Here is a 56,498-nt window from a genome sequence, read left to right as displayed (position 1 = left end):
CCGCAACCACACCGCCGGCCGGCTGCTCGCCACCGGCCTGAGCGCCGAGCAGGTGACCGCGACGATGCGGCAGACCGCCGAGGGCGTCAAGTCCGCCCGGCCGGTGCTCGACCTCGGCCGCAGCCTCGGGGTGCGTATGCCGATCACCGAGAACGTCGTCGCGGTGCTGGACGGGGAGATCTCCGTCGACGAGCTCGCCCCCCGCCTGCTCGGCCGCGACCTGAAATCCGAAGGAGAACAGTGACCGAACCCGCCCAGCCCGGGACCGCCACTCGCGGACAGGACGGACGGATCCGCGTCGCCGTCCTGTTCGGGGGACGCTCGAGCGAGCACGCCGTCAGCTGCGTCACCGCCGCCGGCGTGCTGAAGGCGATGGACCGCGACCGGTACGACGTCGTGCCCGTCGGCATCACCCGGTCGGGCCAGTGGGTGCAGATGGACGACGCGCGGGTCCAGGCCTTCAGCCTCGGCGGCGGCACCCTGCCGGCCATCGAGGACGCCCACGCGACCGTCGTGACCGCACCCGGCGCCGGCTCCCACGAACTCCTCGTCACCGCGCCAGGCGAGCCGCCGCGCAGCCTCGGCTCCGTCGACGTCGTCTTCCCGCTGCTGCACGGGCCCTTCGGCGAGGACGGCACCATCCAGGGCATGCTCGAACTGCTCGGCGTGCCCTACGTCGGTGCCGGCGTCCTCGCCAGCGCCGTCGGCATGGACAAGGACTTCATGAAGATCGTCTTCCAGCACGCCGGCCTCCCGGTGGGCCCGTACGAGGCGATCACCGACCGGCAGTGGGCCGCCGACCGTGCCGCGTGCCTGCAACGGGTCGGGCGCCTCGGGCTGCCCGTGTTCGTCAAGCCCGCCCGCGCCGGCTCGAGCATGGGTATCACCCGGGTCACCGACCCGGCCGCGCTGGAGGCGGCCATCGAGACGGCCCGTGAGCACGACCCCAAGGTCGTCGTCGAGGCCGGGATCGTCGGCCGCGAGATCGAGTGCGCGGTGCTGGACCGGCCCTCGCCCGAGCGGCCCATCGCCAGCCTGCCCGGCGAGATCGTCGTCGCCGACGGCCAGCACACCTTCTACGACTTCGACGCCAAGTACGTCGACGCGCAGGCCGCCGCGCTCAGCTGCCCCGCGGACCTGCCCGCCGGGGCGACCGCGCGGATCCGGCAGCTCGCCGTCGAGGCGTTCGAGGCGGTCGCCGGCGAGGGCCTGTCCCGGGTCGACTTCTTCTACACGCCCGAGGGCGACCTGATCATCAACGAGATCAACACGATGCCCGGTTTCACCCCGATCTCGATGTACCCGCAGATGTGGGCCGCCACCGGGATCGCGTACCCCGAGCTGATCGACCAGCTCCTCGAGCTGGCGCTGGGCCGGAGCACCGGGCTGCGCTGAATCCGGCGGACCGCCCCCGGGGGGCGGGGTCGGCGCTGACCGGTCGGCGCTGATCGGTCGCGCGCGTCAGCCCTGCTGGGACGGCAGCTGGGCGTCCCGCACGTCGAGGCACTTGTGGGAGCGCGGCAGGCTCGAGACCGGGCTCGCCAGTTCGACGAGGACGGTGCTGGACGCGGCCCTGCTGGTGTCCAGCAGCAGCTCGACCGCCGGCGTACGGCCGTAGGTCGTGAGCCGCCACGTCGACTTCTCCTGCACGGCGACCCAGTCGACGCCGTTGACGCTGACGCAGCGTTCCGTCGTCGGGCCCGGCGGCTGCACCCCGCAGCGCAGGACCGCCGCGGACGGATCGCCCCACGCGGCGGTCGCCTGGCTCGTCGTCGTCCGCTTCGCCAGTCCGGCGAGGTCGTGGGGCAGGGCGAGCATGACGGGGGCGCACCGGGGGTCGTTCGACTGCGGGGCGGGAGCGACGTCGACCGCGGGGGAGCACCCGGTGAGCATCGCCGTCAGACCGGTGACCGCGACGACGGCGGCCGTTGCCCGCGCGGCGCCGACGCGCCGGGCCGGCCGGTCCGCGTCGACCCGTCCGCTCCCGCAGGCACGTCCGGCGATGAAGGGGTCGGACGGGGACGGGCGCGAGCGGAACAGCACCGTCCGAGCCTACCGAGCTTCCGCGCGCTCGCGTTCCGGCAGATCGGGACGAGACGCGGCGCGAACGTGACGAGCCGCACCGGCACGCGGGCGACATCACCGCCCTCGTGCAGCATCCGGTCAGCCGGACACCTTACGATCGACAGGAACTTCGACGTCGGCGTGATCGGGCTGTGCCCGGATGGAGGACAGATGGACGAGCCGGGCTACTCGGACACTCGCCCCCTGGGGCCGCTCGCGGCCTCGGAGCAGCGGGTCGCCGCCCGGACGAAACTCCGCCGCAGGCGCCTGATCCGCACGATCGTCATCGCGGTCGTCGCCGTGATCGCCGTCGTGGCCATCGTCGTCGGTACCTACGTCGGGGGGATCGCCCGGACGTTCGACGACAAGACGGTCAAGCTCGAGAAGGTCTTCCCGGACGGCAACCGGCCCGAGGCGGCCGGCGGCGGCGTGCAGAACATCCTGCTGCTCGGCAGCGACACCCGCGGGAACCTCTCCGAACTGAACAACGCGGCCGGCAGCGACCAGCGCTCCGACACCATCATGCTGATCCACGTCCCCTCGGACGGCAAGGGTGTGTACGGCATGTCGATCATGCGGGACTCCTGGGTCGACATCCCCGGCGCCGGGCAGGGCAAGATCAACTCGGCCATCGCGATCGGCGGTATCCCGCTGCTGGTCAAGACGCTCGAGGGCATGCTCGGCACCCGGATCGACAACGTCGCCGCGCTCGACTTCGGCGGCTTCGAGAAGCTGACCGACGCGATCGGCGGCGTCAGCGTCAACGTGCCGCAGGACTTCAAGGCGATCGACGGGCTGACCTTCAAGGCCGGGGAGCAGGTGCTCGACGGCGCCCACGCGCTCGCCTTCGTGCGGGAACGGCACGCCTTCGCCGATGGCGACTACCAGCGCGTCAAGGACCAGCAGGCGTACATGAAGTCGCTGATGAACAAGATGCTCTCGCCCTCGGTGCTGGCCAACCCCGGCATGGTCTCGAACGCGGTCACCAAGTTCGCGCCGTACCTCGGCGTCGACCGGACCTTCACCTCGGGTGACGTCATGGGGCTGGGGTGGAAGCTGCGCAACGTCCGTGGCAAGGACGTGCACATGTTCACCCTCCCGAACTCCGGGACGTCGTTCTCCAGCGACGGTCAGTCGATCATCGTGGTCGACCAGAAGGCGGTGGCCGACGTCGGCAAGGCGCTCCGGGACGACACCATGGCCCAGTACATCGCCGACCACCCGGACGGCCAGCAGCACTGACCGCCCGCCTCGTCCCCGAGCGCCTCACCGGCACCGGCGCAGAACTGTCGGTGGGCCCGGTTAGGGTCGGGACATGACTTCCCCGGACGCGGCAGGCGCCCCCACGGACGCGACCGGCGACCGCAGCGGTGCCCTGCCGGGGCGCACGTCCGAGCGCGCGAGTGCGCCGCATCAACCCGACCGCAGCGCGCGGGTCGGCGACCTCGGCGAGGCCGACCTGCTGGCCGCGTTCCTGCCCCGGCTGCCGCGCGGCGCCCACGACGAGGTGGCCAACGGTGACGACGCCGCGGTGTTGAGGATCGGCGACCCCCGCGTCGTCGCGACCGTCGACACGCTGGTGGAGGACCGGGACTACCGGGCGGTCTGGCCGAATGGCCGGGTCACCGCCGGCCACGACGTCGGGTTCAAGGGCGTCGCCCAGAACCTGTCCGACCTCAACGCGATGGGCGCGGAGCCCATCGGCCTGCTCGTGAGCCTCGCGATGCCGCCCGAGACGTCGGTCGACTGGGTGCTCTCCCTCGCCGACGGCATCGCCGACGCGATCGGCACCCTCGGCGCCGCGGGCTGCTCCGTCGCGGGCGGGGACCTGTCCGGAGCACGCGAGGTCGTCCTGACCATCACGGCGCTCGGCCGGCTCACCGACGCGGGCCCCGTCCTGCGCTCCGGTGCCCGGCCCGGTGACGAGCTGGCCGTGGCGGGCCGGGTGGGGGAGGCGGCCGCCGGGCTCGCCCTGCTCGAGACCGCCGCCCCGCTGAGCGACCGGCCCGGGGTCGCCACGGACCCCGACGTCGCGGTCCTGGTCGAGGACCTGATCCTGTCCCAGCTGCGCCCCCGGCCGCCGCTCGGTGTCGGCGTCGCCGCCGCCCGCGCCGGCGCCCACGCGCTCATGGACCTTTCCGACGGGCTCGTGCGGGATGCGGGTCGACTCGCCCGGGCGAGCGGCGTGCGGATCGATCTGGACACCGGGCGCCTGGCGCGCTTCGCGGACCGGCTCGCGCCTGCCGCGGCCCTGCTCGGAGCCGATCCGATGGCCTGGTGCGTGGCCGGCGGGGAGGACTTCGGGCTGGTCGCCGCCTTCGCTCCGGGCACGGTTCCGGAGGGATTCACTGCGATAGGCTCGGTCGCGGACGGCCCCGGGGAACTGCTGGTCGACGGCCGCCCGTCGAAGAGAACAGGATGGGATCACTTTGCAGCCTAGGGCCGGGTCCTCCGCGGGCGTCATTCACCGCTGGCTGACCCACGCCGAGACCGTGCTCGGTGATCACTGCGGCGAGTTGAACGCCATCAACGTCTTCCCCGTGCCGGACTCGGACACGGGCTCCAACCTGGTGCAGACCGTTGCCGCCGCCGTCGCCGGGCTCCCCGCGCCGCCGCAGCCGGTGCACCACGGTGAGGAGCCCCACGAGCCCGTCGACCTCGGCGTCTTCCTCGGCGCTGCCGGGGCATACGCCCTGGAGCACGCGCGCGGCAACTCCGGGACCATCCTCGCCGTCATGCTCAGCGCCATGGCGGAGCCGCTCGCCGGCCACGCCCGGCTCACCCCGCTCGCCCTCGCCGCCGCGCTGGACCGCGCCGGGGTGCGCTGCTGGTCCGCCCTCAGCGACCCCGTCCGCGGGACCATGCTCTCGGTCATCGAGGCCGCGTCGTCCGCCTGCGCCGCGCGGGCCGCCGAGCGCGACGGCGACGAGAGCCACGCCGGCCTGGTCATCGTCCTCGACGGGGTGCTCGCGGCCGCGGCCGCCGCCGTCGAGGCCACCGAGGAGCAGAACGACGTGCTCGCCCGGGCCCGCGTCGTCGACTCCGGCGCCGTCGGCCTGCTGCTCGTCCTGCAGTGCCTCCGGTGGGCGGTGACCGGGGACCCGGTGGCCGTCGCCCCCCTCGAACACCTCGACGGCCTGGACCACGGGGAGCACCCCGAGGCGATGGACGGCGTCGAGATCATGTGCACGATTGCTCTGAGCCCGCTCGACGCCGCGAGCCTGCGCATCGCGCTCGACGAGCTCGGCGACTCGGTGATCCTCACCGCCATCGCCCCGATCGCGGGCCCCGGCAGCACCGGCACCGAAAGCACCAGTACCGGGTCCACCGGTGCCGTGACCGATGCGGGGTACCGCTGGCGCCTTCACGCCCACGTTCCGCACGACGCCCACGACCGCGCGCTCGCGGTCATCAGCGGCACCGGTGTCCCGGAGAACCTGGTCGTCACGTCGCTGCGTGCCGAGGAGACGCCGGAGCCGCACCAGTGAGCGGGCCGGCGCCGCAGCGCCGGCGCTCCGCCTCGTCCCCGAGGATCCTCGACCCCCGCGCACACCGGCTCGAGAAGGTCCTCGGCAAGGCCAACGCCACCAAGCTCGAGAAGGGCCTCGGGCTGCGCACGGTCGGCTCGCTGCTGCACCACTTCCCCCGCCGCTACCTCGAACGCGGTGAGCTGCAGAGCATCGCCGGTCTGCCCGTGGACGAGGACGTCACCCTCATCGCCGAGGTGCTCTCCAGCTCCCAGCGGTCCATGCGCAACCGCCGCGGCTCCATCGTCGAGGTCGTCATCACCGACCGGGACGCCCAGCGGCCCGGCACCCTCAGCCTCTCCTTCTTCCACGGCTACCAGGCCTACCGCGACCTGCAGCCCGGGGTGACGGCGCTGTTCAGCGGCAAGGTCAGCCTCTACCGGGGCAAGCCGACGCTGACCAACCCCAACTACCTGCTGCTCGACGACGACGCGACAGGCGAGGACCTGGCCAGCCGTCCGGTGCCCGTCTACCCGGCGACGTCGACCCTGACCAGCTGGTGGATCGCCCAGCGCGTTGCCACGGTCCTGGCCGAACTCGGCATCACGGGCGACCCCGACGACGCCGTCCGCCTGCCCGACGTCGTCCCGGCGGAGTTCGCCGCGCGGGAGCGACTCGGCGACCTGGTGACCGCGTACCGGGACATCCACGCCCCGGCCGAGATCGCCGACGCGTACCGGGCCCGGCACCGGTTCCGGTACCAGGAGGCCCTCATCCTGCAGACCGCGCTCGCGCGCCGCCGCGCCGAGCAGCAGGCCCAGGTGGCCGTCGGGCGTCCCCGCCGCGAGACGGGCCTGCTCGCCGACTTCGACGCCGCCCTCCCGTTCACCCTCACCGACGGTCAGCGCTCGGTCGGGCAGACGCTGGAGGAGGGGCTGGCGGCGGACCGGCCCCTGAACGCCCTGCTGCAGGGCGAGGTGGGCTCGGGCAAGACGCTGGTCGCGCTGCGGGCCATGCTGCAGGTCGTCGACGCCGGCGGCCAGGCCGCCCTGCTCGCGCCGACCGAGGTGCTCGCCGCACAGCACCACCAGTCGATCACCGCGACGCTCGGCCCGCTCGCCGCCGCGGGGATGCTCGGCGGCGCCGAGCACGCGACCCGCGTCGTCCTGATCACCGGCAGCATGCCGATGGCCGCTCGCCGGCAGGCGCTGCTCGCCGCCGCGTCGGGCGAGGCCGGCATCGTCATCGGCACGCACGCGCTGCTCTCGGAAACGGTGCAGTTCGCCGAGCTCGGCCTCGTCGTCGTCGACGAGCAGCACCGATTCGGCGTCGAGCAGCGCGACACCCTGCGCACCCGGGCCGGCGTGCCGCCGCACCTGCTCGTCATGACCGCCACCCCGATCCCGCGCACCGTCGCGATGACCGTCTTCGGCGACCTCGGCGTCCTGACCCTCGAGGGCCTGCCGGCCGGTCGGGCGCCGATCGACACCCACATCGTCCCCCTCGTGGAACACCCGGAGTGGCGCGAGCGCGTGTGGCAGCGGGCCCGCGAGGAGGTCGACGCGGGTCGCCAGGTGTACGTCGTGTGCCCCAAGATCGACGGGGGTGAGGCGGCGTCGAGCACCTTCGACGACAGCGACGGCGTCGAGTTCGACGAGGCCGCCGGCGAGATCGGCGGGATCGGCGGCGCCGCGGAGAAGGCGCCCCCGCTCGCCTCCGTCGAGGAGACCGTCGCCGCGCTGGCCCAGACCCCGGCCCTGGCGGGGGTGCGCATCGGTGCCCTCCACGGCCGCCTCGACCCGACCGAGAAGGCCGCGACGATGGCCGCGTTCCATCGCGGCGACCTCGACGTGCTCGTCTCGACGACCGTCATCGAGGTCGGTGTCGACGTGCCGCGGGCGACGCTCATGGTGATCCTCGACGCCGACCGCTTCGGCATCTCGCAGCTGCACCAGCTGCGCGGCCGCGTGGGCCGCGGTGGCCTGCCCGGCACGTGCCTGCTCGTCACGGGCCTCGAGGCCGGGCACCCGTCCCGGGTGCGCCTGGAGGCCGTCGCGAGCACGACCGACGGCTTCGCCCTCGCCGCCGAGGACCTCAAGCTGCGGCGCGAGGGCGACATCCTCGGGTCCCGCCAGTCCGGCGGCCGGTCGACCCTGAAACTGCTGCGGGTGATCGAGGACGAGAAGATCATCGTCGCCGCCCGGCACGACGCGCAGGCCATCATCGAGCAGGACCCCGAGCTGGCGAGCCACCCCGTTCTCGCCGGCGCCATCGACGACTACCTCGATCCCGAGGCCGAGGAGTGGCTGGACCGTGGCTGAGACCTGCACGGCGCGTCGTCCGGCGCGGGCGGGCGACACGCCGTTCCGGACGGTCGCGGCATGAGCCGGATCATCGCCGGCGTCGCGGGCGGCCGGACCCTGACGTCGGTGCCCGGGGACCACACCCGGCCGACGACGGACCGGGTCAAGGAGTCCCTGTTCTCGGGGCTCGAGGCGGCCGACGCCATCCGCGGCGCACTGGTCCTCGACCTGTTCGCGGGCTCCGGTGCCCTCGGGCTGGAGGCGCTCAGCAGGGGAGCGCGGCGGGCGACGCTCGTCGAGTCCGCCCGCCGGGCGGCCGACGTGTGTCGCCGCAACGCGCGCCTGCTGGAGGCCGACCTGGGTCCCGCCGCCGTGCGTGTGCGGCAGGAGAAGGTCGCGTCGTTCCTCGCCACACCGGACCCCCACGGCTGGGACCTCGTGTTCCTCGACCCGCCCTACCCGATGCCCGAACCGGAGCTGGCGACCGTGCTCGCGCTGCTGCGCCCGGCGCTGGCCGAGGGAGCCCTCGTCGTCGTCGAACGGTCCACCCGGTCACCGGAGCCGACGTGGCCGGACGGGCTGGAGCCGGTCCGTGACCGGAAGTACGGCGAGACCCGGCTCTGGTACGCCGAACCGGCCTGACGCCGTCAGGCGCCCGCGGACCCGAACGCCGTCAGGCGACGGACCGCCTCGGCCAGGACGTCGTCGCGCTTGCAGAAGGCGAACCGGATCAGCCGGGACGCCGACGCCGCGGCCGCACTGCCGGGGTGGTAGAACGCCGTCAGCGGGATCGCGGCGACGCCCGCGGTGGCCGGTAGCCGCCGGCACAGTTCCGCGCCGTCGGTGACGTCGCCGCCGAGCAGCGGGGTGGCGTCGGCGACGACGAAGTAGGTGCCCGCGGGCACGGTCACCTCGAAGCCCGCGCCGCGCAGCCCGCTCACGAGCAGGTCGCGCTTGCGTTGGAGCGAGGAGGCCAGGCCGGCATAGACGTCGTCGTCCAGTCCGAGCCCGAGCGCCACCGCGCCCTGCAGCGGGCTGGCGGAGGAGTAGGTGAGGAACTGCTTGACGGTCCGCACCGCCGCGACGAGGTCGGCCGGACCGGTCAGCCAGCCGACCTTCCACCCGGTCACCGAGAACGTCTTGCCGGCCGAGGAGATCGTCAGGGTGCGCTCCGCCGCGCCCGGCAGGGTCGCGACCGGGACGTGCGTGACGCCGTCGAAGGTGAGGTGCTCGTACACCTCGTCGGTGACGATGATCGCGCCGTGTCGGGCGGCCTCCTCGACGATGCGCTGCAGCAGCTCCGGCCCGAACACGGTGCCCGTGGGGTTGTGCGGGTTGTTGACCAGGATGACCTTCGTTCGGTCCGTGACGGCGCCGGCGAGCTCGTCCTCGTCGGGCAGGAAGTCCGGCTCGTGCAGCGGCACCGTCACGTGCCGCGCCCCGGTCAGCTCGATCATCGCGCCGTAGGAGTCGTAGAACGGCTCGAAGGTGAGCACCTCGTCGCCCGGGCCGGTGAGGGCGAGCAGCGCGGCGGCGATCGCCTCCGTCGCCCCCGTCGTGACGAGAACCTCCTCGGCCGGGTCCACGCTGAGCCCGTAGAAGCGCGCCTGATGCGCGGCGATCGCCTCCCGCAGCACGGGGATGCCCCGGCCCGGAGCGTACTGGTTGGCGCCCGACGAGATCGCGGCGCGCGCCGCCTCGAGGATCTGAACGGGGCCGTCCTCGTCGGGGAAGCCCTGTCCGAGGTTCACTGCCCCGTGCGTGCCGGCGAGGACGGTCATCTCCTCGAAGATGGTGCCGGCCAGGGTGCCGGAGGCGTCGAGCAGGTTCGCTCCGTGCGCCGCCCGCTGCCAGGGTGCCGCCGTGGTGCCGGTGTGCGTCGTCATGGGTCCAGTCTCTGCCCCCGGACCGCCGTCCCTCCACCCGGTCCGTCACGCGGACGAGCACGGCGGCGCGACGGCGCGGACGCTCCCCTGGCGAACCTGCACCACCGTGACGGGTCGGCATGCCGAGCCGGCGACCCGTCGGTACGATGCGGAGTATGCGCCGCGCCGTCTGTCCTGGATCCTTCGACCCTCTGCACAACGGGCATCTCGAGATCATCGCCCGGGCGAGCAACCTCTTCGACGAGATCATCGTGGCGGTCTCCACCAATCCGGCCAAGAAGTACCGGTTCGGCCTGGACGAGCGGCTGCAGATGGCCCGCGAGACCCTGTCCGCCCTGCGGGGGATCACCATCGAGGCGATGGGGGAGGGGCTGCTCGCCGACTTCTGCCGGCGCCACGGTGCGGACGCCATCGTCAAGGGGGTCCGCACCTCGGCCGACCTCGACTTCGAGGTGCCGATGGCCACCATGAACCGGCACCTCACCGGCGTCGAGACCGTCTTCCTCGCGGCCGACCCCGGGTACGCGCACCTCTCCTCGTCGCTGCTCAAGGAGGTCGGCTCCCTCGGCGGGGACATCTCCGGTTTCGTGCCGCGCTCGGTGTACCGCCGGATGACGGCGCCGCCGCCCCCGCGCGGCTGACGAGTGTCCTTTTGAGGTATGGGGGTCCGACGGGCTAGAATGGTCAGTCGGTCATCTGTTCTTTTCGGGAGTTCACCATCAGCCGCCCACATCAGCACCAGGCACTCGATGCCCTGGTCGTCAGTGTCCGGGAACTGCAGCGCAGTCCCGGGGCGATGCGTGCCCTCGAGGAACGGGTCGAGGCCCCGGAGGACTTCGGGACCCCGGCGATCGGCATCCCCGCAGGCTCGGACATGGATCTGGACCTGCGGCTGGAGGCGGTGCACGAGGGAGTCCTGGTGTCCGGCACGGCCACGGCCCGCGCGGTCGGTGAGTGCGTCCGGTGTCTGGACCCCATCGCGTACGACCTCACGGTGGACGTGCAGGAGCTGTACTTCGCCGATCCGGATCCGGCGACGGACGAGGACGGCGAGCCCCTGCCGCGGGTCGAGCACGAGAGTGTCGACCTGGAGCCGCTGCTGCGCGATGCCTTCGTGATCGAACTGCCGTTCCAGCCGGTGTGCAGTCCCGACTGTCAGGGCCTGTGCCCGCAGTGCGGAGTGCGGCTGGAGGACCACCCGGGCCACCGGCACGAGACGCGCGATCCGCGCTGGGATGCTCTGCAGTCCCTCGCGACCGACCCGGGCCAGACAGACCAACGCAAGAGCAACTGAAGAAAAGAGTCAATCGTGGCTGTTCCCAAGCGGAAGACCTCCCGCTCGAATACGCGTTCCCGCCGTTCCCAGTGGAAGGCCGAGGTGCCCACGCTGGTCAAGACCGTCGAGAACGGTCGGGTGTCCTGGAGCCTGCCGCACACCGCCAAGGTCGTGACGGACTCCGCCGGCACTCCGCTGTTCCGCGAGTACAAGGGCCGCAAGGTCGCCGACGTCTGAGACCTCACCGGTCGTGACCGGTGCCGCCACGGGCGGCACCGGTGAGACCCGTACCATGAGCGATCTCGACTGGCTTCAGGAGCAGCTCGGCGTCACGATCGACGCCGGGCTGCTCTCGCTTGCCCTCACGCACCGGTCGTACGCCTACGAGCACGGCGGCATCCCCACGAACGAGCGCCTCGAGTTCCTCGGCGACTCGATCCTGGGCTTCGCCGTCACCGACTTCCTGTTCCGGGAGAACCCGGACCTGTCCGAGGGTGAGCTCGCCAAGCTGCGCTCCGCCGTCGTCAGCACACGCGCGCTGGCCAACATCGCCCGCGGCCTCGGGGTGGGGGACCACATCCACCTCGGTCAGGGCGAGAAGATGACCAACGGCCGGGACAAGGCCTCGATCCTCGCCGACACCATGGAGGCGATCTTCGGCGCCACCTACATCGACCGCGGCATCGAGGCCGCCCGTGACCTCGTGATGCGGCTCGTCGGCCCGCTGCTGACCGACGCGGAGGCGCTCATGGCCAGCACCGACTGGAAGACGAGCATCCAGGAGTACGCGGCGCTGCGACAGCTCAGCCCGGTGGACTACGGCGTCGTCGGCGAGGGACCGGATCACGCGCGCCGGTTCACCGCGACGCTGACCATCGCAGGAGAGGTCTACGGCGTCGGCCGGGGCCACTCCAAGAAGGAAGCCGAGCAGGAGGCAGCGGCCGCCGGGTGGCGGATCGCCGCCGAGCGGACCGCCGTCCTCGGCACCGGCAGCGGCAATGGACAGACCGCCGGCGCCGTCGCCGTCTCGAACGGCTCGCCCTCCGCCGGTACTGCCGCAGCGGCGGGTGCCGCGGTCATGCCGGACGGGGATCCTGCTCCCGCAGCCGCGGACGCGCCGACCGACCCCACCCGCTGACCGCCGGACCCCGCTCGTGCCCGAACTGCCCGAGGTCGAGGTCGTCCGGCGTGGACTGGCCCCCTGGGCGGTGGGCCGTACCGTCACCGGCGTCGACGTCGTCGATCCCCGCTCCGTGCGGCGGCAGCCCGGTGGTCCCGAGACCTTCGCCGCCGCGCTGACCGGCCGCCGTCTGACCGCCGCCGTCCGCCGCGGCAAGTTCCTCTGGCTCCCGCTGGAGCCTGCCGGATCGCATGCCGCCTCGCAGGGTTCCGACTCCGGTGCCCCGACCGCCCTCGTCGTCCACCTCGGGATGAGCGGGCAGGTGCTCATCCAGCCCGCCGGCGCTCCCGACGAGAAGCACCTGCGCATCCGGTTCCGTCTCGAGCCGGGGTCGGACGCGACCGAGTCGACTTCCGATGGCGTCATGGACCGTGACGACGGCCCCGAGACCTCCGGCGACGAGCCGGACCGGCAGCTCCGTTTCGTCGACCAGCGCATCTTCGGCGGCATGCACGTGGACCGGCTCGTGAGCACGGACGACGGCGCCCCCGGCGGTGCGGGCAGCGACGCACCGCTCATTCCCGCCAGTGCCGCGCACATCGCCCGGGACCCGCTCGACCCGGCGTTCGACGTCGCCGCCTTCACCGAGCGGCTCCGGCGGCGGCGCACCGGCATCAAGCGGGCGATGCTGGACCAGTCGTTGATCTCCGGGATCGGCAACATCTACGCGGACGAGTCGCTGTGGCGGGCCCGGCTGCACTACGCCCGGCCCACCGAGACGCTGCGCCGGCCCGAGGTGGATCGGCTGCTGGCCGCCTGCCGTGAGGTGATGGGCACCGCGCTGGAGGCCGGCGGCACGAGCTTCGACGCCCTCTACGTCAACGTCAACGGCCAGTCCGGCTACTTCGACCGGTCCCTCGCCGTGTACGGGCAGACCGGCCGGCTGTGCCCGCGCTGCGCCGCGAACGGCCGGCACAGCGTCATCCGGCGCGACTCCTTCATGAACCGCGGCTCGTTCACCTGCCCGGTCTGCCAGCCGCGCCCCCGCCGCGCCCGCTGGTAGCCGGGCTTCCGGCGAAGCGCCTGACTAATTCCTTGACCGTGCCTGTGAACGGCTCCTAGCCTTGGCCTAGCCTCGCTCGGTCCGAGCGTCGCGATCTCCGGCAGGACCGAGTCGCGGAGGAATCATGCAGCATCGCGGCCAGCATTCCCGAATGGTGTCGTCACGGCGAGGTGCGTCCCCGCGGTTCGACAGGTCGCGACGGCGCCGACGGACGGCCGCGCGGACCTGGGCCCTGATGACCGCCGTGATCGCGGCGGTGCTGCTGGCGATGACGCCGGCGGTCGGGCAGTCCGTGGCCCCAGCGATGTTCGGGGCGTCCACCGTGCCGGCCGACGCTGCGGATCCGTCCTCGACGGCGATACCGGGAGCCGGCGTCCCCGCGGCGACGCCGACGGTGACGGGTCCGAGCGGTGCGCCGCTGACGGCGCCGCGGATCACCGGCCCGATCCGGGCCACCGCGACGTCGTACCCCTTCGGCGCGGCGAACCACACCCGGATCCCCGAGAACCTCGCCGCGATCGGCTACGTCGAGGAGGAGTACTTCGTCAGCGGGCTGGCCAACGTGTACACGTGGCCGGCGCCGGGCCCCGCCGTCGTACGCACTGCCAACGCTCCCTACACGACCCGCATCCTCGTCCGCCGGCCCGCCAAGGTCAGCGCCTTCAGTGGCAACGTCGTCGTCGAACCGCTCAACCCCTCGAACCTGTTCGACCTGAACCTCGGCTGGGGGCTGATGCACGATCAGTTGATCCGCAACGGCGACGTGTGGGTGGGGGTGACCGTCAAGCCGGTCTCGATGCAGACGCTCAAGACGTTCGACCCCATCCGGTACGCCCCGCTGAGCATGAACAACCCGCTGCCGCTGGACGATCCGCGCAACTGTGCCACGGTCCCCTCGGACAGCTCGCGGACCACCGAGAACGGGCTGGCCTGGGACATCTACAGTCAGGTCGGCCAGCTGATGCGCACGGCGGCCAGCCCCGTGCACTACGGCGGCGCGAAGCCCCACCATGCGCTCAAGCTCTACGGCTTCGGGTACTCGCAGACCGGCGGGTACATGTACGACTACATCAACGCCGTCGCGCCCCGGGTCAAGGCGGAGACGGGCCGGTCGATCTACGACGCGTACATCGTGGCCGTCGCGGGTGGAGCGTTCGCGGGCATCTATCCGATCAACCAGTGCGAGGCGCTCCCGGCGCTGGACGACCCCCGACGGCAGTTCTCCAACGTGGGCGTGCCGATCATCCACGTCATGTCCCAGTCGGACTACCTGCGGGGCATCACGGCGCGCCGGCCCGACAGCGACGTCCCCCCCGATGCGTACCGGCAGTATGAGATGGCCGGCGCCGGACACGCGACGCCCACGGAGCTGAACTACGCCGCCGCACCCGCCGACATCGAGAAGGGCGGCCGCGCGGTGCCGCCGATGGACTGCAACGAGGGCCCGCGCAGCCGGTTCCCGAGCGCGATCTTCTTCGACGCCTTCCTGCGCAACCTGGACGACTGGGTACGGCGGGGGATCGCCCCGCCGCACGGCTCGCCCATCGTCGTGCAGAACGGCGCCCCGGTGCTCGACCGGTTCGGCAACGTGGTCGGCGGCCTCCGCTCGCCCTACCTCGACGTCCCGACGTCCACCTGGTACGGCAGCTCGACCGGACCGTCCTTCTGCGTGATCGCCGGGCACGAGGTGCCGTTCAGCCAGGCGCTGCTGCAGCAGATCTACCCGAGCCACACCGTGTACGTCAGGGCCGTCGCGAAGGACACCATGGCGCTGGTCAAGCAACGGTTCATCACCCGGTACGACGGCGATCGGCTCGTGCGGGAGGCCTCGGCCGCCGCGGTGCCGTGACCGGCGGCTGACCGCCGCGCGCGTGCGGCGCCACGCTGCTCGGCATCGATGATGAGGGCCCCGGCTCTACGCAGAACCGCGGCCCTCATCATGCCTCACGCCGGACATGACGTGGAGGGCGGTCTGCACGACGGCCGCGGTCACGAGGCCGATCAGCACCGCCAGCACCAGTCCCAGCCGCGGGATCAGCGCCATCGCGACGGCGTAGGGCACGAAGAACGCGACCGCTCGCCGGCCGACCCGACGGAGACGAGGGTGGGACGGTGCCGTCATGAGCACACCGTAGGCCGCGTTGGTCTGCGACGGAAGGATGACCGCCATGCTGAGGGCCGAACGAGTCGACGAGCGGGACATGCTGCTGGTAGACGAGCAGGTCCGCGCGCTGCGGGTGCTCGATCTGTGGCTCGACCCCGAGGAGGGCCAGCTCGTGCGGGTGGACAGCCACGACGTCGAGACGGACGACCTGGCCGAGGTCCACGCCTGGGTGGTCCGGCCCGGTCGGACGACGGCGCAGGTCAGCGAGGTCTACCGGCCGGTGGAGGAGCGCAGCGCAGCGGATCGAGGCCGGTTCGCGCTCGTCGGCCGGTATCGGCTGACGCCACACGCGGACTCCACACGACGGCCGCGGCACCGGAGCAACTCTTAGCGGCGGTAGTGCGCCGCGAGGCGGGCCAGGCCCTCGTCGATCGAGACCGCCGGCGTCCAGTCGAGCACCTCGCGGGTGTGCCGCTGGTCGAACCAGTGGGCCGTGGAGAGCTGCTCGGCGAGGAACCGGGTCATCGGCGGCTCGTCCCGGCCCGGACGAACCCTCCACGCCGCCTCGATGAGGCCGCCGGCCACCCGGGCGACCCGGCCGGGCACGTGCCACGCCGGCTCCGGGACGCCTGCGGCCCGGCAGATGCCGCCGATCAGCTCGCCGACCGTCCGCGGCTGCCCGTTGGTCACGACGAGCGCCTGCCCGTGGGCGTGGTCCATCCGGTGCAGCCCGGCGACGATCGCGGCGGCCGCGTTGTCGATGTACGTGGTGTCGATCAGGGCCGCGCCGTCGTCCAGCAGCGGCAGGCGCCGGCGTCGGGCCCGGTCGACCACGCGCTCGACGAGCTGCGTGTCGCCCGGTCCCCAGACGATGTGCGGGCGGATCGCGGTGACCCGGAAGTCCGGTGCGTCCGCCGCGAGGGCCAGCAGCTCCGCCGCGGCCTTCGTGCGGGCGTACTCGCCGCGTGCCCGGGCGGGGTCGGCCGGCTCCGCGCCGGCCCCGGCGATCGCCATGCCGTGGTGGGCGACCGACGGAGAGGAGACGAACACGACGTCACGTACCCCGGCCGTGCGGGCGGCGTCGAGCAGGGCCGCGGTTCCGTCCACGTTGACCGCGACGAACTCGGCCGGATCGCCCGCGAAGGACACCTTGGCCGCGAGGTGGATGACCGCGTCGACGCCGGCGACGGCCCGCGCGAGGGCAGCGGGGTCGGTCATCGCACCAAGGACGTCAGTCGCGCCCGGCACGGCGGCGGGGCGACGCTGGAACGTGCGCACCGCGTGGCCCTGCGCGACGAGCAGGCGGGCGACGGCGGACCCGAGCAGGCCGCTCGCGCCGGTGACGAGCACCCGGAGGGACCCGGCGGGTCCCGGGGTCACGGTGCGGACACCCTCTTCCCGGCAAGGACCCCGGTGGCCCACGCTGCTAGCGCCGAACGGTCGACCTTGGAGTTGTGGCGGATGTCGGTGGGCAGCCGCCGCACCTGCAGCACCGCCGCGAGGTCGAGGTCCGGCACCACGGAGCGCAGCGCCTCGGTGACACCGCGCGGCGCGGGACCGTCGGTGCGGGCACCGGGGTCGGTCTCGACGACGGCGACGGCGACCTGCGAGCCGTCCGGCCCGACCCCCACGAGGGCCGTGCGAGCGACGCCGTCGACGGTCGCCATCCGCTGTTCGGCGTCGACCGGGGTGACCGGTCCGCCGCTGGTGCGCAGCACGTGCTGCAGCCGGCCCTCGACCCACAGGCGGCCGGCCGCGTCGAGGTGGCCGACGTCGCCGGTGCGGTGCCAGCCGCGGTCGAACGCCGCGGCCTCGGTGCGGTACAGCCGGTCGTAGTGGTCCTTGACGTGTGGCGCGGCCACGAGGATCTCCCCGGACACGGCCGGGGCGCCGGACGGGTCGCCGACCGCCGAGCCGTCGGCGTCGAACGCGCTGATCGCGACGTGCGCGCCCGGCACCGGGGCGCCGACGCACACGCCGTTGCCGGCCCCGGCCACCGCACCGGCTGAGCCGGACGCAGCAGCCGCATCGGCCGCCGCGGCACGGATGCCCGGCAGGTCGATGTCCGTCACGGGCAGCGCCTCGGTCATCCCGTACGGGGTGTGCAGCCGGGCACGCGGGACCAGGGCGGAAACGGCGGCCAGCAGCGGCTCGCCGATCGGCGCCCCGGCGGAGAGCAGGAGGTCGATCCGGCCCAGGGCCTCGCACTGGGACGCGTCGAGCGCGTCGGCCGTGGCGAGCACGTTGACCAGGGCGGCGGGGGAGGCGAAGACGGCGGTCGCGTCGACGGCGGCCGCGGCGTCGGCCAGCGCCGTCGCCGTCAGCGTCGCGGGCGCGGTGACGTCCATCGCGGGGCTGACCGACGTCGCGCCCAGGGCCGGGCCGAGCAGCGCGAACGGGGCGAACGCGGCCACGAGCGCGGTGCCGGGAGCCAGGCCGTACGTGGTCGAGACGGCTCGGCACATGGCGGAAAGCTGCCGGTGCGTGTAGGCGACGCCCTTGGCGGGACCGGTGGAACCGGAGGTGAAGAGGATGGCCGCCGGGTCGTCGGCCCGCGGCTCGTGCTGGGCGCCCACCGGGGCGGCGTCCCCGTGGGCGAGCACCTCGGCGAGGGTGTGGTCGACGTCGAGCACACGACGCGTGATGCGGTCGAGCCCGCGTACCGCGATGCGCCGGCCCGGCCAGCCGAACACGCGGGCGGCGATGAGGGCACGCTCGATGCCGATCACCCAGTCCGGCCCGGCACCGCGCACCGCCCGGGACAGGCCACGGGCGCCCAGACCCGCGTCGGCGACGACGATGACGGCGCCCAGGCGCAGCCCCGCGTAGATGAGGCACGTCAGGTCGATGCCCGGGGGCACCAGGAGGCTGATCCGGTGGCCCGGGCGGACGCCGACGGCGGTCAGGCCGCGGCGCAACCGGTCGACGCGGGCGGCCAGCTCGTCCCAGCCCAGGCGCAGGGGCTCGCTGCCGGGGCCGGCCATGTCGACGACCGCCGTCGTGGTGTCGGCGGCCCGGTCGTCGAGGGTGGCCCACAGCGGCCGGTGGTCGCGGTCCGCCAACGTCAGCCGGGAGCCGCGCAGCTGGTCGGTGTCGGCGCGGTCGGCCGGCAGGCGCTCCCCGAGCCACCCCAGCAGGGTCGCGGCGACGGGGGCGTCCTCGGTCACCAGGTGACCGGCATCCTCGAACCGGTGGACGTCGGCGTGCGGCAGCCGGTCGATCAGGTCGCGGAGGTACCGGTCGGAGAAGATCGGGTCCTCAGGGCCCCACAACATCAGCGCGGGCACGTCGAGGCAGCGCACGCCCTCGGCGATCCGGTCGAGCTCCGGTAAGCTCGGCGTGGACGCGTCGACGGGGATGTCGGCGACGAACTGGCCGACGCCGCCGCGCCGGCGGGCGTGCCGGTACGGGGTGCGGTAGGCGCGCCGGACGGCCGGGTCGAGCGCGGGCCGGGCGAGGCCGAGGGTGATGTCGAGGAACGCCGTCGTGCTGACCGTGCCGGGCCGGTGGATCGCCGGATGCAGGGCCAGACGCAGCGGCCAGGGGATCGACTCCCCGGCGGGCTGGTGGACGGCGGTGTTGGTCAGGACGACGCCGGCGAGCAGGTCGGGGTGGTCGACGGCCCAGCCGAGGCTGATGCTGCCGCCCCAGTCGTGGCCCACGGTGACGACGGGCCCGGTCAGGCCGAGCGCGTCGGTCAGGTCGCCGAGGTCGGTGACCCGGTCCGCGAGCCGGCGCGCACCGATGCGGGCGGAGAAGCCCATGTCGAGCTGGTCGACGGCGATGACCCGCCACGGGCCGCCGTCGCTCGCGGTGCGCCGGGCGGCCGCTTCGAGCAGGGACCGCCACAGGTAGCCCCACGTGGGGTTGCCGTGCACGCACAGGAGGGTGCCGGCGGGCGTGACGTCGTCGGGGATGAGGGCGGCGTTGTCGAGCAGGTGCCAGCGGTGCGTGGTGCCCGCGTCGACGGCGGCGGAGGAGACGACCGGCAGGTACCGGGAGCAGCCCTCGGGGACGCCGGGCCAGGCGGATGTCACCAGGCGATCTCCAGCATCGCCGTGTTCAGTCCCGAGCCGACGCCCATGCACAGCACGCGGTCCCCGGCGTTCAGGGTCTGGGACTCCATGGCCAGGGTCATCGGCAGCGACGCCGGGCCCACGTTGCCCCACGTGGGGAACGTCATCGGCACGCGGGTCTTGTCCAGCCCGACGGCGTCGATGATCGCGTCGGTATGGATGGTGCTGACCTGGTGGGTGACGTAGCGGTCCATCGACCGCCAGTCCCAGCCGTTCTCGTGGGCCTCGCTCCAGGCGTCGACGACGAGCTCGAGGCCGCCCTTGAGCAGCCCGCCGTGGTCCGTGTACATGCCGTCGACGCCGCCGACGCACAGCTCGTGGTGCTCGCTGCCGGCGCGGGAGACGCCGCCGACGATGCGGTGCGACCCCGGGTGGGCGTCCGCAGGGCCGAGGACGGCCGCGGCGGCACCGGAGCCCAGCGTGAGGGTCGCGAACTCGCGGTTGAAGTCCGACCGGGTGGCGTCCGGCCCGTTGAGCCGCGCGATGGTGGCTTCCTGGGTGGCCTGCGCGTCCTCGCCGTTGACGATGACGGCGTACTGGATCTGCCCGGCGTCGATCATGTTGGCGGCCAGCGACATGCCGTTGACGAAGCCGAGGCACGCGTTGGCGACGTCGAAGTTCAGGGCGGAGGAGGGCAGCCCGAGGCCGTGGTGGATCTTGACGGCCACGGAGGGCTCGAGGTTGGTGCGCGTCACGGACGTGTTGATCAGCAGGCCCACCTGGCCCGGCTCGATGCCGGCGGAGGCCAGCGCCTTCGCGCCGGCCTCGATGGCGGCGTCGTCGAACGCGGTCCCCGGTGCCCACCAGCGGCGCTCCCGGATGCCGGCCACGCGTTCCAGCAGCTTGCGGGACAGCCGCAGACGCTTGAGGGCGCCTCCGAGACGGTCGTCGAACTCCGCGCTGGTCACCACCACGGGCGCCTCGATGCTCGTGACGGAGAGCAGGGCGGTGTTGCTGTGGAGGAAGGTAGCGTTGCCGGTCAAATCACGAGCTTTCGTCGTTTTCGTCGCTGGGTGGAGCACGTCGCCGCGCCGTCGTCGCGGGCGTATCCGCAGCGGACACGCACGCACGTCGTCCGGGTGGACGTGACACGACACAGTTAACTATGGACTGTCAGCACCCTTCGCTGCATATGCACCGCGGTGAATACTACCGGTCCAGCCGATACGCTGACCGTGAGCACGACTCGACCCGGACGCGCTCGACCATCTGCTGACGTGAGCGACGGGAGGCCCGGTGCACCTGAAGACCCTCACGGTGCGCGGCTTCAAGTCCTTCGCGTCCGCGACGACCTTCCAGTTCGAGCCCGGGGTGACCGCCGTCGTCGGTCCCAACGGCTCCGGCAAGTCCAACGTCGTCGACGCCCTCGCCTGGGTGATGGGGGAGCAGGGCGCCAAGACCCTGCGCGGCGGCAAGATGGAGGACGTCATCTTCGCCGGGACGTCCGGCCGGCCGCCGCTGGGGCGCGCGCAGGTGTCCCTGACCATCGACAACACGGACGGCGCCCTGCCGATCGAGTACACCGAGGTCACCATCTCCCGGACCCTGTTCCGGTCCGGCGGCTCCGAGTACGCCATCAACGGCGCCACGTGCCGGTTGCTCGACATCCAGGAACTGCTCTCCGACTCCGGGCTCGGCCGGCAGATGCACGTCATCGTCGGGCAGGGCCAGCTCGACGCCGTGCTGCACGCCACGGGCGAGGAGCGCCGCGGCTTCATCGAGGAGGCCGCCGGCATCCTCAAGCACCGGCGCCGCAAGGAGAAGACGGTCCGCAAGCTCGAGGCGATGCAGGCCAACCTCACCCGGCTGACCGACCTGACCGGCGAGATCCGGCGGCAGCTGACCCCGCTCGGCAAGCAGGCCGCCGTCGCCCGGCGTGCCCAGCAGGTCCAGTTCGAGGTGCGGGACGCGCGGGCCCGCCTGCTGGCCGACGAGCTGGTGACCCTGACCGAGCAGCTGGCCACCGACCTGGCCGACGAGGAGGCGCTGCGCGCCCGCCGAGCGGAGCTGGAGACCCGGCTGGAGGCCGGCCGCGAGCGGCAGGGCGAGCTCGAGTCCGCCGCCGCCCGGGCCACACCGGCCCTGAACGCCGCCCGTGACGCCTGGTACCAGCTCTCCTCGCTGCACGACAGGTTCACCGCCCTCGCGCACCTGGCCGAGGAGCGTCGCCGGTTGCTCGGCAGTGCCGAGGCGCCCGCCCGCAACGGCCGGGACCCCGAACAACTCGAACAGCAGGCCGCCGCCGTGCGCGTCGAGGAGGCCGACCTGGGCCGCGCGCTCGACGCCGCCCGCGAGACGCTGACCGCCGCCCTGGAGGCCCGCGCTCGCGCCGAGGCGGACGCCGCAGCCGAGGACAAGCGGCTGACCGCCCTGATGCGTGCCGCCGCGGACCGGCGGGAGGGCATCGCCCGGCTCACCGGGGCCGTCGGCGCGGCCCGCACCCGGGTCGAGTCGGCTGAGGCGGAGCTCGGCCGGCTGCGCGGCATGATCGCCGACGCGACCGCCCGCGCCGAGGGCGCCCGCTCCGAGTTCGCCGCCCTGGAAGGTCAGGTCGCCGGCGTCGAGGAGGGCGAGGAGGGTCTGGACGCTGCGTACGAGGAGGCGAGCAGCCTCGTCGAGGAGCTCGAGGCCGAGCTGGAGACGGCACGGCAGGCCGAACGCGACGCCGAACGGGAGCGCGACGCGCTGACCGCCCGGATCGAGGCGCTGCAGGTGGGCCTGGACCGGCGCGACGGGGCGGAGACCCTGCGGGACGCCGTCGTCGAGGGCCGGCTGGACGGCATCGTCGGCGGGGTGGCCGAGCTGGTCGGCGTCGCCCAGGGCTACGAGCCGGCCATCGCCGCCGCGCTCGGCTCGGCCGCCGAGGCGCTCGCCGTCACGGACCACGAGGCCGCGCAGCGGGCGCTGGACCTGCTCCGCGACCGCGACGCCGGCCGGGCGGACCTGCTCATCACCGAGGCGCCGGCGCTGCCGTCGCTGCTGCCCGACGACGCCGAGCTTCCCGAGGGCGCTCTGCGCGCGACGGCCCTGATCCGCGCCGAAGCGGCCCTCGGGAGCACGTTGGAGAGCCTGCTCGCCGACGTCGTCGTCGTCCCGGACGCGGCGCTCGCCGCGACCGTACTCGCGGCGTTCCCGCGCGCCCGCGTGGTGACCGAGGACGGCGACGTGTTCACCGCCGTCAGTGCCCACGGCGGTGTGGCGAGCGAGGCCAGCCTGATCGAGCTGCAGGCCGCGATCGACGAGTCGCAGACCGCGCGGGACGCCGCCGCCTCCCGGTGGGAGCAGGCCCGGTTCGCGCAGGCCGGTATCACCGCCCGCCTGACCGACGCGAAGGCCGAGGCCGACGCGGCACTGGACGACCTGCACGCCTCCGACGCCCGGCTCGCGGCCGTCGCGGAGCGGCTCGCCGGGTTCGGCTCGGCGATGCGCTCGGCCGAGGCGGAGCGCACCCGGCTCGAGGCCGCCGTCGAGACCGCGCGCGCCACCATCGACAAGGAGCAGACCGCTCTCACCGCGGCGGCCGACCGCCTGGCCGCCGCCCGCGAAGCCCCCGAGCAGGACGAGGAACCGGACACCGACCGGCGCGATGAGCTCGCCGCGGCGGCCACCGCCGCCCGTGCCGCGGAGATGGAGGCGCGGCTGAGCGTGCGCTCCACCGAGGAGCAGCTGACCTCCTGCACGCAGCGGGCCCAGTCCCTGGAGCGGGCCGCCCGCACCGAGAAGGCCGCCCGTGCGGAGGCGGAGCAGCGGGCCCGCCGGCGCCGGTACCAGGCCGCCAAGGCGCTCGCCGTGGGCTCGGCCGCCGGCGTCGTCGCCGCGCACGTGAGCGTCTCCCTCGAGCTGGCCGCCGCGGAGCGCGACGCCGCCGAGCAGACGCGGGCGCGGCTGGACGCGGAGCTGACCGACCTGCGGGGCGGCAACGAGGACGTCTCCCGCGAGCTGGCGCAGCTCGTCGACAGCGTGCACCGCGACGAACTGGCGCGCGAACGCCAGCGCGCCGCGATCGAGGCCGTGCAGAACCGGGCCGCCGACGAGCTCGGCCTCAGCGCCGAGAACCTGCTCGCCGAGTACGGGCCGGAGGTGCCCGTGCCGGTCACGGCGCCAGTCGACGACAAGTGGGCCGAGCTCGGGCCGGCCACCGCCGACACGGTGCCATTCGTCCGCGAGGAGCAGGTGAAGCGGCTGCGGAAGGCCGAACGGGACCTGGCGGCGCTCGGCAAGGTCAACCCGCTGGCGCTGGAGGAGTTCGCGGCGCTCGAGGAGCGGCACAAGTTCCTCTCCGGGCAGCTCGAGGACCTCAAGTCCAGCCGGGCGGACCTGCTGCAGATCATCGCCGAGGTGGACCAGCGGGTGCAGGAGGTGTTCGGCGCGGCGTTCGCGGACACCGCGGCCCAGTTCGAGCACGTGTTCTCCCGGCTGTTCCCGGGCGGCGAGGGGCGGCTCGTGCTGACCGACCCGGACGACCTGCTCGCCACGGGCGTCGAGATCGAGGCGCGGCCGGCGGGCAAGAAGGTCAAGCGGCTCTCCCTCCTCTCGGGCGGGGAGCGGTCTCTCACGGCGGTGGCCCTGCTCGTGGCGATCTTCATGGCTCGGCCGAGCCCGTTCTACGTCATGGACGAGGTCGAGGCGGCCCTCGACGACACCAACCTGCAGCGGCTCATCGGCATCCTCGAGGAACTGCGCGCGTCCAGCCAGCTCATCATCATCACGCACCAGAAGCGGACGATGGAGATCGCCGACGCCCTGTACGGGGTGAGCATGCGCGGCGACGGCGTCTCGGCCGTCATCAGCCAGCGGATCGGCGTTCTCCAGTAGTCCCGCAGGAGGAGATCTCGTCCCTCAGGACGTCGCGGGGTCCTTCGTCGTCGCCGGCAGGGTCTCCCGCGCGAGCAGCCACGGCACCATCGCCACGAGGCAGACGGCGCCGGTGACGGCGAACGCCCAGCCGTAGGAGAGGGTGTCCACCATGAGGCCGGCCAGCAGCGGACCGATGATCGTGCCTGTGTCGGACGCCATCTGGAACACGGCGAGCACCCGGCCCGCGCCGCGCTCGGGCCCGATGACGTCGGCCACGGCCGCCTGCTGCGCCGGCCCGAGCAGCCCCGCCCCGAGACCGGCGGCGATCGAGGCCACGATGAAGACGGCAACGTTCGGCACGAGCCCGAGCACCATCGTCGCGATGCTCGTGGTGGCCAGTCCGCCGAGGACCAGCGGCCGGCGGCCGTAGGCGTCCGTGAGGCGGCCGGCGAGGGGCAGTGCGAGGGCGTTGCCGACGGCGAAGATCGCCAGGGCGGCGCCGGCAAGCGCCGGGCCCGCGCCGAGGGCCGCCGTGGCGAACAGTGGCACGAGCGCCACGCGGACCCCGAACACGCCCCACCCGTTGGCAAAGCTGGAGCCGATCGCCGCCCGGTAGGCGCTGTCGCCGAAGGCCGCCCGGAGGGCCAGCACGGGAGGAGTACCCGTCGCGCCGGTCGCCACCGTGCTGCCGGTCGCCGCGCGCAACCGCACGAACACGAAGGCCGCGGTGAGGATCAGCAGCACGCCGTAGACGAGGAACGGCACCCGCAGCCCCAGCCCGCCGAGCACGCCGCCGACCACGGGGCCGGCGATGTTGCCGAGCAGGAACGAGCCGGCGTAGTAGCTCGAGATGCGTCCCCGGGCCCCGGGCGGAGCCAGCCGGACGACGAGCCCGAGGGCGGAGACCGTGAACATGGTCGACCCGAGGCCGCCGAGGCCCCGGAACAGCAGGAGCTGGGTGTAGTCGGTGGCAAAAGCGCAGGTCAGCGACGACAGCCCGACGATCGTCAGGCCGGCCACGTACACCGGGCGCTCGCCGAGCCGCTCGACCAGCCGGCCGCCCGCGGGCGCGAAGACCAGCCGCGCCAGGGCGAAGACGCTGACGATGGCGGCCGCCGCCGTGGTGCCGACGTCGAAGGAGCGGGCCAGCTGCGGCAGCACCGGGGCGACGAGGCCGAAACCGAGCGCGATGACGAAGGCCGCCGCGATGAGCACGAGGATCGCCGGAGGGATGGGCGTCCGCGGCGCTCGTGGCCGCCGCCCGTGGGACGTCGAACTCCGGCCGGCGGAATCGCGCCGACGTCGCCACCAGAGGGTGAGCGCGCCCCGGGGCGATCGCGGCGGCGTCGCGGGTGACGGCTCGGTGTCCGCAGTGGCCTCGGCCCGGGCGTCGACGCCGGCGTCGCGCGTCGGGGCGGCCGGGAAGTCCGGGGAGTCGGCGGAGGAGGTGGTGGACGGGTGCGCCGGGTCGGGCGTGCGGTGGGGCGGGGGAGTCGACATGTCAGGTCGAGTCTCCCACGAGGCGGCAGGCTCCACGCCGGTCGGCGGCCGCTGGCCCACTGTCCTTCGATCGATGCGCCATCGGAGCCCGTCGCCGGGCAGGAAACAGCGCCGCCGACCATGAGAAGCTGGCTTCGTGAATGGTGCACTCGACCCCGTCATGATCATCGTCTTCGTGGTGGCCGCGGTCGCCGTCGTCGGCGGAGTGCTGATCGCCCTGGTCCGCAACACCCGGCGCCCCCGCGGTGGCGTGCGTGGCCCGTACACGTCGACCCGCGACGCCAACGATCCGGCGCCCGGCGGCGTCGGCACCCTCGACCGGCCCGACCTCGCCGAACCGGACGCCACGGCACCGCCCGCCCCGGAGATTGAGCGACCCGCCGCCGTCGGTGGCCGCCTCGTGCGGCTGCGGGACCGGTTGTCCCGGTCCAACTCGACGCTCGGCCGCGGCCTGCTCGCCCTGCTGTCGCGGGAGACCATCGACGAGGGTGTGTGGGAGGAGATCGAGGAGACGCTCCTGCTCGCCGACCTCGGCACCGAACCGTCGATGCAACTGGTCGACGCCCTGCGCGAGCGGGTGCGGATCGAGGGCACGCGCGACCCCGAACGCGTGAAGGCGATGCTGCGCGAGGAACTGCTCCGCCTGGTCGACCCGACCATGGACCGCACGCTGAAGACCACGCGGCACGACGGCCGCCCCGCCATCGTCCTCGTCGTCGGGGTCAACGGGACCGGCAAGACGACGACGGTCGGCAAGCTGGCCCGGGTGCTGGTCGCCGAGGACAAGGACGTGCTCCTCGGCGCCGCCGACACCTTCCGCGCCGCTGCCGCCGAGCAGCTGGCTACGTGGGGCCAGCGGGTGGGTGTGCCGACCGTGCGCAGCGACGTCGAGGGCGCTGACCCCGCGTCGGTCGCGTACGACGCCGTCCGGGCCGGCATCGAGGTCGAGGCCGACGTCGTCATGATCGACACCGCCGGCCGCCTGCAGAACAAGGCCGGCCTGATGGACGAGCTCGGCAAGGTCAAACGCACCATCGAGAAGCAGGCCGCCGTGGACGAGGTGCTGCTCGTGCTCGACGCGACGACCGGGCAGAACGGCATGACCCAGGCGGCGGTCTTCGCCCAGGTCGTCAACATCACGGGCATCGTGCTGACCAAGCTGGACGGCACGGCCAAGGGCGGCATCGTCGTCGCCATCCAGCGGGCCCTCGGCGTGCCGGTCAAGCTCGTCGGCCTGGGTGAGGGCCCCGACGACCTCGCGCCGTTCGACGCCGAGGACTTCGTCGACGCGATCATCGACTGACCCGCCGTTCTTTCCTTTCCGCCAGCTCGTCAATCGATGATCGAAACGCGGCCGATTCCGGCCGGATCGGACGTCGAATGACGAGCTGGCGTCGTGTGGGGGATCGATACCGCGACCCGCGCCCTGACGGGTCCGTTCACGAAACCGAAACACGCCGGTGACGGCGCTTTTACCCTCGGGGTCCATCTGTAACGCTCCGGCAATGCGCCCGGCCGGGTCGTGAAACACGCGCCCACCATGCTCGTGATCGGGGCACGGAGCCGTCCCGCCGCATCACCGCGGCCGGACGGTCCGTCGCATTCGATGAATCGACCTCTTCGAGGAAGGGTATGGGCATGGACACTGGCGCAACCGCCTGGGTGTTGGTCTCGGCCGCACTGGTCCTGTTGATGACGCCGGGTCTGGCGTTCTTCTACGGCGGCATGACCCGCGCCAAGGGCGTGCTGAACATGATGATGATGAGCTTCGGAGCGCTCGCCCTGGTGGGCGTGCTCTGGGTGCTCGTCGGGTACTCGATGTCCTTCGGCACGGACGTCGGGGGTGGTCTGGTGGGCAACCCGTTCGAGAAGTTCGGCCTGCAGGGTGTGCTCGACACCGGGGACGGCGCCCCGATGGCCGGCAGCATCCCGGAGATCGTGTTCGTCGGCTTCCAGGCCGTGTTCGCGATCATCACCGTCGCCCTGATCTCCGGGGCGATCGCCGACCGTGCCAAGTTCGGCGCGTGGATGCTGTTCGCCGGTATCTGGGCCGTGCTGGTCTACTTCCCGGTCGCGCACTGGGTATTCGACTTCAACACCAACGGCGACACCAAGATCGGCGGCTGGATCGGCCAGGGCCTCGGCGTGGTCGACTTCGCCGGCGGTACCGCCGTGCACATCAACGCCGGTGCGGCCGCTCTCGCGCTGGCCCTCGTCCTCGGAAAGCGCAAGGGCTTCGGCAAGGACTCGAGCCACCGCCCGCACAACCTGCCGCTCGTGATGCTCGGTGCGGGGCTGCTGTGGTTCGGCTGGTTCGGCTTCAACGCCGGTTCCGCCCTGGGCGCCAGCGCGACCGCCGGCTACGCGTGGATCAACACCCTCGTCGCCCCGTGCGCCGCGATCCTCGGCTGGCTCCTGGTCGAGCGGATCCGCGACGGCCACGCGACCTCCCTCGGTGCTGCCTCGGGCGCGGTGGCCGGCCTGGTCGCCATCACCCCGGCGTGCAGCTCCATCACCCCGATGTGGTCGATCGTGCTCGGGGTCATCGCCGGTATCGCCTGCGCCCTGGCCGTCGGCCTGAAGTACCGGTGGGGCTACGACGACTCGCTCGACGTCGTCGGCGTGCACCTCGTCGGTGGTGTCATCGGCACCCTGTTCATCGGCCTGGCCGCGGACCCGGGCTCGCCCGCCAAGGCCACCGGTCTGTTCTACGGCGGCGGACTGACCCAGCTCGGCCTGCAGGCGATCGGCGCCTTCTCGGTGCTGATCTACTCCTTCGTCGTCGCCTTCGTCCTCGCCTGGCTCATCCGCAAGACCGTGGGCTTCCGCATCAGCGAGGAGCACGAGATCACCGGCGTGGACCTGACCCAGCACGCCGAGACGGCCTACTCCTACAACGAGGGTGGGAACTTCCAGGCGGGGCGGCACCTCGTGCAGACCCCGGACGGCGCTATCGAAGAGGTGTCTGCATGAAACTGGTGACCGCGATCATCCGGCCGGAGAAGGTCGACGACATCCGCTCGGCTCTCGAGTCCTACGGCGTCCGCGGCCTGACCGTCTCCCACGCGAGCGGCTACGGACGGCAGCGCGGCCACACGGAGGTGTACCGCGGGGCGGAGTACACCGTGGACCTCCTGCGCAAGACCCGGCTCGAGATCCTCGTCCCCGACCACTCGGCCGCCGACATCGTCGACGTCCTGGTCTCCACCGCCAACACCGGCCGGGCCGGCGACGGCAAGGTGTGGATCACCCCGGTCGAGGAGTCGATCCGCGTGCGGACCGGCGAGCGGGGCGACGCCGCGGTCTGACCGCGACGGAGAAGACCGCACTACATCAGACACAGCACCGCCCGGTATCGCGATGACGATGCCGGGCGGTGCTGCTGTTCGGGCGGTGCTGTTCGTGCGTGTCGTCCGTGAGCGGGTTGGCTCTACTCGTTGTGCCCCTGGTCGCCGCTCATCTGGTCCTCGGCGGGCGGCGTCTCGCCCGGGGGCACACCGCCGCCGGGCTCGAGCCCGGTCACCTGGTCCCGCTCGGGGTCCGGGTGCGGGTCGCCCGCGGCCGGCGCGGTCTCCTCGGTCGCGGCGTCCGGGCCCGGGGGAGCGGCGTCGGGCGCGGTGGCGCGGGCGGCGGGATCGTCGCTGCCCGTGTCGGTGATCGGGCCGGGCCCGATCGGTTCGACCGGCTCGTCGCCGGTCCTGGGGTTCTCGCTCACCGTTCCTCCTCGCTTCGACGTCCTGCCTTCGACTGCGCAGCCGCCGGGAAACACTCACGGGCGGCGGTCCGTGCAGCCTAGGGGCGGGACCGCCATCGGACAAGTGACGCGAGGGCAACGGAGTCCGGCGCTCGGGCCAGTTCGGTCCGGAACGACGTCGTCGGCCGAGAACTCGACCGACGATGTCGTTCTCGACCGAACACGCATCGAGAAGCACGGACCGAGCGGGACGGAGCGCGGATGGAGCACGGACCAAGCGCGGACCGAGCGAGACCGGCCACGAGCGGCACGGACGAGGTGCGTGCACGGCGTCGCGGCGACGACCGGCCGGACAGGTGCCTTGCTAAGCTGGGTCACTGGTCGCACGCCACGGCCGGCCCGGCGACGAACGCCCGCGATGCCCGGCCCGCGGTGTCCCCCCACCGACGAGAGAAGTCTGCAGCTACCGTGTTCAACTCACTGTCTGATCGGCTCACCGCCACCTTCAAGAACCTGCGCGGCAAGGGACGGCTGAGCGAGGCCGACGTCGACGCCACCGTGCGGGAGATCCGGCGCGCCCTGCTCGACGCGGACGTCGCGGTGCCCGTGGTCCGCGAGTTCACCGCGAGCATCCGGGAGCGCGCGCTCGGCGCGGAGGTCGCCGCCGCGCTGAACCCGGCGCAGCAGATCGTCAAGATCGTCAACGAGGAGCTCAAGGACATCCTCGGCGGGGCGACCCGGCGCATCCGCTTCGCCAAGAACCCCCCGACGGTCATCATGCTCGCGGGCCTGCAGGGTGCCGGTAAGACCACCCTGGCCGGCAAGCTCGGCAAGTGGCTGGCCGCGCAGGGCCACAAGCCGCTGCTCGTCGCCGCGGACCTGCAGCGCCCCAACGCCGTCACCCAGCTGCAGATCGTCGGCCAGCGCGCCGGCGTCAAGGTGTACGCGCCGCACCCGGGCACCACGAGCGAGACCGACGTGCCCACGGGCAACCCGGTGCAGGTGGCCCGCGACGGTGTCACCGAGGCCCGCAACAAGCTGCACGACGTCGTCATCATCGACACGGCCGGCCGGCTCGGCGTCGACGCCGAGATGATGCAACAGGCCGCCGACATCCGCACCGCGACCAGACCCGACGAGGTGCTGTTCGTCATCGACGCCATGATCGGCCAGGACGCAGTCAACACCGCGCTCGCCTTCCAGGAGGGCGTCGCCTTCACCGGCGTCGTGCTCTCCAAGCTCGACGGCGACGCCCGCGGTGGTGCCGCCCTGTCCGTCGCCTCGGTGACCGGCCAGCCGGTCATGTTCGCCTCCACCGGTGAGGGCCTGGACGACTTCGAGCTGTTCCACCCCGACCGGATGGCCGGCCGCATCCTCGACATGGGCGACGTGCTCTCGCTCATCGAGCAGGCCGAGCGCAGCTGGGACAAGGCCGAGGCCGACCGGATGGCGAAGAAGTTCGCCGACCAGGAGGACTTCACCTTCGAGGACTTCCTCGCCCAGATGCAGCAGATCCGCAAGATGGGCTCGATGAAGAAGATGCTCATGATGATGCCCGGCGCCGCCGGCATCCGTGAGCAGCTCGAGAACTTCGACGAGCGGGAGATCGACCGCGTGGAGGCGATCGTCCGGTCGATGACCCCGCACGAGCGGGTGGCCCCGAAGATCATCAACGGTTCGCGCCGCGCCCGCATCGCCCGCGGTTCCGGCGTCACCGTCTCCGAGGTCAACCAGCTGATGGAGCGGTTCACCCAGGCGCAGAAGATGATGAAGCAGATGGCCCGCGGCGGCGGGGTGCCCGGCATGCCGGGCATGGCCGGCCCCGGCGGCTTCAACTCGCCGCGCAAGAAGGGCAAGAACGCCAAGTCGGCCAAGAGTTCGCGGTCCGGCAACCCGGCCAAGCGCGCCCAGGACGCCGCGGCCGCGCAGGCGCGTCGCGAGCGGGGCAGCGCCCCGGTCAACACGGGCGCCGCGTTCGGCAAGGACGCGGGCACGGAGGACTTCGATCCGTCGGCCCTGAACCTGCCCGCCGGGTTCGAGAAGTTCCTCGGCAAGTGAGCCCCGCGAGCGATCCAGGACGCGACCGGCCGGTGATCGACTCCTACCTCAGCGAGCCCGAGCTCGCGGCGTTCATCGCGACGCTGCCGCGCCGGCGGCTCGCGGCCGGCGCCCTGATCCGTGACCGCGAGGGCCGCGTGCTCATGGTGCAGCCGAACTACAAGCAGGGCTGGGAGCTGCCCGGCGGCACGGTCGAGGCGGGGGAGGACCCCCGCACCGGCTGCGGCCGGGAGATCACCGAGGAGGTCGGCCTCGAGCTGCCCGTCGGCCGGCTGCTCGTCGTCGAGCACGGCACGTCGCACGGCATCTGGGGCGACGCGACGATCTTCCTGTACGACGGCGGCGTCGTCGACGCGGACGTTGCGGTGACCGTCCAGGCCGAGGAACTGGTCGGCTACCGCTTCGTCTCTTCCGCCGAGGTCGGGACCCTGGCGATGCCGGGGCTGGCGAACCGGATCGCCGTCGGGCTGTCCGCGCTCGCCGACGGGGACACGCGCGAACTGGTCAACGGCCGGGGCTGAGCCCCGGAACGATGCGCACCGCCACGCGGCGGCGCGCGTCCGACGATCCGGCCGACCCGACGACGACGACCGCGCTGCCGGTCCTGTCGGCGGCGACGGCCAAGGTGGTGAACATGACTCGAGTGGTTCTCGTCCACGGCAGCGGCCGTGCCGGTGCGGCGGCGTGGCCCGAACAACGCCTGCTCGCCGGGCGCTACGACTGCCTCTTCCTGCGCCGGCGCGGGTACGAGGCCTCCGGCGAACCGGCCCGGGGTGACGCGGAGGCGGACGCCGCCTCGATCCTCGAGCACCTCGAGCCCGCCCGCGGCGGCCACGTGGTGGCGCACTCCGGCGGCGCCGTCAGTGCCCTGCTCGCGGCGGTGCGCGAGCCGGGGCTCGTCCGTTCGCTGACCCTGATCGAGCCCGCCGCGTTCTCCCTGACCCGCGACCTGCCGGCCACCGCGCGGCACGTCGCGGCCTTCGCTCCGCTCTACGTGGCCCGGGAGCGGCTCAGCGCCGACGCCTTCGCCCACCGGTTCACCGAGCTGCTCACCGGGACCGGCGACGGCGCGCCCACCGGCGTCGACGCCGTGCGCCTGCAGCGGCAGCAGCCGCCGTGGGAGGCGCCGCTGACCATCGTGCCCGGCGTGCCGACCCTCGTCGTCACCGGCGGATGGGAGCCCGTCTACGAGGAGGTCGCCACCTTCCTCGCCACCACCGGAGCCCGCCACGTCATCGTCCCGGGCGGCCACCGACCGCACGACACGGCGGCCGGCCACGCGCACATCGCCGGTTTCCTCGCCGAGCTGGAGCGCGACGCCGCCTGACCGGGGGTCTCCTGCGAGTCACGGGAGTGAAGGGCCGGCGGGAATGCCCCGCGATCTGCTCGCGTTGGCATAAACATGAAGCTTCAAGTAAATGAGACGCTGCCCGCGACGACCACGATGGGCGTGCTCACCCTCCGGGCGGGCGACCTGCCGGCCCTCGTCACGTACTACCAGCAGGCGCTGGGCCTGACCGAGATCGCCTCCGACGCCGACGGCGTGCTGCTGGGCCGGGCCGGTGCGGGCCTCGTGCGGATCGCGGACGGACACGACCTGAGCGTGCCGTCGCCCTCCGACGCCGGGCTGTTCCACACCGCCCTGCTCTTCGACACCCGGACCGAGCTCGCCGACACCGTCGCATCGGCGCTGCGCCGGCCCGAGGGCCGTTACGTCGGCGCCCAGGACCACGCCGTGAGCCAGGCCTTCTACTTCCAGGACCCGGAGAACAACGGGATCGAGCTCTACTGGGACCGGCCGCGGAACCAGTGGCAGTGGCAGCAGCACAGCGTCCACATGACCGTCGACCCCCTCGACGGGCGCGCCTTCCTCGACGAGCACCTCCGGCACGACGAGCTGCGCAGCACCGACCCGGCGACCGTGGGCCACGTCCATCTGCAGGTCGGTGACATCGCCTCCGCCCACGACTTCTACGTCGACACCCTCGGGTTCGACGAGACCGCGCGACTGGGCGAGACCGCCCTGTTCGTCTCCGCCGGCGGCTACCACCATCACATGGCGATGAACGTGTGGAACAGCGCCGGGGCCGGGCCGCGCCGGGACACCCGTGGTCTCGGCCGCGTTGACGTCACCGTCCCGACCGACGCCGACGTCGCCGCCCTGCAGGACCGGCTCGACGCGGCCGGTGTCCCGGCGACCGTCCAGGACCACGCCCTCGTCACCGCCGACCCCTGGCGAAACGAGATCCGCGTCGTCGCGGCCTGACGCGTCGTCGGCGCCCGGCAGGACGCCCGGCATCGGGCGCCGGGACACCGGGTGCCGGTCGTCACGGTGGCGCTGGCTGGCACGGGCGGCGGTCTCTGGCATAATGGACGGGTACTCGGTGCGCCCGGCCCCTCTCAACCGGGCGGTCACCAGTCCCCAGAACCCCACGGATCGGCCTGCCCCACGGGTGCGTCACACGGGTTCGACTTTCGACCAACACAGGAGTGAGTCACACCAGTGGCCGTTAAGATTCGCCTCAAGCGCATGGGCAAGATCCGTGCCCCCTACTACCGCATCGTCGTCGCCGACTCCCGCACCAAGCGGGACGGTCGTGCGATCGAGGAGATCGGCAAGTACCACCCGACCGAGAACCCCTCGTTCATCGAGGTGAAGTCGGACCGCGCGCAGTACTGGCTCGGTGTCGGCGCGCAGCCGACCGAGCAGGTCCTGGCCATCCTCAAGGTGACCGGTGACTGGCAGAAGTTCAAGGGCCTGCCCGGCGCCGAGGGCCGGCTGAAGACCTCCGAGGGCAAGGCCGCCTTCGTGGCTCCCGAGAAGGACTCGGTCATCATCCCCGAGTCGGCGAAGGCCCCCGAGGCTCCCGTCGCCGAGGCCGCCACCGACGCGGACGAGACGCCCGCCGAGACCTCCGAGTCGGCTGACGCGGACCAGTGAGCGTCCTCCCCGAAGCGCTCGAGCACCTCGTGCGCGGCATCGTCGACAGCCCCGACGACGTCAACGTCACCGCGAAGAACAACCGTCGCGGTGAGACGCTCGAGGTCCGGGTGCACCCCGACGATCTCGGCCGCGTGATCGGCCGCCAGGGCCGCACGGCCCGCGCGCTGCGCACGGTCGTGTCGGCCCTCGAGGGCGGCGACGCTGTGCGCGTCGACGTCGTCGACACCGACCGTCGCCGCTGAGTACGACGCAGTCTCCGGCCCCGCCGCTCCTGACCGAGCGGCGGGGCCGTGCTGTTCCCGGCCGTGCTGTTGCCGGCCGTGCTGTTGCCGGCCGTGCTGTTCCCGGCCGTGCTGTTCCCGGCCGTGCGGCCAGCCCTCCACCGGCACCCGCCGGTGACCGTTCTCCCGCCGGGTTCCCGGCGCTCCCTGAAGAAGGCAGGCCCGCAGTGCAGGTGCGCATCGCCCGGATCGGCAGACCCCACGGCATCCGCGGCGAGGTGACCGCCGAGGTGCTCACCGACGACCCCGAGAGCCGGTTCGTCCCCGGCGCGGTGCTCGACGTCGAGGCCTCCGGGACCGAGGGCGCGAGCGGCTCCCTGACCGTCCGGACCGCACGCTGGAACAAGGGCATCCTCCTGCTCGGATTCGAGGAGGTCGCCGACCGCAATCACGCCGAACGGCTGCGCGGTGCCCGCCTGCTGCTGGACACCGACGACGTCGACGCGGACGACGACGCCTGGTACGAGCACGAACTGGTCGACCTCGACGTCGTGCTCGACGCCGACGACGGCCCGCGCATCGGGCGCGTCACCGCCCTGCAGACCATGCCCGCGCAGGACCTGCTCGTGATCGAACTGTCCGACGGGCGCGAGGTGCTCGTGCCGTTCGTCGAGCAGATCGTGCCGACCGTGGACGTCGACGGCCGCCGCGTCGTGCTCACCCCGCCGCCGGGCCTGCTGGACCTGAATGTCGCGGACGAGGGCAGTGCCGCTGAGGGTGACGATGCCTCGACCGGTCGGCCGGACGGGTCGGCCTGAGCCGTGCGCATCGACGTCATCAGCATCTTCCCCGCCTACCTGCAGGCCCTGGACCTGTCCCTGATCGGCAAGGCGCGCACCGGTGGCCTGCTCCGGCTGGACGTGCACGACCTGCGGGACTTCACGACGGACCGGCACCGCACCGTCGACGACACGCCCTACGGCGGCGGCGCCGGCATGGTGATGAAGCCCGAGCCGTGGGCGCAGGCCCTGACCGCCGTGCTCGACGAGGACCGAGCGCCGGCTGAGGACGCCGTCGTCGAGACCCGGCCCGTGCTCGTCATCCCGTCGCCGGCCGGCGAGGTGTTCCGCCAGTCCACCGCCCACGAGCTGGCCGAGGCCGAGCACCTCGTGTTCGCGTGCGGACGGTACGAGGGCATCGACGAACGCGTGGCCCAGTGGGCCGAGGAGCGGTACACGGTGCGCCCGCTGAGCATCGGGGACTATGTGCTCAACGGCGGGGAGGTGGCGACCCTGGCGATGGTCGAGGCCATCGTCCGGCTCATCCCCGGCGTCATCGGCAACCCGGGCTCGCTCACCGAGGAGTCCCACGCGGACGGGCTGCTCGAGTACCCGATGTACACCAAGCCGGCGAGCTGGCGCGGCCTGGACGTGCCCGAGGTGCTGCTCAGCGGCGACCACGGCCGGATCGCCCGCTGGCGGCACGAGCAGCAGCTCGCCCGCACCGCCGACCGCCGCCCGGACCTGCTGCCGCCGACGGTCTGAGGGGGACGAGAACCTGGAGGCCGGTGCGCCGAGCCGGTAGCGTGCGGCCCATGGCCATCTGACTCGAGAACGTCGGCATCGCCGTGCGGGACCTGGACGCGGCGATCGCGTTCTTCGCCGACCTCGGCCTGACCGTCCTCGGTCGTGACACCGTCAGCGGGGAGTGGGCGGACACCGCCGTCGGCCTCGACGGCAACCACGCGAGGATCGCGATGCTGCAGACCCCGGACGGCCGCGGCCGGATCGAGCTGTTCGAGTACCTGCATCCCGACGCGATCGAGACGGAGCCGACGCTGCCGAACGAGACCGGGATGCACCGCGTCGCCTTCGCCGTGGAGGACATCGACGAGGCCCTCGCGATCGCCGCCCGGCACGGCTGCCACCCCCTGCGCGGGGTCGCGACCTACGAGGACGTCTACCGGCTGACGTACGTGCGCGGCCCCAGCGGCATCATCGTGATGTTCGCGCAGGACCTGCGGCAGCCCTGACCGGCCGCTCCGAGGGACTGGACGGTACGGCGCTCGATGTGCCGGGACACGCCCGGATGTGGCAGAATGGACAGCTGTGCCGGTTGGGCGCGCACCTGCCACAGGGGGAGCGACGCCGACAGCGCGGCACGCGCGTGGGTCCGACGGGCCGCGCGTTCCCTCACTTCGCGGTCCAGCACCGGCCTCCGGGCCCGCCGGACCGCGCCGATCCACGTGGATGACCTGTGGCGTTCACCAGGAGATGCACCCATGCACATCCTCGACTCCGTCGATTCCGCGTCGCTGCGCACCGACGTCCCGGACTTCCGTCCCGGTGACACACTCAAGGTGCACGTCAACATCATCGAAGGCAACCGCAGCCGTGTCCAGGTCTTCCAGGGCTTCGTCGTCGGCCGCCAGGGCGAGGGCGTCCGCGAGACGTTCACCGTCCGCAAGGTGAGCTTCGGTGTGGGCGTCGAGCGTACCTTCCCGGTGCACTCCCCGGTCATCGACAAGATCGAACTCGTCACCCGCGGTGACGTGCGCCGGGCCAAGCTCTACTACATGCGCGATCGTCACGGCAAGGCCGCGAAGATCCGCGAGAAGCGCTGACCTCCTTCTTCCGGAGGCTCACCAGCCGAACGGCGGATCGCTCCGACCCCCGCCCGCGTGGCGGGGCCGGAACGGCCGCTTCGAGACGCCAGTCCCTCCGGGGCTGGCGTTTCGTGTTGGTGGGGGTCCTCGCCGTCGTCCTGGCCACGTGCCTGCTGCGTGCCTTCGTGCTCGAGGTCTACACGATCCCGTCCGCGTCCATGGAGCCGGGCCTCGTGCCCGGCGACCGGATCGCGGTGGCCCGGGTCGGCGTGCAGCCGTACCGCCGCGGCGACGTCGTCGTCTTCGACGGCCGGGGGAGCCTGGACCCGTACCGCAGCAGCGCCCCGGCATGGCAGCAGGCCCTGGCTGCGGCCGGGCAGTTCCTCGGCCTGGTCGGCAGCCCCACGGTGCACGTCAAGCGGATCGTCGGCCTGCCGGGCGATCACGTGACGTGTTGCGGCACCGGCCGCCGGTTGACGGTGAACGGGCGGCCCGTCACCGAGGCCTACCTCGCGCCGGGCACGGCACCCAGTACGACGCGGTTCGACGTCGTCGTGCCCGACGGCAGCGTCTGGCTGCTGGGCGACAACCGCGGCGACTCCTTCGATTCCCGGGCGCTGCTCGGGGCGCCGGGCGGAGGCATGGTGCCGATGGACCGTATCATTGGCACGCCGGTCGCGCGGGTGTGGCCGCTGAACCGGGTGGGTGCGCTGGACCGGATCCAGCTCGGGTCCAGCCCCGGATGAGACGGTCGACCAGCCGGCGCACACGACAGCAGGGAGCGGAAGCAGCGAGTGAGCAGTAACGACAGTGAGAACGACCAGCCGCAGGACCCCGGACACCGGCACGCCGAGTACGGCGACGCCGACCGCCGGCCGCGGGGCCGTCACAGCGGGCTTTCGGACGACGGCCGCGGCCTCCGTCGCGGTGCTGCGCCGTCCGACGACGCCGCTGCGGCCGACGCTGCCCGGGCCGACGAGCACCGGGGCGACGGAGCGAGCCCGACCACCGGACAGCGGGTGCGCCACCTCCTGGCCGGCCGCCGGTCGGACGGGACGGCACTCAGCGGCGGCGCGTCCTTCGCCCGCGAGGTCGCCGGCATCGTCGTCGTCGCCCTCGTCCTCTCCTTCCTCATCAAGACCTTCCTGTTCCGGGCCTATTTCATCCCGTCGGAATCGATGCAGCAGACCCTCGAGGTGGACGACCGGATCTTCGTCAACCTGCTCGTGCCGCGCGTCGCGGAGCTGCACCGCGGGGACATCATCGTGTTCAAGGACAGCAACGGCTGGCTGCAGACCGAACCGATCGCCAAGAGCACCGGCGCGCGCAGCCCGCTGACCGACGTCCTCGTCTTCCTGGGTCTCGCGCCGGACGACTCGCAGCAGCACCTCGTCAAGCGCGTCATCGGCATGCCGGGCGACCACGTCACCTGCTGCGACACGCAGGGCCGCCTCACGGTCAACGGGAAGTCGATCACCGAGCCGTACCTCAACCCCGGGTCCGCGCCGTCGGACACGAAGTTCGACATCACCGTGCCCGCCGGCAAGCTCTGGGTGATGGGCGACCACCGCGACAACTCTGCCGACTCCCGCGCGCACGTGCCCTCCGCCGCGCAGCCGGACGCCAACCCGTTCGTGAGCATCGACGACGTCGAGGGGACCGCGACGGTGATCGCATGGCCGCTGAACCGCATGCGCGTGCTGCAGAACGAGCAGGACGTGTTCGCCGACGTTCCCTCCCCGAGCTCCTCCGCCAGCCCCCGGCCGACGGTGACCACGTCCGGGCAGTGACGCCGTGGTCGTGAAACGCCCCAGCCTGCGGGTCGAGCGGTCCCTCGCGGGGCCCTCCTGCCGACTCGTCGCCGGCATCGACGAGGTCGGTCGCGGCGCGCTGGCCGGTCCCGTCGCGGCCGGCGTCGTCGTCGTCGACGCCCACACGCAGCGGGCTCTGACCGGGGTCGCGGACAGCAAACTGCTCACCCACCAGCGCCGCGTCGACCTCGTGCCCCGGATCCGCCGCTGGGCGGTCGGCAGCGCCGTCGGCATGGCCTCGGCGGCCGAGGTCGACGCCGTCGGGCTGACCCACGCGCTCCGGCTCGCCGGGCTGCGGGCCCTGCGCCGCCTGGCCGACGCCGGCATCGTGCCCGACCTCGTGCTCATGGACGGCAACTACAACTGGCTGCGCCGCCCCGAGCCGACGCTGCTCGACGCGCTGCTGCCGGACGAGGCGCTCGACCCGGCCGTCGCGTCGGTCCCGCCGCGCCCGCACGGCTCGACCGCGGTCGCCGCAGCGGACCCCACTGTCCTGACCCGCATCAAGGCGGATCTGACCTGCACCAGCGTCGCCGCCGCGTCGGTGATCGCGAAGGTCGAACGGGACCTGCTGATGATCGAGGCGGCGCAGCGGTACCCGGACTTCGGCTGGGAGGTCAACAAGGGGTACGCGACCCCGTCCCACCGGGCGGCCATCGACGCCGTGGGCCCGAGCGACCTGCACCGCCGCACGTGGCGGCTCGGTTCGCTGCCCGGCGAGGGCCTGTCCGCCGACGCCGTCCCGCCCGGCGGTGTCCTGCTGGAGGATGGCCCGGTCGACGAGGACGACCTCACGGATGACGCCCGCGGGCAGGAGGCTGCGCTGTTCGCCGCGGCGTGCGAGAAGATGGACCCATGAGCGCTGAGGACCTCGAGAACTACGAGACCGACATGGAGCTGGCCCTGTACCGCGAGTACCGGGACGTCGTCGGGCTGTTCAGCTACGTCGTGGAGACCGAGCGCCGCTTCTACCTGGCCAACCAGGTCGACCTGCAGACCCGGTCCGCCGACGGCGAGGTGTACTTCGACCTCACCCTGACCGACGCGTGGGTGTGGGACGTCTACCGGTCCGCCCGGTTCGTCAAGAAGGTCCGCGTCATCACGTTCAAGGACGTCAACGTCGAGGAACTGACCAAGACGGACGACCTCCAGCTGCCCGAGTGAACCACCCGGCCGGCCTGGACCCGGTGGCGGCCGGCGCGACGCGCCCCTCATTGCGCTGTCGCGGGACCGGGCTGACGGTGTCGCGCGGTACGGTCGGCGCATGAGACTCGATCGCGTGCACCCCGACCTGCGCGGCCCCGTCCGGCGGCTTCCGCCGCTGGCTCTCCAGTACGGCTGGTATCGCCGGCTCTCCCGCTGGGCCCAGCGGAGGTTCTCCCGCGACGCCGTCGGCGAGGGTGTCACGGTCGAGGTGACGGCGACCCCCGGCGGCGTTCCCGTCCGGCTCTACCGACCGGCGGGAACCGCGGATTCCGTGGGGTCGTCCTCTCGTCCGGGGCTGCTGTGGATCCACGGCGGGGGACTGGTGATGGGTGCGGCGGTCCAGGACGACGCGCTGTGCGCAGGGTTCGTCCGGGCAACCGGTGCCGTCATCGCGTCCGTCGACTACCGGCTGGCACCCGAGCATCCCTTCCCGGCCGGGCACGACGACTGCGCCGACGCGTGGTCGTGGTTCGTCGACGCCGCGCCCGGTCTCGGGGTCGACCCGGCCCGCATCGCCGTCGGTGGCCAGAGCGCCGGTGGCGGCATCGCGGCCGGCCTGGTGCAGCGTCTGCACGACACCGAGACCGGGTCCGAGCGCCGTCCCGTCGCCCAGCTGCTGCTCTGCCCCATGCTCGACGACCGCACCGCCGCCCGGAAGGAGCTGGACGCCGTCCGGCACCGCATCTGGCCCAACCGGCAGAACCGGTACGGCTGGGGCGCGTGGCTCGGCACCGCGCCCGGAGGGCCCGACGGCACCGTCCCGCCGTACGCCGCCCCGGGCCGCCGCGACCGGTTCGACGGGCTGCCGCCCGCCTGGATCGGCGTCGGCGACATCGATCTGTTCCGTGAGGAGGACGAGGACTATGCGCACCGGCTGCGGGAGGCCGGGGTGCCCTGCCATCTCGTGATCGTGCCCGGCGCCCCGCACGGCTTCGAGGCGTGGGCCGCGCAGACCGCCGTCGCTCGGGAGTTCCTCGATGACGCGAGCACCTGGTTGCGCGACGCCCTGACGGCCGACCCGCTGCCCGAGCGCTGATTCCACCCCGCCTGCCGACCTGCTTCTCCCTCCACAGGAGCCCCGGCCGACGTCGTCGTCCACAACCGGGACACGGGTCCTGCCACCGGCGTCCACGGGCCGCGAGGCTGGTCGCGGAGGTGGACGGATGCGACCGAAGGATGTGTTGGGCCGGGCAGGCGAGGACTTCGCGGCCCGCTACGTGACGGAGCTCGGCTGGGCGGTGCTGGAGCGCAACTGGCGGTGTCCGGCGGGGGAGCTGGACCTGGTGGCGCTGGACCCGCTGGGACGGGACGGCCCGGTGCTGGTGGGGGTCGAGGTGAAGACGCGGCGCTCGCTGGACTTCGGGCACCCGTGGGAGGCCATCGACGCGGCCAAACTCGCCCGGCTGCATGCCCTGATCCGGCTCTGGGCGCGCCATCACGGGGTGGCCGGTCCCATGCGGGTCGACGCGCTCGCCGTGGTCGGCGCGGCCGCGGGCGGCATGCGCTGCGAGCACCTGCGGGCGGTGGCCTGATGCCGCTCGGACGCGCCTTCGCGGTGGCCCTGATCGGGCTGAACGGGCACCTCGTCGAAGTCGAGGCGGACATCGGACAGACCCTGCCGAACTTCGTGCTGCTCGGCCTGCCGGACTCATCGCTGCACGAGGCGCGCGAGCGCATCCGGTCCGCGGCGCAGAACACCGGGCTGCCCTTGAGCCGGCGCAAGCTCACCGTCAACCTCATCCCGGCCACGCTGCCCAAGAGCGGCTCCGGCTTCGACCTGGCGATCTGCCTCGCGGCGCTGCGGGCCGCCGGCGACGTGAACGACACCGGACGCACCGTGTTCCTGGCCGAACTGAGCCTGGACGGCCGGCTGCGTCCGGTCACCGGGATCCTGCCGGCGGTCATGGCCGCGGTGGCCGCCGGATACCGACGGATCGTCGTCGCACGGGGCAACGAGCACGAGGCCGCCCTGGTGCCCGGCGCCGAGGTGCTCGCCTTCAACACGCTCGCGCAGGTGGCCCTCCACTTCGGGGCCGACCCGCAACGGCTCGCCCTGGAGGACCAGCCCGAACCGGAGGCGTCGCCGCCGGTCGCCGCCGATGCGGGCCCGGTACGCGACCTCAGCGAGGTCGCGGGACAGGCCGACGCGCGATTCGGACTCGAGGTCGCCGCGGCCGGCGCGCACCACCTGCTCATGGTCGGCCCTCCCGGGGCGGGCAAGACGATGCTCGCCGAGCGGTTGCCCACGATCCTGCCGCCGCTGACGGACGCGGAGGCGATGGAGGTGACGGCCATCCACTCGCTGGCGGGGCGGGGTGCGCCGCGGCTCGACCTGATCCGTCGGGCGCCCTACGAGAACCCGCACCACACGGCGACGGTGGTCTCCGTGGTCGGCGGCGGGAGCGGGATGCCCCGCCCTGGCGCCGCCACCCGGGCCCACCGCGGCGTGCTGTTCCTCGACGAAGCTCCCGAGTTCGACCGGCGGGTGATGGACGCGCTCCGGCAGCCGCTCGAGGACGGGCGTCTGGTGGTGCACCGCGCCGCGGGAGCCGCGGACTACCCGGCCCGCTTCCAGCTGGTGCTCGCGGCCAACCCGTGCCCGTGCGGGCAGGACGGCGTCAAGGGTGCCCAGTGCCGCTGCACGTCGCTGGAGCGGCGCCGCTACGCCAGCCGCATGTCCGGGCCCGTGCTGGACCGGGTCGACGTCCGCCTCGACGTGCCGCGGGTGAGCCTGCGCGAGATGAACAGCACCGAACCGGCGGAGAGCAGCGCCCGGGTCGCCGTCCGCGTCGCCGCTGCCCGCGGGGCCCAGGGTGAACGGTTGCAGCGCTACGGCGTGACGACGAACGCCGAGGTACCGGGGCGGGTGCTGCGCGGGCCGCTGCATCCCGGACGGTCGTCGACGAGAGAACTGGAGCTGGCAATGGAACGATCCTTGATGACGGCACGCGGACACGACCGGGTGCTCCGGCTCGCCTGGACGCTGGCCGACCTGACCGGTCACCCGGTGCCCGACGCCGACGACGTCGGCCAGGCGCTGATGTTCAGGGAACGGCGGGCCGTCGCGTGAGCGCGCCGCCCGGTGGTGCCGCCACGACGCACGGCACCGGTGCGACGAGCGCTGCCGACCTGGCCCGGTCCGCCACGAGTGTGATCGACGCCGAGGACGCGCCCACCGTCGAGGAGCCTGCTGCCGGACCCCCTCCCGCGGTCGAGGGCCCGGAGAACTCCGGCGCCACGGCCATCCCCGAGGGCCCGGCTGCCGACCGATCAGGTCCCGGCGGGGCCGCGCGTCCCGCAAGCACGAGTACGACGCAGGCGGCGCGGCTGGCGCGGGCCGCATTCTCCCGGTTGGCGGAACCGCAGGATGCCGTCGCCGCGGCGCTCATCGCCGTCGCCGGGCCGGTCGACGCCCTGCAGGTGGCCACGGGTGCCGTCCGGTCCGGGCCCCGGCTCGAGCAGGCCGTGCTGGACGAACTCGGCCGGGACGACGCCGGCCCCGCGCTCGTGGCGTCGGCGGTCGAACGGTGGTCTGCACGGGTCCGGTTCCTGGCTCCCGATCGGGACGTCGCCGTTCTGGCACGGCTCGGGGGGTGGCTCCTGACACCGGAGGACCCGGACTGGCCGGCCGCCCTGGCCGATCTCGGGCCGGAGGCTCCGCTGTGCCTGTGGGGTCGCGGTCGGCCTCCGTCGGACCTGCCGGAGGTAGCCCGCGCGGTCGCCGTCGTCGGCGCCCGGGACAGCACGGCCTACGGGGACACAGTCAGCGCCGACCTCGCCCACGGCCTCGTGCTCGCCGGATGCACCGTGGTCTCCGGAGGCGCCTTCGGCATCGACGCGCAGGCGCACCGCGGTGCGCTGGCCGCCCACAGCACAGGCGACGCCGCCCACGGAGGAGGACCGCCCGAGCGCTGGCCAGGACGGACCTCGGAGTCGCCGGCGGCCTCGACACCGACCGGTGGAATCGTCGACAGCGACACCGAGGGACACTCGACGATGCCGACGGTCGCCGTCATGGCCTGCGGCGTCGATCGCTTCTACCCGGCCGCCCACGAGTCGCTGCTGCGCGCGGTGATGGCGGACGGCTGCCTGCTCGCCGAGGTGCCGCCGGGTTCGTCGCCCACGCGGTGGCGATTCCTGCAGCGCAACCGGCTGATCGCCGCGCTGAGCGCGGTGACCGTGGTGGTGGAGGCCCGCTGGCGGTCCGGGGCGCTCAACACCGCCCACCACGCGGCCGGCCTCGGCCGGGAGGTGGGTGCTGTGCCCGGTTCCGTCCGTTCCGCCACGTCGGCGGGCTGTCACCGGCTGCTGCGCGAGGGCGGCGCGGTCTGCGTGACCGACGTGGACGACGTGCTCGAACTGCTCGCGCCCTTCCAGGTGGCATCGTCACCCGATGGTGCAGCCACGTCGACCGCCCCCGACGGCGCCGACCCCGGGCAGGCCGACTCCGAACAACGCGAACCCAGATCCGTACCGGCTCCCGTGAAGGACGCCCGTCCGGCCGCCCACGACGGCCTCAGCGCGCAGGACCTGATGCTCTTCGATGCGCTGCCGGTGCGCACCGGCAGCACCACCGACCGGCTCGCCGCCGTCGCCGGGTTGAGCGAGCCCCTCGTCCGGGCGGGATTGGGACGCCTGTCGCTGCGCGGCCTGGCGATCGCGACCGACGGCGCCTGGCGCAAGGCGCCCAGCGGCCGGAGGTGACGCGGGTGACGCGGCGAGCCCTGAAGCGTGGCCTAGCCGGACGGACCCGCGTGGCGGCGGGACGCCGGCGCCACGATGAACCACAGTAAAGACATGACGCAACAGCAGCACCCGGGTGCGGAATCCGCGGTCGTCCCGCCCTGGGCTGCCGACGCCGTCGAGGCCTTCACCCGGTACCTGGCACTCGAGCGCGGCCGGTCCGCGCACACGGTGCGCGCCTACCGCAGCGACCTCGCCTCCCTCTTCGCGCATGCCGCTCGCGAGGGCGCCGACGGACTCGACGTCGTCGACCTCGGCCTGCTGCGCAGCTGGCTCGGCGGCCAGACGGCCACCGGTGCCGCCCGGTCCAGCCTCGCCCGCCGCTCCGCGGCCGTCCGCACGTTCTTCCGCTGGGCCGTCCGCGACGGCCTGATCCAGACGGACCCGTCCGTCCGCCTGCAGGCGCCGCGTCGGGACCACACGCTGCCGTCGGTCCTGCGGCAGCCGCAGATGGCCGCGGCCCTCACCCGGGCCGCCGATGCCGCCACCCCGGAGGACCCCGCGACCGTCCGCGACACCGCGATCCTCGAACTGCTCTACGCCACCGGGGTCCGGGTAGGGGAGCTGACCGCCCTGGACGTCGACGACGTCGACGCCGAACGGCGCACCGTCCGGGTAATCGGCAAGGGCAACAAGGAGCGCACCGTGCCGTTCGGCATCCCGGCCGCCCGGGCGCTCGACGCCTGGCTCAGGCTCGCACGCCCCGCGCTGGCGACCGACGCCTCCGGCGCCGCGCTGTTCCTGGGTCAGCGGGGAGGGCGGCTGGACCAGCGCCGCGTGCGGGACGTCGTCCACCGCGCCACCGGCGCCGTCGACGGGCGCGGTCCGTCCGCCGGCCCCCACGCTCTCCGGCACACTGCGGCGACCCACCTGCTCGACGGGGGAGCGGACCTGCGCGCCGTCCAGGAACTGCTCGGCCACTCCTCCCTCGCGACCACCCAGATCTACACCCACGTCTCCGTCGAACGCTTGCGGAACAGCTACCGTCAGGCCCATCCCCGCGCCTGACGACCGGCGTAGTCCCGGCACGGGAAAGAAAACACGTGGCAGTAATTACAGTGGCGCAAGATGTGCCGATAGTGCACAATGACTGTGACAACTGAAGATTCGACCACGGGTTGAAGGTAGGTCTTGCCTCCGTGGTCTCACTTGGGTGAGAACTCACGTGTCCGCCGTGCTGAAGGTCGTTGGGGAAGACGTCCCTACAGCAATCGGAGGATGGAATGAGTGACGTGCTGACCCGAGGTGTTCTTTTCGTGCACTCGGCGCCTGCGGCGCTGTGTCCGCATGTGGAGTGGGCCATTGGTTCCGTCGTCGACCAGAAGGCGGATCTGACGTGGACCGCTCAACCTGCTGCACCCGGAATGTTCCGGGCGGAGCTGGCGTGGACCGGAGCGCAGGGTACGGGTGCCGTGCTGGCGTCCGCCCTGCGGGGCTGGGCGCATCTGCGCTATGAGATCACCGAGGAGCCGAGTGCCGGCACCGACGGTGGTCGATGGTCGCACACCCCCGAGCTGGGGATCTTCCACGCCACCACCGACGTGCACGGCAACATCATGGTCTCCGAGGACCGGATCCGCTACGCGTACGAGACCGGCGCCGGCGACCCGAGCGCCGTCTACCAGGAGCTCTCCCTCGCGCTCGGCGAGGCCTGGGACGAGGAGCTCGAGCCCTTCCGCCACGCCGCCGAGGGAGCCCCGGTGCGCTGGCTGCACCGCGTCGGCTGACTCGACCACGAACACGCCGTCTCGACAGGCGATCGCTGGCTCCGGGCCCGATCGAGCACTGTCGTCGAGCCGGCCGCGCCGCCCCCGGAGGACGTTCCGGAGGCGACACCGATGACGAACGACGAAGGTCCCGTTCCCCGAGGGGAACGGGACCTTCGTCGTCTCGCGTGCTCTCCGGTGATCAGGTGTTGCGGATCACCACGACGGCGTTGTGCCCGCCGAAGCCGAACGAGTTGCTCATGGCCACCACGTCACCGGCGGGCAGGTCCCGCGCCGTCGTGACGACGTTGAGCGGGATCGCCGGATCCTGGTGGTCCAGGTTGATCGTCGCCGGGGCCTTGCGCTCGTGCACGGCGAGCACCGTCAGCACCGCCTCGATCGCACCGGAGGCGCCGAGCAGGTGGCCGGTCTGCGACTTGGTCGCGGACACCGCGACGTCGTCGAGGCTCGACCCCAGCGCCTCCCGCAGGGCGGTGTACTCCGGGGCGTCGCCCACCGGGGTGGACGTCGCATGCGCGTTCACGTGAACGACATCGGCCGGGTTGATCCGCGCGTCGTACATCGCGGCCTTGAGCGCGCGGATCGCGCCCTGACCCACCGGATCGGGTGCAGTGATGTGGTGCGCGTCGGCCGTGACCGCGGCCCCCGCGAGCTCGGCGTAGATGCGGGCTCCGCGGGCCTTGGCGAACTCCTCCGCCTCGAGCACGAGCGCACCGGCGCCCTCACCCATGACGAAGCCGTCGCGGTCGACGTCGTAGGGGCGCGAGGCGGCCTGCGGGTCGTCGTTGCGACGGGAGAGCGCCTGCATCGAGGAGAACGCGGCGATCGGCAGCGGGTGGATGGCCGCCTCCGCGCCACCGGCGACGACGACGTCGGCGCGGCCGGAGCGGATCATCTCCAACCCGAGCTCGAGCGCCTCGGTCCCGGACGCGCACGCCGACACCGGGGTGTGGGCGGCGGCGCGGGCCTCCAGGTCGAGGCTGACGGCCGCGGCGACGCCGTTGGGCATGAGCATGGGCACCGTCATCGGCAGCACGCGCCGGGGACCGCGCTCACGCAGGGTGTCCCACGCGTCCAGCAGCGTCCAGACGCCGCCGATGCCGGTCGCGAACGCGACGCCGAGGCGGTCCTTGTCCATGTCCTCGATGCCGGCGTCCGCCCAGGCCTCGCGGGCCGCGACGACGCCGAACTGCGTCGACGGGTCCATCCGCTTCATCTCGACGCGGGACAGTACCTCGGCCGCAGGATTCGAGACCCTGCACGCGAAGGTGGTGGGCAACTGGTACTGCTCGACCCAGTCGTCCTCCAGCGTCGCCGCACCGGAGGTTCCCGCGAGGGCGTTCCGCCAGAACGTCGGCACATCACCGCCGATCGGCGTCGTGGCGCCGAGCCCGGTGATGACCACTTTCCGTGTCATGTTCCACACTTTCCGCGCCGCAGGAGCGGCGGTCGAGACGGGCACCGGTCGGCGGTCGGCCGAGCGATGCCCTGCGGGTCAGGACTCCTGCGCGTTGGCGATGTAGTCGACAGCGTCACCGACGGTCTTGAGGTTCTTGACCTCCTCGTCGGGGATCCGCACACCGAACTTCTCCTCGGCGTTGACCACGATGGTCATCATCGAGATGGAGTCGATGTCCAGGTCGTCCGTGAAGGACTTGTCCAGCTGCACCGCGTCGGGGGCCAGACCGGTCTCCTCGTTGACGATCTCGGCCAGGCCGGACAGGATCTCTTCTTTGCTCGCCATGACGGCTCCTTTTCTTCTGTCACCGCCGGACGGCGGTTCGGTGTCCGGAGCACTCGGTAGCGCTCCGCGATCTAGCGGGGTCGTCCGCGGCTGGGCGGGACTGCCCCCAACCTACGACGGCCCGTTCACCCCGGGAAAGGCCGGGTCAGGGAAGGACCACGACCTGCGCGCCGAACACGAGTCCGGCGCCGAATCCGATCTGCAGGGCGAGACCGCCGTGCAGCTCCGGGTTCTCGGCCAGCAGGCGGTGCGTGGCCAGGGGGATGGACGCGGCGGAGGTGTTGCCGGACTCGGCGATGTCGCGGGCGATGACGACGGACTCGGGCACCTTCAGCTGCTTCGCCATCTCGTCGATGATCCGCATGTTCGCCTGGTGCGGCACGAAGGCGGCCAGGTCGTCGGCGGTGATGCCGGCGGCGTCGAGCGCCTGCTTGGCGACCTTCGCCATCTCCCACACGGCCCAGCGGAACACCGTCTGGCCGTCCTGGCGCAGCGTCGGCCACAGCTGGGCCTCCGTCTCCAGCGCGGTGACGGCACCCTCGGCGTCGTTCTGCGCGGCCGCCGAGAGCGCCTTGACCTCGAGCAGCGAGTGGGTCATGCCGATGGTGTCCCAGTGGGACCCGTCCGAACCCCAGATGGACGGCCCGATGCCGGGGATGTCCGAGGGCCCGACGACGACGGCGCCCGCGCCGTCACCCAGCAGGAAGGAGATGGTCCGCTCGTGGTTGTCGATCACGTCGGAGAGCTTCTCGACGCCGACGACGAGGACGTGCTCGGCCGCGCCGGAACGCACCAGCGCGTCGGCCTGGGCAATGCCGTAGCAGTACCCGGCGCAGGCGGCCGAGACGTCGTACGCGGGAGCGGGCGTCGCGCCGATCCGGTCGGTCAGCTGCGCGGCCAGCGACGGCGTCGCGTAGGGGTGCGTGACGGTGGCGACGATGACGGCGTCGATGTCGGCGCCGGTGACGCCGGCCGAGCGGATGGCCTCCTGCGAGGCGCCCAGCGCCATGTCGAGGATCGACGTGTGCTCATCGGCCCGGTGACGGGTGATGATGCCGGTGCGCTTGCGGATCCACTCGTCCGAGGAGTCGATCCACTGACAGACGTCCTCGTTGGTGACGATCTGGTCGGGCCGGAAGGCACCGATGCCGAGGATGCGCGCGTGCTCGCGGGTGGGGGACTGCTGCAGGGTCGGGGTCACGCCTGTCCTTCATTCGTCGGGGCCGCGGTCGCCGCGTGGGCGGCCACGAAGTCGCGGGCGGCCGGCAGGTCGTCCGGGGTCGAGAGGGCGAACCCGGCCACCCCGCGCAGGCCGCGCTTGGCCAGTCCGGTCAGGGTACCGGCCGGCGGCAGTTCGAGCAGGCCGGTGACGCCGGCGTCCGCGAGCGTCTGCATGCAGGCGTCCCAGCGCACGGGCCGGGAGACCTGGCCGATCATGGCCGCCAGCGTCTCGTCCCCGCTGGTGACGGGCTTGCCGTCCCGGTTGGACAGCAGGGTCCGCGTGGGAGCGGTGGGGTGCAGCGACGGGGCTAGCCCCTCGAGGGCGGCGACGGCCGGCTGCATGTGCGCGGTGTGGAAGGCGCCGGCGACCTTGAGCGGGATGACGCGGGCCCGGGCCGGGGGCGCGGCGACGAGGGCGTCGAGCTGCGCGAGCGTGCCGGCGGCGACGATCTGCCCGCCGCCGTTCATGTTGGCCGGGGTCAGCCCCGCGGCGTCGATCGCCGCGAGCACCTCGTCCTCGACACCGCCGACGACGGCGGCCATGCCGGTCGGTTCGGCGGCGGCCGCGCGCGCCATCGCGGTGGAGCGCTCCTTGACGAACGCCATGCCGTCGGCCTCGGTCAACGCCCCGGCGAGCACGGCGGCCGTGATCTCGCCGACCGAGTGCCCGGCGAGGACGACGCCGTCGGGCACCCCGTTCTCACCGAACAGGGCACGGGCGCCCACGACGCCGGCCGCCACGATGAGCGGCTGGGCCACCGCGGTGTCCTTGATGGTCTCGGCGTCCGAGACGGTTCCGTGGGCGACGAGGTCGATGCCGGTGGCGTCACTCAGCGCACGCAGCAGGGGCTCGGTTCCATCGAGCTCGAGCCACGGCGAGAGGAAGCCCGGGGTCTGGGAGCCCTGTCCAGGGCAGACGATCGCAAGCACCATCCCACCCTTTCACCAGCTCTGTATCTCCCGGCGGATTCGAGGCACCAACGTCGTCGACCTCGATTGTAGGAATGCTACAAGACGACGCGGTCGCCCGAGCGCGGTGCGACGCCGGTTCCCCCGCCGTCGGCGTCGTCGCCGGCAGTGTCCAGGCGGCCCGCCACCAGCGCCGTCTGCAGGACGAACGCCTCCCGTGGGACGAGCGGATCCCAACCGCTCACATCCGTCACGCGGCGCAGGCGGTAGCGGACCGTGTTGGTGTGAACGAACAACGCACGCGCGGTCGCCTCGAGCGAGTGCCCGAGGCTCAGGTAGGCCGACAGGGTCTCGAGCAGACCGTTCGACGACGCCGTCAGCGGCCGGTAGATGGCGCGGACGAGGGCGCGGCGCGCGGCGTCGTCGCCGGCCATGAGGCGCTCGGGCCACAGGTCGTCGGCGGCCACCGGCCGGGGCGCGTCCGGCCAGGCCGGAGCGGCGGCCAGTCCGGAGAACGCGGCCTGGGCGGCCGGCCCCGCCTCGACCAGGGATGCCGCAGGCCCGGCGTGCACGACGGGGCCGTCCCCGAACACCGGCGCGAGCTTGCTCAGGGCCGTCTCCCGGTCGCGCAGGCCGCCGAGCAGCAGCAGCAGGCGGTCGCTCTGGATGCCGACGAGCGTGTCCTCGGCCAGTCGCTTCGTGGTCCGGCGCAGGCCCGAGAGGAAGGCCGGGTGGGGGTCGGCGGGAGCGGCCCCGACGACGATCGTCACCTCGGCCTTGCTGCTCCATCCCAGGGCGGCGATCCGGGAGCGGAGCGAGTCGGAGCTCTCCCCACGCAGGATGCCGTCGACGACGAGCGCCTCGAGCCGGGTGTCCCACGAGCCGCGGGACTCGGCGGCCCGCGCGTAGACGTCGGCCGCGGCGAACGCGACCTCCCGCGAGTAGCGCAGCACCGCCTCGCGCAGCGCCGGCTGCTCGGGCTCGGCCGCGAGGTCCGGCACGCGCTGTTCGACGGTGTCGACGACGATGCGGATCAGCTGCAGCGCCTTCTGCAGGCTGATGGACCGGGTCAGTTCGGTCGGGGCCGTGCCGAAGACGTCGGACATGACCCACGACGGGTTGCCGGGCTTCTCGTACCAGGTGACGAAGGAGGCGATGCCCTTCTGGGCGACCAGCCCGAGGGCGGAGCGCTCGTCCGGGCGCAGATGGCGGTACCACGGCAGGGACGAGTCCAACCGGCGCAGGGTCACGGTGGACAGGCTGCCGATGTTCGAACGCAGCGTCTCGAGGGTGCGGGCCCGGGCGGCCTCGTCGGACGACGGCTCCAACGACGGTGCGGCGACGGTGCTGGCCACGGTGCCGGCGCTGGTGCGGGAGGCCGCGCGGTCCTGCTCAACGCTCATGCCCCGAGCATACGGCCGCGCAGGCCTTGAGTTGTGCACTCCCTACAACGGGCCGGCCTGGTGAGGACGTGGAGAACCGCTCGAGGCCGCCGCACCGGAGTGCGACGGCCTCGAGTCGGTGGCGTGATGCCGGGTCGACGGTCGGTCCGGGTCAGGACTCCCCGCCGGCGTTGCCGGAGCGGCCGGCCCGCACGTCGAGCAACTGGTACTTCTCGATCGCCTGCGCGGGCGCCTGCGCGTCGACCTCGCCGCGGCGGGCGAGCATCTCGAGCGCACGGACCACCATCGAGTGCGAGTCGATGTGGAAGTAACGCCGGGCCGCGGCGCGGGTGTCCGCGAAGCCGAAGTCGTTGCCGCCCAGGGTGGCGAACTCGTTCGGAATGAACTGGCGGATGCCGTCGGGCAGCTCGGACCGGTAGTCCGTCGTCGCGATGACCGGGCCGGTTGCACCGGCGAGGCGCTGCGTGACGAATGGCACGCGCGGCTCGGCGTCGGGGTTGAGGAACGCGTCCCGCTCGGCGGCGAGGCCGTCGCGGCGCAGCTCGACCCACGACGTCACCGACCACACGTCGGCGGAGACGTTCCAGTCCTCGGCGAGGATCCGCTGGGCGTCGAGCACCCACGGCACGGACACGCCCGAGCCGAGCAGCTGGACGCGGGGGCCGTCGATGTCGGCCTCCTTGATCCGGTGGATGCCCTTGACGATGCCCTCGACGTCGACGTCCGCAGGCTCGGCCGGCTGGACGATCGGCTCGTTGTAGACCGTCAGGTAGTAGATCTTGTTCGGGTCCTCCGAGTCCGGCCCGTACATCTCCTCGAGCCCGGCCTTGACGATGTGCGCGATCTCGTACCCGTAGGCCGGGTCATAGGTGCGCACCGCCGGGTTGGTGGAGGCCAGGACGGGGGAGTGCCCGTCCATGTGCTGCGTGCCCTCACCGGCCAGGGTGGTGATACCGGCCGTCGCGCCGATCAGGAACCCGCGGGCCAGCTGGTCGGCGGCGGCCCAGATGAAGTCGCCGGTCCGCTGGAAGCCGAACATCGAGTAGAAGACGTACACCGGGATCAGCGGCTCACCGTGCGTGGCGTAGGACGTGCCGGCCGCGGTGAACGCGGAGACGGCGCCGGCCTCGTTGATGCCCACGTGGAAGATCTGGCCCTGCGGGGACTCCTTGTACGCGAGCATGAGGTCGCGGTCCACGGAGATGTAGTTCTGGCCCAGCGGGTTGTAGATCTTCGACGTCGGGAAGAACGAGTCCATGCCGAACGTGCGGGCCTCGTCGGGGATGATCGGCACGACGCGCTTGCCGAACTCCTTGTCCCGCATCAGGTCCTTGAGCAGCCGGACGAACGCCATGGTGGTGGCCGCCTGCTGCTTGCCGGAGCCGCGCTTGGCGACGTCGTACGCCTTGTCCTCGGGCAGCTTGACGTCGGCGCGGTGGTCACGCCGCTCGGGCAAGTTGCCGCCGAGCGCCTTGCGCCGCTCGAGCATGTACTTGATCGTGGGATCGTCGGGGCCCGGGTTGTAGTACGGCGGGTTGTAGAGATCGTTCTCCAGGTCCTCGTCCGAGAACGGCATCCGCAGGTGGTCCCGGAAGTTCTTCAGGTCCTCGAGGGTCAGCTTCTTCATCTGGTGGGTCGCGTTGCGGCCCTCGAAGTGCGGACCGAGACCGTAGCCCTTGACCGTGGCGGCCAGGATGACGGTCGGCTTGCCCTTGAACTCGGTGGCGGCCTTGTAGGCGGCGTAGACCTTGCGGTAGTCGTGGCCGCCGCGCTTGAGCTGCCAGATCTCCTCGTCGCTCATGTCGGCGACCATGGCCTTGGTCTGCGGGGAACGGCCGAAGAACTGGTCGCGCACGAACCCGCCGGATTCGGCCTTGAAGGTCTGGTAGTCGCCGTCGGGCGTGGTGTTCATGATCTCCACCAGCGCGCCGTCGTCGTCCTTGTCGAGCAGGGCGTCCCACTCGCGGCCCCACACGACCTTGATGACGTTCCAGCCCGCACCGCGGAAGAACGCCTCGAGCTCCTGCATGATCTTGCCGTTGCCGCGCACCGGCCCGTCGAGGCGCTGCATGTTGCAGTTGATGACGAAGTTGAGGTTGTCCAGGCCTTCGTTCGCGGCCAGCTGGAGGGCACCGCGGCTCTCCGGCTCGTCCATCTCGCCGTCGCCGAGGAACGCCCAGACCTGCTGGTCGGTGGGCTCCTTCAGGCCGCGGTTCTCGAGGTAGCGGTTCATCGACGCCTGGTAGATGGCGTTGGTGGGGCCGATGCCCATCGAGACGGTGGGGAACTCCCAGAACTCCGGCATCATGCGCGGGTGCGGGTAGGAGGACAGGCCGTTGGGGGCCGCCGACTTCTCCTGGCGGAACCCGTTCATCTGCTCCTCGGTGAGGCGACCCTCGAGGAATGCGCGGGCGTACATGCCCGGGGAGGCGTGGCCCTGGAAGAAGACCTGGTCGCCGCCGCTGGGGTGATCCTTGCCGCGGAAGAAGTGGTTCATGCCCACTTCGTAGAGCGTGGCCGCGCCCGCGTAGGTGGAGATGTGGCCGCCGACGCCGATGTCGGACCGCTGAGCGCGGTGGACCATGATCGCGGCGTTCCAGCGCAGCCACTTGCGGTAGTTGCGCTCGATCTCCTCGTCACCGGGGAACTCGGGTTCCTGGTCGACTGGGATCGTGTTGACGTAGTCCGTCGTCGTGACGAACGGGACGGCGACGCTGTGAGCGCTGGCCCGCTGCAGGAGCGAACGGATGATGAACTCGGCACGCTTCGTGCCCGCCGAGTCGAGGAGCCCGTCGAAGGATTCGATCCACTCCGCGGTCTCCTCGGGATCCGCGTCCGGCAGACTGGTGGTCAGCGCACTACGGATGTTCTTGATGTCTTCGGTCGCCACATTCAACCTCTCTGTCTGTGCGTGAAGCACCCGGACTGCGATCGCTGATGATGGGTGACCGCAGACCGCTGTCCGCTCCGGAGCGGCCCCGCGATGCGGGCAGCCCGAACGGCAGGCGGCGTCTGCGTGCCACTCTAGCGCCGAACGACGGTGATCTCGTACTCTCATATTCCATGAAGTGAAATCAAGATTCCGCGATGTGGTTTTCGTGATGCACCTCACGCCGGGCCCGCGAGGCCGTACCCGCGGGGCGCTGCTTGATGAGGGACCCGAAAAGGTGTTGTCTGGTAGCAATCCGCCTCGTCCGGGATCTCCGGGTCGAGGCGGTCACTACACGCACGGACGACACGTCCGGACGCACGTCCGGACCATGGGATCGGGAGGACATCCGTGAGCGAGGCAGACGCCGTCGCGAGCAGCGCCGCCGCCAAGCTGGGTTTGAAGAAGGACGACCTCGTCCAGGAGTTCGGGTACGACGACGACGTCGACTTCGACCTCCGCGACGACATCGAGGACACGGTCGGCTCGGAGCTGCTGGACGAGGACGACCACGAGGTCGCGGACGCCGCCCTGTTGTGGTGGCGAGAAGGGGACGGCGACCTGGTCGACGCCCTCGTCGACTCGCTGACCACCCTCGAGGAGAACGCCGTCGTCTGGGTCCTCACCCCGAAGGCCGGCCGTGACGGCTACGTCGCACCCGCGGACATCCAGGAGGCGGCACCGACCGCCGGCCTGCACGTCACGTCCTCGGCCGGGGTCTCCAAGGACTGGTCCGCCACCCGCCTGGTGACCGCACGCCGCCAGTGACGCTGTCGGCGGATCACAACGCCGCGGACGCCGACGCTGCGGACGCCGCTCGCGCGGACCGTCCCGGTGGCGGATCCTTGCCCGCCGTCGGGGCGCCGGCTCCCGGGTTCGCCCTGGTGAACCAGCACGGGGAACCGGTCACGCTGACGGACCTGCGTGGCACGCCCGTCGTGCTCGTGTTCTTCCCGTGGGCGTTCTCCCGCGTGTGCGGCGACGAACTGCGGGAGCTCAGGGACGCGCTCGACGCCGCCGACTCGCCGTTCGCGGGTCGTGACGTGCGGCTGATGGCCGTGTCGGTCGACTCGAGATTCGCGCTCCGGGCCCTCGCCGAGGCGGAGGCCCTGCCCTTCGACCTGCTCAGCGACGTCTGGCCGCACGGCGCGGTGGCCCGCCGGTACGGGGTGTTCGACGACGAGCGCGGCAGTGCCCGTCGCGGCAGCTTCGTCATCGACGCCGACGGCGTGCTGCGGGCCCGGATCCTGTCCGACGCCACCCACCCACGGAGCATGGATGAGTACCGCCGCGCGCTGGCATCGCTGGACGCCTGAGCCGGCCCGCACCGGCACCACCGATCCGGAGGCGACGCTTCCGGAGGCGCGACGCCGCGCCGTCGAGCTGCTCTCCGGGCGCCGGCTGGCCGTGCTCACCGGCGCCGGCCTGAGCACCGACTCGGGCATCCCCGACTACCGGGGACCGGACGCCAAGCCGCGCACCCCGATGACCTACCAGGAGTTCGTCGGCGACGCCCGCCGGCGCCGCCACTACTGGGCCCGCAACCACGTCGGCTACCGGTTCATGTCCGCGACCGTGCCGAATGCCGGGCACCACGCCGTGGCCCGGCTGGAGTCGCGCGGGCTCA

The 56,498-nt window shown here is 72.7% G+C and carries 56 protein-coding genes (2 of these 56 cut by a window edge); 41 read left to right on the top strand and 15 right to left on the bottom strand.

The genetic code is table 11. The features are described from left to right. Together V6N00_RS05420 and V6N00_RS05415 are read left to right on the top strand one after the other, a co-directional pair. Positions 1–244: the 3' end of an NAD(P)H-dependent glycerol-3-phosphate dehydrogenase gene (locus tag V6N00_RS05420; RefSeq protein ID WP_334231054.1), read on the top strand. The gene continues 809 nt to the left of window position 1, outside the view; 244 of the gene's 1,053 nt are visible here — the last part of the coding sequence; the start codon falls outside the window, past its left edge; the stop codon is at positions 242–244. Next, positions 241–1,395 carry a D-alanine--D-alanine ligase family protein gene (locus V6N00_RS05415; protein WP_334231053.1) on the top strand — a complete coding sequence of 385 codons (1,155 nt, stop codon included), beginning with the start codon at positions 241–243 and terminating at the stop codon, positions 1,393–1,395. Before V6N00_RS05420 ends, V6N00_RS05415 begins: the two co-directional genes overlap by 4 nt. A 66-nt stretch (positions 1,396–1,461) precedes the next feature. Here the strand turns inward: V6N00_RS05415 and V6N00_RS05410 are convergent, their stop codons facing one another. Beyond that, positions 1,462–2,043 (bottom strand): DUF3515 domain-containing protein, encoded by a 582-nt coding sequence (locus V6N00_RS05410; RefSeq protein ID WP_334231052.1) that lies wholly within the window; start codon positions 2,041–2,043, stop codon positions 1,462–1,464. Positions 2,044–2,235: 192 nt separating this feature from the next. On the opposite strand from V6N00_RS05410, the gene V6N00_RS05405 reads away from it, so the two are divergent. From V6N00_RS05405 to rsmD, 5 genes are all read left to right on the top strand, one after another. Further along, positions 2,236–3,306: an LCP family protein gene (locus V6N00_RS05405; protein ID WP_334231051.1), complete on the top strand. Its 1,071-nt coding sequence runs from the start codon at positions 2,236–2,238 to the stop codon at positions 3,304–3,306. 73 nt (positions 3,307–3,379) lie between these two features. Continuing rightward, positions 3,380–4,504, top strand: a complete 1,125-nt coding sequence (gene thiL, locus V6N00_RS05400) for a thiamine-phosphate kinase (RefSeq protein ID WP_334231050.1) — start codon at positions 3,380–3,382, stop codon at positions 4,502–4,504. Between the two features lie 52 nt (positions 4,505–4,556). Then, positions 4,557–5,552: a DAK2 domain-containing protein gene (locus V6N00_RS05395; protein WP_334231049.1), complete on the top strand. Its 996-nt coding sequence runs from the start codon at positions 4,557–4,559 to the stop codon at positions 5,550–5,552. A gap of 44 nt (positions 5,553–5,596) precedes the next feature. Further along, entirely contained in the window at positions 5,597–7,852 is a 2,256-nt protein-coding gene (locus V6N00_RS05390; protein WP_334231199.1) for an ATP-dependent DNA helicase RecG, read from the top strand. Positions 7,853–7,912: 60 nt separating this feature from the next. After that, the gene (gene rsmD, locus V6N00_RS05385; protein ID WP_334231048.1) at positions 7,913–8,476 is read left to right on the top strand and encodes a 16S rRNA (guanine(966)-N(2))-methyltransferase RsmD; all 564 of its coding nucleotides are present in this window, start codon (positions 7,913–7,915) and stop codon (positions 8,474–8,476) included. A 5-nt stretch (positions 8,477–8,481) separates the two neighbouring features. Here the strand turns inward: rsmD and V6N00_RS05380 are convergent, their stop codons facing one another. Further along, entirely contained in the window at positions 8,482–9,720 is a 1,239-nt protein-coding gene (locus tag V6N00_RS05380; RefSeq protein ID WP_334231047.1) for an aminotransferase class I/II-fold pyridoxal phosphate-dependent enzyme, read from the bottom strand. Between the two features lie 155 nt (positions 9,721–9,875). Here V6N00_RS05380 and coaD point away from each other — a divergent pair, with 155 nt between their 5' ends. The 6 genes from coaD (at position 9,876) to V6N00_RS05350 (ending at position 15,028) form a co-directional block, all read left to right on the top strand. Then, a complete protein-coding gene (coaD, locus tag V6N00_RS05375; RefSeq protein ID WP_334231046.1) occupies positions 9,876–10,361 on the top strand; it encodes a pantetheine-phosphate adenylyltransferase in 486 nt (161 codons plus the stop codon). Between the two features lie 155 nt (positions 10,362–10,516). Beyond that, positions 10,517–11,014 carry a YceD family protein gene (locus V6N00_RS05370; protein WP_334231045.1) on the top strand — a complete coding sequence of 166 codons (498 nt, stop codon included), beginning with the start codon at positions 10,517–10,519 and terminating at the stop codon, positions 11,012–11,014. Between the two features lie 15 nt (positions 11,015–11,029). Beyond that, a complete protein-coding gene (gene rpmF / locus V6N00_RS05365) occupies positions 11,030–11,233 on the top strand; it encodes a 50S ribosomal protein L32 (protein WP_076701258.1) in 204 nt (67 codons plus the stop codon). A 55-nt stretch (positions 11,234–11,288) separates the two neighbouring features. Next, entirely contained in the window at positions 11,289–12,134 is an 846-nt protein-coding gene (gene rnc, locus V6N00_RS05360; protein ID WP_334231044.1) for a ribonuclease III, read from the top strand. Between the two features lie 16 nt (positions 12,135–12,150). Further along, positions 12,151–13,179, top strand: a complete 1,029-nt coding sequence (gene mutM, locus V6N00_RS05355; RefSeq protein WP_334231043.1) for a bifunctional DNA-formamidopyrimidine glycosylase/DNA-(apurinic or apyrimidinic site) lyase — start codon at positions 12,151–12,153, stop codon at positions 13,177–13,179. Positions 13,180–13,414: 235 nt separating this feature from the next. Then, the gene (locus V6N00_RS05350) at positions 13,415–15,028 is read left to right on the top strand and encodes an alpha/beta hydrolase domain-containing protein (RefSeq protein ID WP_334231042.1); all 1,614 of its coding nucleotides are present in this window, start codon (positions 13,415–13,417) and stop codon (positions 15,026–15,028) included. Positions 15,029–15,094: 66 nt separating this feature from the next. On the opposite strand, the gene V6N00_RS05345 is transcribed toward V6N00_RS05350, so the two are convergent. Continuing rightward, positions 15,095–15,349 carry a hypothetical protein gene (locus V6N00_RS05345; protein WP_334231041.1) on the bottom strand — a complete coding sequence of 85 codons (255 nt, stop codon included), beginning with the start codon at positions 15,347–15,349 and terminating at the stop codon, positions 15,095–15,097. Here V6N00_RS05345 and V6N00_RS05340 point away from each other — a divergent pair. After that, a complete protein-coding gene (locus V6N00_RS05340; RefSeq protein ID WP_334231040.1) occupies positions 15,348–15,674 on the top strand; it encodes a hypothetical protein in 327 nt (108 codons plus the stop codon). The genes V6N00_RS05345 and V6N00_RS05340 overlap by 2 nt on opposite strands. On the opposite strand, the gene V6N00_RS05335 is transcribed toward V6N00_RS05340, so the two are convergent. From V6N00_RS05335 to V6N00_RS05325, 3 genes are read right to left on the bottom strand one after another with little or no spacing between them, the layout of a single operon-like run. Continuing rightward, the gene (locus V6N00_RS05335) at positions 15,671–16,663 is read right to left on the bottom strand and encodes an NAD-dependent epimerase/dehydratase family protein (protein ID WP_334231039.1); all 993 of its coding nucleotides are present in this window, start codon (positions 16,661–16,663) and stop codon (positions 15,671–15,673) included. The two genes, V6N00_RS05340 and V6N00_RS05335, sit on opposite strands and share 4 nt — an antisense overlap. Continuing rightward, positions 16,660–19,323, bottom strand: a complete 2,664-nt coding sequence (locus V6N00_RS05330; protein WP_334231198.1) for an alpha/beta fold hydrolase — start codon at positions 19,321–19,323, stop codon at positions 16,660–16,662. The genes V6N00_RS05335 and V6N00_RS05330 overlap by 4 nt, the downstream gene beginning before the upstream one ends. After that, on the bottom strand, positions 19,317–20,342 hold the full coding sequence (locus V6N00_RS05325) for a 3-oxoacyl-ACP synthase III (protein WP_334231038.1): 1,026 nt from the start codon (positions 20,340–20,342) through the stop codon (positions 19,317–19,319). Before V6N00_RS05325 ends, V6N00_RS05330 begins: the two co-directional genes overlap by 7 nt. Positions 20,343–20,595: 253 nt before the next feature. On the opposite strand from V6N00_RS05325, the gene smc reads away from it, so the two are divergent. Beyond that, positions 20,596–24,174 carry a chromosome segregation protein SMC gene (smc, locus tag V6N00_RS05320; RefSeq protein WP_334231037.1) on the top strand — a complete coding sequence of 1,193 codons (3,579 nt, stop codon included), beginning with the start codon at positions 20,596–20,598 and terminating at the stop codon, positions 24,172–24,174. A gap of 24 nt (positions 24,175–24,198) precedes the next feature. Here the strand turns inward: smc and V6N00_RS05315 are convergent, their stop codons facing one another. Continuing rightward, positions 24,199–25,656 carry an MFS transporter gene (locus V6N00_RS05315; protein WP_334231036.1) on the bottom strand — a complete coding sequence of 486 codons (1,458 nt, stop codon included), beginning with the start codon at positions 25,654–25,656 and terminating at the stop codon, positions 24,199–24,201. 160 nt (positions 25,657–25,816) lie between these two features. Between V6N00_RS05315 and ftsY the strand changes: the two genes are divergently transcribed. The 3 genes from ftsY (at position 25,817) to V6N00_RS05300 (ending at position 28,964) form a co-directional block, all read left to right on the top strand. Next, positions 25,817–26,959 carry a signal recognition particle-docking protein FtsY gene (ftsY, locus tag V6N00_RS05310; RefSeq protein WP_334231197.1) on the top strand — a complete coding sequence of 381 codons (1,143 nt, stop codon included), beginning with the start codon at positions 25,817–25,819 and terminating at the stop codon, positions 26,957–26,959. Positions 26,960–27,294: 335 nt separating this feature from the next. Beyond that, a complete protein-coding gene (locus V6N00_RS05305) occupies positions 27,295–28,629 on the top strand; it encodes an ammonium transporter (RefSeq protein WP_334231035.1) in 1,335 nt (444 codons plus the stop codon). Continuing rightward, a complete protein-coding gene (locus V6N00_RS05300; RefSeq protein WP_334231034.1) occupies positions 28,626–28,964 on the top strand; it encodes a P-II family nitrogen regulator in 339 nt (112 codons plus the stop codon). Before V6N00_RS05305 ends, V6N00_RS05300 begins: the two co-directional genes overlap by 4 nt. A gap of 122 nt (positions 28,965–29,086) precedes the next feature. Here V6N00_RS05300 and V6N00_RS05295 read toward each other — a convergent pair whose 3' ends face one another. Beyond that, entirely contained in the window at positions 29,087–29,371 is a 285-nt protein-coding gene (locus V6N00_RS05295; RefSeq protein ID WP_334231033.1) for a DUF6480 family protein, read from the bottom strand. Positions 29,372–29,818: 447 nt separating this feature from the next. Between V6N00_RS05295 and ffh the strand changes: the two genes are divergently transcribed. Together ffh and V6N00_RS05285 are read left to right on the top strand one after the other, a co-directional pair. Continuing rightward, on the top strand, positions 29,819–31,408 hold the full coding sequence (ffh, locus tag V6N00_RS05290; RefSeq protein ID WP_334231032.1) for a signal recognition particle protein: 1,590 nt from the start codon (positions 29,819–29,821) through the stop codon (positions 31,406–31,408). Between the two features lie 32 nt (positions 31,409–31,440). Further along, positions 31,441–31,929: an NUDIX hydrolase gene (locus V6N00_RS05285; RefSeq protein ID WP_334231031.1), complete on the top strand. Its 489-nt coding sequence runs from the start codon at positions 31,441–31,443 to the stop codon at positions 31,927–31,929. Here V6N00_RS05285 and V6N00_RS05280 read toward each other — a convergent pair. After that, positions 31,913–32,044 (bottom strand): hypothetical protein, encoded by a 132-nt coding sequence (locus tag V6N00_RS05280; protein ID WP_334231030.1) that lies wholly within the window; start codon positions 32,042–32,044, stop codon positions 31,913–31,915. The genes V6N00_RS05285 and V6N00_RS05280 overlap by 17 nt on opposite strands. Here V6N00_RS05280 and V6N00_RS05275 point away from each other — a divergent pair. The 18 genes from V6N00_RS05275 (at position 32,043) to V6N00_RS05190 (ending at position 46,665) form a co-directional block, all read left to right on the top strand. After that, positions 32,043–32,735: an alpha/beta fold hydrolase gene (locus tag V6N00_RS05275; protein WP_334231029.1), complete on the top strand. Its 693-nt coding sequence runs from the start codon at positions 32,043–32,045 to the stop codon at positions 32,733–32,735. The two genes, V6N00_RS05280 and V6N00_RS05275, sit on opposite strands and share 2 nt — an antisense overlap. A 75-nt stretch (positions 32,736–32,810) precedes the next feature. Further along, a complete protein-coding gene (locus V6N00_RS05270; RefSeq protein WP_334231028.1) occupies positions 32,811–33,674 on the top strand; it encodes a VOC family protein in 864 nt (287 codons plus the stop codon). 237 nt (positions 33,675–33,911) lie between these two features. Beyond that, positions 33,912–34,349, top strand: a complete 438-nt coding sequence (gene rpsP / locus V6N00_RS05265; protein WP_334231027.1) for a 30S ribosomal protein S16 — start codon at positions 33,912–33,914, stop codon at positions 34,347–34,349. After that, positions 34,346–34,594, top strand: coding sequence for an RNA-binding protein (locus V6N00_RS05260; protein WP_076692862.1), 249 nt, complete (start codon positions 34,346–34,348; stop codon positions 34,592–34,594). Before rpsP ends, V6N00_RS05260 begins: the two co-directional genes overlap by 4 nt. Positions 34,595–34,800: 206 nt before the next feature. After that, positions 34,801–35,391, top strand: coding sequence for a ribosome maturation factor RimM (gene rimM, locus V6N00_RS05255; RefSeq protein WP_334231026.1), 591 nt, complete (start codon positions 34,801–34,803; stop codon positions 35,389–35,391). Positions 35,392–35,394: 3 nt separating this feature from the next. Next, positions 35,395–36,117, top strand: coding sequence for a tRNA (guanosine(37)-N1)-methyltransferase TrmD (trmD, locus tag V6N00_RS05250; protein WP_334231025.1), 723 nt, complete (start codon positions 35,395–35,397; stop codon positions 36,115–36,117). Positions 36,118–36,200: 83 nt separating this feature from the next. Next, a complete protein-coding gene (locus V6N00_RS05245; protein ID WP_416385034.1) occupies positions 36,201–36,605 on the top strand; it encodes a VOC family protein in 405 nt (134 codons plus the stop codon). A gap of 249 nt (positions 36,606–36,854) precedes the next feature. Continuing rightward, positions 36,855–37,196 carry a 50S ribosomal protein L19 gene (rplS, locus tag V6N00_RS05240; RefSeq protein ID WP_334231024.1) on the top strand — a complete coding sequence of 114 codons (342 nt, stop codon included), beginning with the start codon at positions 36,855–36,857 and terminating at the stop codon, positions 37,194–37,196. A 113-nt stretch (positions 37,197–37,309) separates the two neighbouring features. Then, complete coding sequence (gene lepB / locus V6N00_RS05235) at positions 37,310–37,924, top strand: signal peptidase I (protein WP_334231023.1); 615 nt, start codon at positions 37,310–37,312, stop codon at positions 37,922–37,924. 48 nt (positions 37,925–37,972) lie between these two features. Next, positions 37,973–38,968 (top strand): signal peptidase I, encoded by a 996-nt coding sequence (gene lepB / locus V6N00_RS05230; protein ID WP_334231022.1) that lies wholly within the window; start codon positions 37,973–37,975, stop codon positions 38,966–38,968. A 10-nt stretch (positions 38,969–38,978) separates the two neighbouring features. Beyond that, positions 38,979–39,848, top strand: coding sequence for a ribonuclease HII (locus V6N00_RS05225; RefSeq protein WP_334231021.1), 870 nt, complete (start codon positions 38,979–38,981; stop codon positions 39,846–39,848). Beyond that, a complete protein-coding gene (locus tag V6N00_RS05220; protein WP_334231020.1) occupies positions 39,845–40,153 on the top strand; it encodes a DUF2469 domain-containing protein in 309 nt (102 codons plus the stop codon). Before V6N00_RS05225 ends, V6N00_RS05220 begins: the two co-directional genes overlap by 4 nt. Before the next feature lie 100 nt (positions 40,154–40,253). Continuing rightward, positions 40,254–41,231 carry an alpha/beta hydrolase gene (locus V6N00_RS05215; protein WP_334231019.1) on the top strand — a complete coding sequence of 326 codons (978 nt, stop codon included), beginning with the start codon at positions 40,254–40,256 and terminating at the stop codon, positions 41,229–41,231. A gap of 127 nt (positions 41,232–41,358) precedes the next feature. Beyond that, positions 41,359–41,727: a YraN family protein gene (locus tag V6N00_RS05210; RefSeq protein WP_334231018.1), complete on the top strand. Its 369-nt coding sequence runs from the start codon at positions 41,359–41,361 to the stop codon at positions 41,725–41,727. Next, on the top strand, positions 41,727–43,265 hold the full coding sequence (locus V6N00_RS05205) for a YifB family Mg chelatase-like AAA ATPase (protein WP_334231017.1): 1,539 nt from the start codon (positions 41,727–41,729) through the stop codon (positions 43,263–43,265). The genes V6N00_RS05210 and V6N00_RS05205 overlap by 1 nt, the downstream gene beginning before the upstream one ends. After that, positions 43,262–44,899, top strand: coding sequence for a DNA-processing protein DprA (locus V6N00_RS05200; protein ID WP_334231016.1), 1,638 nt, complete (start codon positions 43,262–43,264; stop codon positions 44,897–44,899). The genes V6N00_RS05205 and V6N00_RS05200 overlap by 4 nt, the downstream gene beginning before the upstream one ends. A 93-nt stretch (positions 44,900–44,992) precedes the next feature. Further along, on the top strand, positions 44,993–45,946 hold the full coding sequence (locus tag V6N00_RS05195) for a tyrosine recombinase XerC (protein ID WP_334231015.1): 954 nt from the start codon (positions 44,993–44,995) through the stop codon (positions 45,944–45,946). Between the two features lie 215 nt (positions 45,947–46,161). Then, positions 46,162–46,665: a DUF3145 domain-containing protein gene (locus V6N00_RS05190; RefSeq protein WP_334231014.1), complete on the top strand. Its 504-nt coding sequence runs from the start codon at positions 46,162–46,164 to the stop codon at positions 46,663–46,665. Between the two features lie 181 nt (positions 46,666–46,846). On the opposite strand, the gene fabF is transcribed toward V6N00_RS05190, so the two are convergent. From fabF to aceE, 6 genes are all read right to left on the bottom strand, one after another. After that, positions 46,847–48,082 (bottom strand): beta-ketoacyl-ACP synthase II, encoded by a 1,236-nt coding sequence (gene fabF / locus V6N00_RS05185; RefSeq protein WP_334231013.1) that lies wholly within the window; start codon positions 48,080–48,082, stop codon positions 46,847–46,849. Positions 48,083–48,160: 78 nt separating this feature from the next. After that, on the bottom strand, positions 48,161–48,409 hold the full coding sequence (locus V6N00_RS05180; protein ID WP_188668532.1) for an acyl carrier protein: 249 nt from the start codon (positions 48,407–48,409) through the stop codon (positions 48,161–48,163). A gap of 145 nt (positions 48,410–48,554) precedes the next feature. Then, positions 48,555–49,610, bottom strand: a complete 1,056-nt coding sequence (locus V6N00_RS05175) for a beta-ketoacyl-ACP synthase III (protein ID WP_334231012.1) — start codon at positions 49,608–49,610, stop codon at positions 48,555–48,557. Further along, the gene (locus V6N00_RS05170) at positions 49,607–50,560 is read right to left on the bottom strand and encodes an ACP S-malonyltransferase (RefSeq protein WP_334231195.1); all 954 of its coding nucleotides are present in this window, start codon (positions 50,558–50,560) and stop codon (positions 49,607–49,609) included. Before V6N00_RS05170 ends, V6N00_RS05175 begins: the two co-directional genes overlap by 4 nt. A 77-nt stretch (positions 50,561–50,637) precedes the next feature. Then, positions 50,638–51,942 carry a PucR family transcriptional regulator gene (locus V6N00_RS05165; RefSeq protein WP_334231011.1) on the bottom strand — a complete coding sequence of 435 codons (1,305 nt, stop codon included), beginning with the start codon at positions 51,940–51,942 and terminating at the stop codon, positions 50,638–50,640. Positions 51,943–52,093: 151 nt separating this feature from the next. After that, entirely contained in the window at positions 52,094–54,832 is a 2,739-nt protein-coding gene (aceE, locus tag V6N00_RS05160; protein WP_416385033.1) for a pyruvate dehydrogenase (acetyl-transferring), homodimeric type, read from the bottom strand. 390 nt (positions 54,833–55,222) lie between these two features. Between aceE and V6N00_RS05155 the strand changes: the two genes are divergently transcribed. The 3 genes in view from V6N00_RS05155 to V6N00_RS05145 are tightly spaced (each overlapping or abutting the next) and all read left to right on the top strand, a layout consistent with a single transcriptional unit that may run on beyond the window. Then, positions 55,223–55,639: a DUF3052 domain-containing protein gene (locus V6N00_RS05155; RefSeq protein WP_334231009.1), complete on the top strand. Its 417-nt coding sequence runs from the start codon at positions 55,223–55,225 to the stop codon at positions 55,637–55,639. Beyond that, positions 55,636–56,187, top strand: a complete 552-nt coding sequence (locus V6N00_RS05150) for a redoxin domain-containing protein (protein ID WP_334231008.1) — start codon at positions 55,636–55,638, stop codon at positions 56,185–56,187. The genes V6N00_RS05155 and V6N00_RS05150 overlap by 4 nt, the downstream gene beginning before the upstream one ends. Continuing rightward, on the top strand, positions 56,150–56,498 hold the beginning of the coding sequence (locus V6N00_RS05145) for a Sir2 family NAD-dependent protein deacetylase (protein WP_334231007.1). The gene runs 554 nt beyond the window's last position; the window shows 349 of its 903 coding nt (coding positions 1–349); the start codon lies at positions 56,150–56,152; its stop codon lies off the right edge, out of view. Before V6N00_RS05150 ends, V6N00_RS05145 begins: the two co-directional genes overlap by 38 nt.

Source organism: Tersicoccus mangrovi (assembly GCF_036881825.1).
GTDB classification, from domain to species: domain Bacteria; phylum Actinomycetota; class Actinomycetes; order Actinomycetales; family Micrococcaceae; genus Tersicoccus; species Tersicoccus mangrovi.
This window is presented reverse-complemented; position numbering and strand designations above follow the sequence as displayed.

What these genes read in the sequence shown, in the direction of transcription:
- V6N00_RS05210 (WP_334231018.1), top strand. Translation starts at nt 41,359, where the DNA reads ATGCGACCGAAGGATGTGTTGGGCCGGGCAGGCGAGGACTTCGCGGCC.
- V6N00_RS05275 (WP_334231029.1), top strand. Translation starts at nt 32,043, where the DNA reads ATGACTCGAGTGGTTCTCGTCCACGGCAGCGGCCGTGCCGGTGCGGCG.
- V6N00_RS05315 (WP_334231036.1), bottom strand. Translation starts at nt 25,656, where the DNA reads ATGTCGACTCCCCCGCCCCACCGCACGCCCGACCCGGCGCACCCGTCC.
- V6N00_RS05270 (WP_334231028.1), top strand. Translation starts at nt 32,811, where the DNA reads ATGAAGCTTCAAGTAAATGAGACGCTGCCCGCGACGACCACGATGGGC.
- V6N00_RS05305 (WP_334231035.1), top strand. Translation starts at nt 27,295, where the DNA reads ATGGACACTGGCGCAACCGCCTGGGTGTTGGTCTCGGCCGCACTGGTC.
- V6N00_RS05380 (WP_334231047.1), bottom strand. Translation starts at nt 9,720, where the DNA reads ATGACGACGCACACCGGCACCACGGCGGCACCCTGGCAGCGGGCGGCG.
- rsmD (WP_334231048.1), top strand. Translation starts at nt 7,913, where the DNA reads ATGAGCCGGATCATCGCCGGCGTCGCGGGCGGCCGGACCCTGACGTCG.
- V6N00_RS05205 (WP_334231017.1), top strand. Translation starts at nt 41,727, where the DNA reads ATGCCGCTCGGACGCGCCTTCGCGGTGGCCCTGATCGGGCTGAACGGG.
- V6N00_RS05405 (WP_334231051.1), top strand. Translation starts at nt 2,236, where the DNA reads ATGGACGAGCCGGGCTACTCGGACACTCGCCCCCTGGGGCCGCTCGCG.
- V6N00_RS05280 (WP_334231030.1), bottom strand. Translation starts at nt 32,044, where the DNA reads ATGTTCACCACCTTGGCCGTCGCCGCCGACAGGACCGGCAGCGCGGTC.
- V6N00_RS05300 (WP_334231034.1), top strand. Translation starts at nt 28,626, where the DNA reads ATGAAACTGGTGACCGCGATCATCCGGCCGGAGAAGGTCGACGACATC.
- V6N00_RS05370 (WP_334231045.1), top strand. Translation starts at nt 10,517, where the DNA reads ATGCGTGCCCTCGAGGAACGGGTCGAGGCCCCGGAGGACTTCGGGACC.
- rnc (WP_334231044.1), top strand. Translation starts at nt 11,289, where the DNA reads ATGAGCGATCTCGACTGGCTTCAGGAGCAGCTCGGCGTCACGATCGAC.
- coaD (WP_334231046.1), top strand. Translation starts at nt 9,876, where the DNA reads ATGCGCCGCGCCGTCTGTCCTGGATCCTTCGACCCTCTGCACAACGGG.
- V6N00_RS05340 (WP_334231040.1), top strand. Translation starts at nt 15,348, where the DNA reads ATGCTGAGGGCCGAACGAGTCGACGAGCGGGACATGCTGCTGGTAGAC.
- V6N00_RS05180 (WP_188668532.1), bottom strand. Translation starts at nt 48,409, where the DNA reads ATGGCGAGCAAAGAAGAGATCCTGTCCGGCCTGGCCGAGATCGTCAAC.
- V6N00_RS05345 (WP_334231041.1), bottom strand. Translation starts at nt 15,349, where the DNA reads ATGGCGGTCATCCTTCCGTCGCAGACCAACGCGGCCTACGGTGTGCTC.
- V6N00_RS05220 (WP_334231020.1), top strand. Translation starts at nt 39,845, where the DNA reads ATGAGCGCTGAGGACCTCGAGAACTACGAGACCGACATGGAGCTGGCC.
- V6N00_RS05195 (WP_334231015.1), top strand. Translation starts at nt 44,993, where the DNA reads ATGACGCAACAGCAGCACCCGGGTGCGGAATCCGCGGTCGTCCCGCCC.
- V6N00_RS05350 (WP_334231042.1), top strand. Translation starts at nt 13,415, where the DNA reads ATGACCGCCGTGATCGCGGCGGTGCTGCTGGCGATGACGCCGGCGGTC.
- V6N00_RS05215 (WP_334231019.1), top strand. Translation starts at nt 40,254, where the DNA reads ATGAGACTCGATCGCGTGCACCCCGACCTGCGCGGCCCCGTCCGGCGG.
- thiL (WP_334231050.1), top strand. Translation starts at nt 3,380, where the DNA reads ATGACTTCCCCGGACGCGGCAGGCGCCCCCACGGACGCGACCGGCGAC.
- rplS (WP_334231024.1), top strand. Translation starts at nt 36,855, where the DNA reads ATGCACATCCTCGACTCCGTCGATTCCGCGTCGCTGCGCACCGACGTC.
- V6N00_RS05190 (WP_334231014.1), top strand. Translation starts at nt 46,162, where the DNA reads ATGAGTGACGTGCTGACCCGAGGTGTTCTTTTCGTGCACTCGGCGCCT.
- ftsY (WP_334231197.1), top strand. Translation starts at nt 25,817, where the DNA reads ATGATCATCGTCTTCGTGGTGGCCGCGGTCGCCGTCGTCGGCGGAGTG.
- fabF (WP_334231013.1), bottom strand. Translation starts at nt 48,082, where the DNA reads ATGACACGGAAAGTGGTCATCACCGGGCTCGGCGCCACGACGCCGATC.
- V6N00_RS05165 (WP_334231011.1), bottom strand. Translation starts at nt 51,942, where the DNA reads ATGAGCGTTGAGCAGGACCGCGCGGCCTCCCGCACCAGCGCCGGCACC.